We start from the raw sequence: 55,880 nt of genomic DNA, 5'->3' as shown, positions 1-55,880 counted from the left end.
GTCAGCGCATTGACGAGGCTCGACTTGCCGACATTCGAGCGCCCGGCGAAGGCGACCTCCGGCAGGTCGGCCTCGGGCAGCTGGTTCAGCGCGTTGGCGCCCCAGACGAAGTCGCACTCCTTGGCGAACAGCAGACGGCCGGCCTCCAGCGCGGCCTCGTCGAAGCCGGAAACGATGCTGGGGGTGTCGGGGGTCGGCGTGGCAGGGCTGGTCATGGCGGGCGCTCTCATTGGGATCGGCTAAAAAACATACCGCCGGCAGAGGCCCGTCAAGGGTCTTTGCCGGCGGCAGGTCTCAGACATTCGGCAGAGGCTGAGGGATCAGGCCTTCACGCCCATACGCTTCATGATGGTCCACTGCTGCAGGACCGACAGCGTGTTGTTCCAGGCCCAGTAGATCACCAGACCGGCCGGGAAGCCGGCGAGCATGAAGGTGAAGACGATGGGCAGGAACTGGAACACCTTCTGCTGGATCGGGTCCGGCGGGGCGGGGTTCATCTTCTGCTGGAACCACATCGTCACGCCCATGATCAGCGGCCACAGGCCGAGATGCAGCATGGCGGGCGGGTCCCAGGGGATCAGGCCGAACAGGTTGAAGATGGTCGTCGGATCGGGCGAGGACAGGTCGTGGATCCAACCGAAGAACGGCGCATGCCGCATTTCGATGGTCACGAACAGCACCTTGTAGAGCGAGAAGAACACCGGGATCTGGATCAGGATCGGCAAGCAGCCCGACACCGGGGAGACCTTCTCGCGCTTGTACAGCGCCATCAGCTCCTGGTTCATGCGCGCCTGATCGTCGCTGAACTTCTCGCGCAGCTCCTGCATCTTGGGCTGCAGGGCCTTCATCTTGCTCATCGCCTGATAGGACTTGTTGGCGAGGGGGAAGAAGACGGCCTTGACGCAGACGGTCAGCACCAGGATGGCGATACCGAAGTTGCCGATGATGCGGCCCAGGAAATCCAGCGCGTAGAAGAACGGCTTGGTCAGGAAATAGAACCAGCCGAAGTCGATCGCCAGATCGAAGTTCTTGATGTTCAGCTTCTCGGAATAGCTGTCGAGCAGCTTCACCTGCTTGGCACCGGCGAACAGGCGGCCGGTGTTCTCGGCCGAGGCGCCCGGCGCCACCGTGACCGGCGCACCCATGGTGTCGGTCTGGTAGCGGTCGGTGTTGGCGACCTGATTGTAGAGGAAGCGCGCCGTGACCTTCTCGTTCGGGTCGGGCACCAGCGACACCAGCCAGTACTTGTCGGTGATGCCGACCCAGCCGCCGGTGGTCTCCTTGGCGATCGAACCGGCCTTGCGGACGTCGTCGTACTTCTCTTCGGTCAGCGAGCCGTTGAAGACGCCGAGCGGGCCCTCATGCAGGATGTAGTAGCCGGACGTGTGCGGCGTGCCGCTGCGCGACACCAGGCTGTAGGGCAGCAGGGTGACCGGGGCGGCGCCGGTGTTGCGCACGGTCTGCGTCACCGTGAACATGAAGTCCGGGTCGACAGCGATCTTGCGCTCGAACACCAGCCCCTGGCCGTTGTCCCAGGTCAGGGTCAGCGGCTTGTCCGGGGTCAGCGCGGCGCCGTCGGCAGTCCAGCGGGTGGTCGCGGTCGGCGCGGCGATGCCGGCGCCCTGCGGCACCCAGCCGAACTCGGCATAATAGGCGGCGGGCGTGCCGGCCGGGGCCAGCAGCACGATCTCCGGGCTCTTCGGGTCCGGGGTCTCGTGGTACTGGGCCAGCGTCAAGTCGTCGATGCGGCCGCCGACGAGGTTGACGGAGCCGTGCAGGGCCGGCGTGTCGATCTTGACGCGGGTGCCGGCCGCCAGCTGCTCGGCGAGCAGGACGGGGCGCTCCTTCGCGACCTCAGCCGTGGCGGGAGGCTGCTGGGCGGGCACGCCGGGGGCCGGCACCGGCACCGACTGCTCCGTCTGGGCGGCCTGCTGGGCGGCGAGTTGCTTCTGCTGCTCCACCCGCGGCTTCTCGTAGAAAAACTGGAAGCCCAGAAGGATGGCGATCGACAGGGCAATCGCGATGATGAGGTTGCGTTGGTCGGTCATGGCGTCCCGGTTGCCGTGGGGCCTTTGGAAGAAGGGCGGCGTGTGCGCGGCCTTGTTACGGGTTTTCGCCGGGCTGGGCAACCGCCGCATGCCCCTTTTCCCGCAGTCCGCAGCGATGCGGCGCCATGGGCGCCGGCCGCGGGACGGGATCGGGCACAGGATCCCAGCCCGACCCGCCCCAGGGATGGCAACGCCCGAGCCGGCGCACAGTCAGCCATCCCCCCCGGATGGCCCCGTGCTTTTCCAGCGATTCGATGGCGTAGCAGGAGCAGGTCGGCTGGAAACGGCACTGCCAGCCCACGAAGGGCGACAAGGTCCAGCGATAGAGATAGACGAGCGCGCGGAGCAGATGCGCGAGCGGGCTGAGGCCGGCGATGCGAAACATAATGTCGCGAGCCTCCTACCCTTCCGCCTCGCGCCACAGGCCGAGGCGCTTCAGCCCGGCGGCAAGGTCGCCGAGCAGGTCGGTCCACGGCCGTTCGGCCGTGCCGCCGCGGGCGACCAGCACGAAGTCGTGGCCGGGCGCCGCATGAACGGTCAGAATCTGCCGCGCGGCCTCACGCAAACGGCGGCGGGCGCGATTGCGCACCACCGCGTTGCCGACCTTGCGGCTCGCCGTCAAACCGAGACGGATCGGCGGACCGCCTTCGGCGGGCCGCTGCTTGTCGTCGTGCCGGCGCACCTGGAGGATCAGGCCGGGAGCCACATGCTTTCGCCGTGTCCCGGCCACGGCCAGAAATTCCGGCCGCCGCATCAGGCGCCCGACCTCGTGGCCCGGCGCCGCCATAGCGGGGATCAGGCGCTCAGAACCTTGCGGCCGCGGGCGCGGCGACGGGCGATCACCTTGCGGCCGCCGACGGTGGCCATACGGGCGCGGAAGCCATGACGACGCTTACGCACGATTTTGGACGGCTGGAACGTGCGCTTCATGGCGCCTACTCCTTAAGCTTTGCTGATGATGACGGGAAGAAGACGCCCAGCCGAACGGCCGGGCGCCGAACCTATGAACCTGAACCGAACCGAAAGGCGCCTTACTCGGCAGCCCGGCGGCCGTTGATCATGCCGCGGCCGGTGGTGCGCTCGGCGATGCGGGCGGCCTTGCCGCGCAGATCGCGCAGATAGTACAGCTTGGCGCGACGGACGGCGCCCTTGCGGACCAGCTCGATCGAGTCGATGCGCGGGGAGTACAGCGGGAACACGCGCTCCACGCCCTCGCCGTAGCTGATCTTGCGAACGGTGAAGGAGCTGTTCACACCGGCGTTCTTGCGGGCGATCACGACGCCCTCATAGGCCTGGACGCGCTCGCGCGTGCCCTCGACGACCTTGACGTTCACGCGGACGGTATCGCCCGAGGAGAACTCCGGGATCGTCTTGCCACCGAGGGCCTTCTCGATCTGCTCCTGCTCGAGCTGCTGCAACAGGTTCATAGCACTACCCCTTTTCTATCGGTGCGCCTCGCGGCGGACCGTCACTCCGGTTTCGGGTCGCGCCGGCGAGCCTGCCGCCGACCCTTGTTCGTAACAGTTACTGCCGGACGGCCCGCCTGGTAGAGCGACCACAGGTCCGGCCGTCGGGCCTCCGTGATCTTCTCCGCCTCGGCCAGCCGCCAGGCCTTGACCTTCCCATGGTGACCGGACAGCAGAACCTCCGGCACCGCGCGCTCCACACCCTGCCCGTCGGTCCAGACCGCCGGCCGGGTGTAGTGGGGGTATTCGAGCAACCCCCGTTCGAAACTCTCTTCGCCCGCCGTCTCAACGTTGCCCATGACGCCGGGGAGCAAGCGCACCACGGCATCCATCAGGCTGAGCGCGGCGAGTTCCCCGCCGGACAGCACGAAATCCCCGAGGCTGACCTCTTCGAGGCCGTGCGCATCGAGGACCCGCTGGTCCACCCCTTCGTACCGGCCGCAGAGCAGCGTCACCACCGGAGTGGCGGCCAGCTCCTTGACCAGTTCCTGGTTCAGCACCCGTCCGCGAGGCGACAGATAGATCGCCCGGCCGCGTCCCGGTGCCCCCACAGGTCCCGCCGTCGCAGTCAAAGCTGCGTCCAGCACGTCGGGCCGCATGACCATGCCTGCCCCTCCGCCGAAGGGGGTCTCGTCGACGGAGCGGTGTTTATCGCGCGCGAACGAGCGAATGTCCACCGATTCCAGCGCCCAGACTCCATTTTCCAACGCCTTTCCGGCCAGCGAGTGGCCGAGCGGCCCCGGAAACATTTCCGGGAACAGCGTCAGAACCTTGGCCGTCCAGACCAGCGGACCGTCGGCGCCGTGATTCACGGCCCCTCCTCCCCGCTCCGGTCCCCGCCCTCTTCATCCCCGGCCTCCTCCCCCTCGTCACCGGAGCCCTCGCGGGCCTCGATCACGGCGGGAAGGTCGACGACGATACGGCCGCCCCGGACATCGACCACCGGCACACAGGCCTTGGAGAATGGAAGCATCTCCAGCGGTCCGCCTGCGGTCCTGATTTCCAGCACGTCACCGGCGCCGAAGTCATAGATCGCCTTCACCGTGCCATAGACGGTCCGGTCGGCGAGTTCCGCACGCAGACCGATCAGATCGGCATGGTAGAACTCGTCCTCGTCCTCCGTCGCCGGCAGGGCGCCGCGCTCCACATAGAGCCGCAAGCCTGCCAGGGCCTGCGCCTGTTCTCGGCTGGTCACCCCGTCGACCTTGGCCAGGAAGTTGTCCTTGACCATGCCCTGGAGCGTCACCGTGAACCGGCGGGTCCCCGTCTCGTCCGACAGCAGGCCGTAGGTCATGACGTCGGTGGGTTCGGCAGTGAAGCTGCGCAGCTTCACCAGCCCCCGCACGCCGTGCGATCCCGCGAACTGGCCGACACAGATTTTGGCGGTCATCGAAGGAGCACCCGGCACGTCGTCACAACCTCAACCCTGCGGGCCAAACGGCCCGACCTTACCTTTAGACCCAACCTCAGCCCTCGGCGGCAGCCGCGGCAGCGGCGGCCTCGGCCTTCAGACGCTCCTGCGCCTTCGCCTTCGGAGCCGACTTCTTCGGGGTCTCGCGGACGGCGGGCTTCTCGACCAGGCCGGCAGTGGCCAGGAAGTGAACGACGCGGTCCGTCGGCTGGGCGCCGACCGACAGCCAATGCTTGGCGCGCTCGGCGTTCAGGATGATGCGCTGCTCATGCTCGCGCGGCAGCATCGGGTTGTAGGTGCCGATCTTCTCGATGAAGCGGCCGTCACGCGGGCTGCGGGCGTCCGCGATGACGATCGAGTAGAACGGACGCTTCTTCGCACCACCGCGAGCCAGACGAATCTTCAGAGCCATTGGTCGAAACTTTCTCTTCTCAAGTCAAACAGGTATCAGGTGATTCCGAGAGGCGGTCAGGTCAGCCGAAAGGCCCCTTCCCGCCAAAGCCGCCGAGTCCCTTCGGCAGCAGATTTCCGAGGCCGCCGCGCAGCATCCCCTTCTTCCCAAGCTTCTGCACCTGCTTCATCATTCCGCGCATAGTCTCGAACTGCTTCAGCAGCTTGTTGACCTCCTGCACCGAGGTGCCGGAGCCGGCGGCGATGCGCTTGCGGCGCGAAGCCTTGATAAGGTCGGGGTTCTTACGCTCCGCCTTGGTCATCGAGGAGATGATCGCCTCCTGGCGTTTGATCATCCCGTCGTCGACGTTGGCGTCCTTCAGCTGGTCCTTGATCTTGCCGATGCCCGGCAGCATTCCCATCAGGCCGGACATGCCGCCCATCTTGCGGAGCTGCTTCAGCTGCATCGCCATGTCGTCGAGGTCGAAGCCCTGGCCCTTCTCCATCTTGCGGGCGAGCTTTTCGGCCTCGTCCTTGTCGATGGTCTCGACGGCCTTCTCCACCAGCGACACCACGTCGCCCATGCCGAGGATTCGGCCGGCGATGCGGTCGGGGTGGAAGGGCTCCAGCGCGTCGATCTTCTCGCCGACGCCCAGCAGCTTGATCGGCTTGCCGGTGATCTGGCGCATCGACAGGGCGGCACCGCCGCGCGCGTCGCCGTCGATGCGGGTCAGCACGATGCCGGTGATGCCGACCTTGTCGTTGAAATTGGTGGCGACGGTGACGGCGTCCTGGCCGGTCATCGCGTCGGCGACCAGCAGGGTTTCCACCGGCTTCGTCGCGTCTCGGACGGCCGCGACCTCCGCCATCAGCTCCTCGTCGATTGCGAGGCGGCCGGCGGTGTCGAGCATGACGACGTCGTAGCCTTCGAGACGGCCGGTCTCGATGGCGCGTTTCGCGATGGCGACCGGGTCCTGGCCCGGCACGATCGGCAGCGTGGCAACGCCGGTCTGCTCGCCGAGAACCTTCAGCTGCTCCTGGGCGGCCGGACGGCGGACGTCCAGCGAGGCCATCAGGACCTTCTTGCGGTCCTTCGTCTTCAGGCGCAGCGCGATCTTGGCGGTGCTGGTGGTCTTGCCCGAGCCCTGGAGACCGACCATCAGGATCGGCACCGGAGCGGCGGCGTTCAGGTTGATGTCAGCGCCTTCGCCCAGCATCTCCACGAGATTGTCGTGGACGATCTTGATGACCTGCTGGCCGGGGGTGACCGACTTCAGCACCTCCTGCCCGACGGCGCGTTCCTTCACCTGGGTGACGAACTGCTTGACGACGGGCAGGGCGACGTCAGCCTCCAGCAACGCCACGCGAACTTCGCGCAGTGCGGCGGAGACGTCCTCTTCGGTCAGCGCGCCACGGCGGCGCAGCTTGTCGAAGATGTCGCCCAGGCGTCCGGTCAGGCCTTCGAACATGCGTTACTCGTTCCCCAGTTCCAGGTCCAGCGTCAGGGCCGCCACCCGCACAAGCACGAAAGCGCCAGTGCGCGAATTTCGCGGACTGGCGGAGATACCCGGCGTGGGGCCGGGGTACCCGGTCTATCGGCTTTGCGGAAGACAGGTCGGCGGACCATAGAGAAGCCGGCTGGCCGAGTCAACTGCCGCAGTCGGTCTTTTGCAGTCGTCCTTACGTCTGCCTTGCCCGGCGGCGGTTATCGGTCCCAAGCTTGTCACAAGCCATCAACCCTTAACCAAATTTTGGCGACTCTTTCGGATTATGAGTCACCAAATAGAGAAGGTATGCCGGCGATGTCGTCCGCCCAGGGCTTTGGGTCCAACAGCCCGCGAACCAAGCTGACCCAGAGCCAGCTCAACGCGATCCTGTTGCGGCACCAGGCATTCCGCAAAAGCCAGCCCGGCGGCGTGCGCGCCAACCTGAAGATGCGCGACCTGTCGCATCTCGATCTCTCCGGCATCGACCTGTCGGACGCCGACCTGTCGGGGGCGAAGCTGTTCAGCGCCAGGCTGACCGGCGCTAACCTCGCCAACGCCAACCTCTATGCCGCCGACCTGCGGCTCGCCAACCTGGAAAAGGCCGATCTGCGCCGGGCCGACCTGCGCGGCGCCTGCCTGCGTGGTGCCGTGCTGAGCGAGGCGACGCTGGTGGAGGTCGACCTGCGCGACGGCACGCTGCTGCATTACGACTCCAGCGGCGAGATGTACGCCCACGAGTATGAGGATTCCGTCCTGACGTCGGAACTGACGGCGGCGACCATCCGCGGCGCCGACCTGTCGCGGGCCAAGATCGCCAACGCCTTCGTCATGCAGACCGACCTGACCGACGCCGTCCTGCGCGGCACCAAGTTCATGCGCGCCAACCTGACCGGCTCCAACCTGACCGGCTGCGACCTGACCGACGCCGACCTGACCGAGGCGAACCTGTCGGGCGCCCGTCTGTCCGGGGCGGTGATGACCGGCTGCGCTATCAACCGCACCAATTTCAGCGGCGCCACGCTGATCGGCGCCATCCTGGACGCAGCACAGATGCGCTCGCCCAACCTGCAGGCGGCGGTGCTGGCCAAGACGCTGGAGAACCCGGAAGACGACCTGCGCGAGATGCTGATGGAGCATCTGAGCTGGATCGACAGCGGCGGCAAGGCCGGCAAGCGCGCCGACCTGTCGGCGCTGGACCTGTCGGGGCGCAAGCTGGACGGCATCAACCTGTCGGCGGCGATCCTGCAATGCATCGCGCTGCGCGGCGCCAACCTGTCGGGTGCTGCGATGGCGATAGCCGACATGTCGCTGGCCGACCTGCGCAAGGCCGACCTGTCGAAGGCCGATCTGCGCGGGGTGAATTTCGAACGCGCGACCCTGACCGGCGCCAACCTGACCGGCGCCCAGCTCGGCCCCGTCCATATCCAGACGATGAGCGGCCATGTCTGGCGGGCCAACCTGCAACGCGCCCGGCTCGGCATGGCGCTGCTGTGCAAGGCCGACCTGCGCAAGGCCAACCTCTCCGGCGCCAATCTCGCCGGTGCCGACCTGACCGGCGCCAACCTCAGCGAGGCCGACCTGACCGGCGCCGACCTGACCGGTGCGGTGCTGGACGGCGCCACGATGGACCAGGCGATCGTCGAGGAGGCGATCGGGCTGGCCAGCTGAGAGATCAGCTCAGGGTTCCGGTTTCAGGCGGCCAAAGTTCTAAGCGGAAGGCCCACCCCGCCGGGTCATCCAGTCGCCGGAGCCGTAGACGCTGCGGACATGGTGGACCAGCAGGTTGCGGGCGTCGATCAGCTGGCCCATCCGCTCGCGGCAGGCGACGATGCCGGTGTCCGGGTGATAGACCGGCGCCAGTTCGCGGAAGCGCCGCCGCACCTGATCCTCGTCGAAGCACCATTCATTGACGAAGCCGAACAGCTGGGCGGCGTCGCGCACCTGCGTGATGCGGCCGTCGAGCGGCTGGAAGGACAGGCGTTGCAGCGCGTGGGCCAACGTCTTGTTGCGGTAGCCCAGCGTCTCCACCGCAGCTTCGAGCCGGCGGACATCCTCGCCCGGCAGGATGCGCGCGCCGGGATCGGCAAGCGCAAGAGCGGCGGCCAGCGCGATGCGGATCGCACCGTCGCTGGCGTCGGTCTCCCCGACCTCCAGCAGCGCCTCCCCGTCCGCATCGCGCAGGCCCGGATCGGCACCACCCGTCGGCACCAGCAGCAGGGCGGCGGCGACAAGCATCGGCACCGCTGCCCCGCGGGCGGCGGCCAGCTCCAGAACGGCGGTACGGAAACCGGCGCCGCAGGGCACGGCCCGGCCGGGGCTGGGTGAGGAAGCGGTCTCTTCCGGTGCGGTCATCGTCAGCGCCAACACTTGGTGGAAGCGGGGGCGAGTCTACGCAATCGCCGGAGTCGCCGCAATCGCACCGATGGACGCGGGCAGATGGATAAAAGTGGGTGGATGAAAGAGGCTGGATAACGGGGATGGAGGATCCGCTTCAGGATCACTGCGCCTTCATCACTCCCGGCTTGGCCGGCAACCGGTCGAGCAGTTCGCCGATGTAAGCGGTCTCGTCTTTGCCGGCCATGGCGGCGAAGCCCTTCAGCATCTGGCTGCCGAAGGTGAAGACGCTGGCGAGGTCGATGCGCCACGCCCCGCCCTCGCGGACGAAATCGGCAGGGACCAGCGCCGGCCGGTTGTCGACCATCAGCAGGCCCGACGCCCGGTCTCCCTTGACCCGCACCGGCCCCAGCGCGCTGCGGGAGATGACGTTGGGTCCGAGCCAGCCGGCTTTCAACGCATGGTTGGCGATGTCGCCGACCGACATGCGCCGCAGGTCCGCCGGGCCGAGATAGCGGCGCAGCCCCATGGCGGCGAAACGCTCCGCCGGCTCCAGCCGCTGCAAAGGCGCATCGCCGGGCTGGCGGGCGGCGTCACGCACCGACTCCAGCGCCTTGACCGAATTGCGGGTGAGCAGCGGGATCACCGCCGACCCGCGCTTCTCGGACAACGCCGTGCGGGCGGCGTCGAAGGTGGCGGCGACCTCGCGCTCCTCCGGCGTTTCGCGCGGCGGGGCGGCGAAGCTGGTGAATGCTGCGATCAGGACGACGAAGAAGGCGAGAAAGGCGACACGCATACCGGAGAAAACCCGAACAGGGAGGAAAACGTCACGCCTTCTCCTCGACACCGAAAAATTCGAGCTGCCAGCGCATCTCTTCATCGGTCATCGGATAGTGCGTGCCGTCCCGAGCATTAAGCGCTGTTTTTGGCGGAATCTGGGCGAGCCGCAACTGCACCTGCCGGGCGAAGCGCATGGTCAGCCCGGCGCGCCACACCAGCGCGGTGACGGCGCGCGGCGCATGGGTGGCGACGATGCGGTCCACCACCGGCAGCGGAATCTGCGAAAGCTCCGCCAGGGCGGCCATGACGAAGCCGCGGTCACCCTCCACCATCGAGCCCTCGATCAGCTTCTCGGTCAGCTTGCCTTCCTTGTTCAGGCGTGCCGCCTTGTCGGTGGGACGCTCGACCGGCTTCTCCGGTCCGGCGGCGCCGCCGACCGCCTCCTCGCCGAAATCGACAGGGCCGAGCGGCAGGCCGGGTGCCGCGCCGGCCGCCGCCTGTCCCACCCGCTGGCGCACCGCCTCCACCAGCCCGCGCGCGGCAGCCGGGTCGAGGTCGTCGCGGTCCTGCAAGACCTTCAGCAGATTGTCGGCGACGAAGCTGGCCAGCCGCGCCACCGCGCGGGCCGGCAGCCGCGGGCGGCGGACCAGCGGCGAATGCCAGGGCTCGTGCTGCGGCGCCTGATCGAGGATGCGGTCGAGCGTCTCTTCGCGGATCTGGGCCGACGGGTTGCCGAGCAGCGCCGTAACAGCCGCCTCGTCGTCCGAGCGCGCGATGGCGTCCGCGACGGAGGCGCTGACATTCTGCCGGCTGGCGATGGCGGTCATCGCGCCCCGCACCGGCCCCTTCATGATGATGTCGGTCAGATCCTCCTCGGTGAGGATCGGCGAATGCTGCAACACGGGCGCGCAGACCGACAGCTCGACGTCGCGGGCCAGCCGGTTGATCACGCCGTGCGGGGCGTTGGGCAAATCCTTCAGCGCTTCGGCCAGGATGCCGCGCACCTCCGTCGCCTGATCGCGGGCCAGCGTTTCCAGGCATTCCACCGTCAGCCGCTCGATCTGCATCGCCTGGTCGGCCGACAGCTCCGGCAGCAGGCGGGCGATCTTGCGCGCCACCGCCTGCCGCACCATGACCTCGCGGTCCTTGGCCAGCAGCAGGTCGGCCTGCCGCGGGGTGCCGGCATTGGTGGCGATGGCGCGCCGCACCTCGGCCGCGGCATCGGCGGCAAGGAAATACAGCAGCTCCGGCCGGGTCTTGGGATGTTCGGCGACCTTCCGGCGAACCGCCGGATCGTCGCTCTGCACCATCCGCTTGGCGGATTCGTAGTCGGCGGGGTCGAGGGCCTCGGGACGCGGATTGGCAGGCGGGGTCACGGGATAGGCTCCGCGGGGGAAACATCGGAGGAAGATGCCTGAGCGGCCGCCTGATAGGCGGGGGCCAGGGCGAAATGGCCCTTGCCGCTCTTCTTGGCGTCGTACATGGCGGCATCGGACCGGTCGGTCAACTCCCGCACCGATTCGCCGCGGCCAGGGGTGTGGACGGCAATGCCGATCGACAGGCCCAGCGGCTTTTCGGGACTGGCCGACAGGTGGGCCAGATCGCGCATGCCGTTCAGCAGCCGTTCGGCGACGATGCGGGCCTTCGCCTCGTCGGTGCGGCCCAGCCACAGCACGAACTCGTCACCGCCCAGCCGGCCCGGCAGGTCGCCCGGCCGCACCCCGGTGCTCAGCAGCGTGCCGATGGCCTTCAGCACGGCATCGCCCTGCTGGTGGCCGTGCAGGTCGTTGACCGCCTTGAAATTGTCGAGGTCGACATAGAGCAGGGCCGACGGTCCGCTGTCCGGCCGGGAGATCGACTCCTCCAGCCGTTCGAAGAAGGTGCGGCGGTTGAACAGCCCGGTCAGCCCGTCGCGCTCCGACAGGCGGCGCAGCCGCTCCTGGTAGGCGAGATGGGCGTGCGCGATGCCGATATGGTCGGCCACGCCCGACATCAGATGGCGGTCGTCTTCGTCCCACGGCTCCGAATCGCCGGTGCGCCAGACCAGCAGCGCGCCGTTCGCCGCCTGCCGGTACTCCGTCCGCTCGCCGATCAGCTGCACGTCGCCCAGCCGGTCGGTCACCAGCCCTTCGTTGTTGGCGATGCGGTCGAGCAGGGCGGTGCCGACCTCCGGCAGTTTCGCGCCGAACTCCGCCACCAGCGACAGGACGACACGGCCGCCCCCATTGCCGCCGGCGGCCCCCTCCTCCGCCCGATAGATGCGGCAGCCGTCGGCGCTGAGCGCCCGCGCCGTTTCGGTCGCGGCAACGGCCAGCGCTTCCGCGGCGTCGAGACGGTCGCGCAGGGTGTGAACGATGTGGCCCAGCAGCCGTTCACGGTTACGGATACGCGCCAGCTCGTTGGAGCGCAGCACCTGCTCGGTCACGTCGCGGCAGACGCCGCGGGCGCCGATCCAGTCGCCCTGCGTGCCGAACAACGGCAGGGCGGAGGCGACGACGCAGGCCGGCGTGCCGTCCGCGCTCTTCAGCCACAGCTCGGTCTGGTCGATCGCCCGACGGCAGTCGAACGGCATCGGCAGGTCTTCCGCCTCCTCCAGCGCCAGACTGCGCGGGTCGCGGCCGATCAGCGCATCGGCCGGATAGCCCAACGCGCCCTTGTGGCTGACGAAGACGAAGGTGCCGTCCGGCCCGGTCTCCCAGGCGAAGTCGGAGGAGACCTCCACCAGATCCTTGTAGCGCCGCCGCGATTCGGTCAGCGTGTGGCGCAGCTGGCGCTCCAGCGTGTCGTCGCGGCCCAGCAGCAGGAACCCGCCGTCGGGCAGCGGCACGCCGGCCCATTCGACGATCATGATCCCGCGCAGTGATTCCACCGGCACTGACCGCAGCCCCGGTGCCACGCTGGACGCCGACAGCCAGTTGCGCAGCTCCGGCAGCCAGCGCGGATCGCTGTCCATCATGTCTTCCGCCTCGGCATTCGATTCGGCGACGGCCAGCGCCGAATCCAGCCGCAGGGCCGGGCCGGGATACAGCGCGACCAGCGTCACGGGGCCGGTCTGGCCGCCGGTGGAGGCGGAAGCGGTGGCAGAGGTACCGGTGGTCAGAAGAAGGTCCACGGCAATCCCAGAGGGCAATCCACGAGGCTTGCGGGCCACGAGGCAGGCGGAGCGGAAACCTTTGGCTGTAAACCATTACAAGGTCTGGTCCATGCTACCTCTTTAGGGGTTAATCTTCAATCAACCAACGACGCGGGGGACTCCCCATAGCGGCGGCTTGGCCAAAGGGCGGCTGCGCGCCTGCGACCATGTGAAGCGCCTTGCGGCCGGCAGGCCCCGGCCCCATTCTTGGGGGATGACCGTCCCGACCTCCCCCGCCGCACCGGCGCCCGACTCCGCCGCCAATCCCCTCGCCGCCCTGCGCGACCGCGCCGTGTGGATCTTCGACCTCGACAACACGCTCTATCCGGCCTCCTGCAACCTGTTCGCCCAGGTCGACCGCCGGATCAATGAGTTCATCGCCGCCCATTTCAACATCGGGATGGACGAGGCGCGGGTGCGGCAGAAGCAGTTCTTCCGCGAATACGGCACCACGCTGCGCGGCCTGATGATGGAGCATGACGTCGATCCGGTCGCCTACATGGATTATGTCCACGACATCGACGTGACCGGAGTTCAGCCCTCCGCCCTGCTGGCCGACGCGCTGGCGCAGCTGCCCGGCCGCAAGATCATCTACACCAACGGCTCGGTCCGCCATGCCGAAAACGTCGCCGGCCGGCTCGGCATCCTCGACCGGTTCGACGCGGTGTTCGACATCGCCGCCGGCGGCTTCGTGCCGAAGCCCGATCCCCGCCCCTATGCCACGCTGGTGCAACGCTACGGCGTCGATCCGGCCGACGCCTGCATGGTGGAGGACATCGCCCGCAACCTCGCCCCCGCCCACGCGCTGGGCATGACCACCGTCTGGGTCCGCGGCGAGAAGGAGTATGAGAAGGCCGGCGTCGGCGCCGGGGTCCACATCGATCACACCGTCGACGACCTGCCCTCCTGGCTGGCGGCGGTCGCGGGAGTTTGAGTGGGGAGTTCGGGGGCTTTGTCGCAAACCGGCCGATGCCGGCCGCGGGTATGGTTGACAGGGGCCGCGATGCGGCTCCATGGTGCCGTCCCTTGGACAATCGACAGCAGAACGACCGCGCCATGAGCCACGCCAGCCTGCAAGCCACCATCGACGCCGCCTGGGAAAACCGCGCCGATCTCACCACCGCCACCACCGGTTCGGTCCGCGATGCCGTGAACGCGGCGCTCGACGCGCTGGACGCCGGCGACCTGCGCGTCGCGGAGAAGACCGCGGACGGCTGGAAGGTCAACCAGTGGCTGAAGAAGGCGGTGCTGCTGTCCTTCCGCCTGAACGCCAACGAGATGATCCCCGGCGGCCCCGGCGGCTCCTCCTGGTACGACAAGGTGCCGCCGAAGTTCGAGGGCTGGAGCGAAGGCCAGTTCCAGAACGCCGGCTTCCGCGCCCTGCCCGGCGCCATCGCCCGCAAGTCGTCCTATGTCGCCCCCGGCGTCATCCTGATGCCGAGCTTCGTCAATGTGGGCGCCTATGTTGACAGCGGCACCATGGTCGACACCTGGGTCACTGTCGGCTCCTGCGCCCAGATCGGCAAGAACGTCCACCTGTCGGGCGGCGTCGGCATCGGCGGCGTGCTGGAGCCGCTGCAGGCCGACCCGGTCATCATCGAGGACAACTGCTTCATCGGTGCCCGGTCCGAGATCGTCGAGGGCGTGATCGTCGAGGAAGGTGCCGTCATTTCGATGGGCTGCTACATCGGCGCCTCGACCAAGATCATCGACCGCCACACCGGCGAGGTCTTCATGGGCCGCGTCCCGGCCTATTCGGTCGTCGTCCCCGGCTCGCTGCCCGGCAAGCCGCTGCCCGACGGCACGCCGGGCCCGAGCCTGTACTGCTGCGTCATCATCAAGCGCGTCGACGAGAAGACCCGCTCCAAGACCGCGATCAACGACCTGCTGCGGGATTGATGCGCTTCTAAGCCCGCCCCGACCTTCCGCTCGAAACCGGTTCGAGCGGAAGGTCGGGGCGGGGCCATGACTTGCGAACCCGGACCCTCCCATGACCATCGACCCCGTCGCCCTCGCCCAGGATCTGATCCGCTGCCCCAGCGTCACGCCGCGCGACGACGGTGCGCTCGGCGTTCTGGAGGCCGCGCTGGCGTCGATGGGCTTCACCTGCCACCGCCTGCGTTTCCAGCAGGAGGGAACCGAGCCGGTGGAGAACCTTTATGCCCGGCTCGGCACCGAGGGTCCGAACTTCTGCTTCGCCGGCCACACCGACGTGGTGCCGCCGGGCGACCGGGGCTGGACGGTCGATCCCTTCGCCGGCGAAGTGATGGGCGGGCGCCTGTTCGGCCGCGGTGCGGTGGACATGAAGGGCGCCATCGCCGCCTTCGTCGCCGCGGTGTCGCGCCGGCTGGAGGACGGGCCGCCCGCCGGCTCGATCAGCCTGCTGATCACCGGCGACGAGGAAGGGGTTGCGATCAACGGCACCCGCAAGGTGCTGGACTGGCTGGCCGAGCGCGGCGAACGGATCGACGCCTGCGTGGTCGGCGAGCCGACCAACCCCAAGGCGCTGGGCGACATGATCAAGATCGGCCGGCGCGGCAGCCTGACCGGCTTTCTGACCGTGTTCGGCGCGCAGGGCCACGTCGCCTATCCGCATCTGGCCGACAACCCGCTGCCGCGGCTGGTCCGCATGCTGGCCGCCATCACCGAACAGCCAATGGACGAAGGCACGGCGCATTTCCAGCCCTCCACCCTGGCGCTGACCACCATCGATGTCGACAACACGGCGACCAACGTCATTCCGGCCCAGGGCAAGGCGACCTTCAACATCCGCTTCAACGACGCCCACACCCCGGCCAGCATCGAGGCGTGGCTGCGCCGCAGCTTCGATGCCGTCGGCGTCGGCGGCGCCTATGAGCTGGAGGTCTACTGCTCCGGCGACAGCTTCGTCACCCCGCCGGGTCCGCTGACCGAACTGGTGGCCGAGGCGGTGGAGGGGGTGACCGGGCGCCGTCCGGAATACTCGACCACCGGCGGCACGTCGGACGCGCGCTTCATCAAGAATGTCTGCCCGGTGGTGGAGTTCGGGCTGGTCGGCCAGACCATGCACAAGGTGGACGAATATTGTTCGGTGGAGGATCTGCGCCAGCTGACCGCCATCTACGAGTCGATCCTGAAGGGCGTGTTCACGCGCCTTGCCGGGTGAGAGGTCTGACCGGGATACCACGATGCCGCTGACCACGCCCGCCATCCTGTCCGCCCTGACCGGCGCATGGCGGCTGGCCCGCTTCGACCGGACGGGGATGGAATTCTTCGACCGCACGCCGGACGGCGCGCTGAACTCCTTCTATGCCGCCCTGGTGGTGTTGCCGGCCTATGCGCTGCTGCTGGCGATCCGCCTGTGGGACCAGCTGGACGGCACCCCGGTCCTGCAACTGGTGACGGTGGAGGGCATCGCCTACGTCGTCAGCTGGACCGCCTTCCCGCTCGCCCTGTTCCGCATCGCGGCGCTGCTGGGCAAGGAGCAGCTCTATCCCGGTGCCCTGACCGCCTACAACTGGTCGGCGGTGGTGCAGATGGGGATCTATCTGCCGGCCATCCTGCTGTCCGCCACCGGCCTGCTGCCGTCCGGCGTGTCCGAAGCGCTGGTCTTCGGCGTCATGATGGCGATGCTGACCTACCAGTGGTTCGTCCTGCGCACCGCCCTGTCGCTGTCGGGTCTCGCCGCCGCGGCCCTGGTGATGCTGGACCTGTTCCTGTCGGCGGCGATCAGCGATCTGGCGGACGGAATGCTGTGAACGGGATGCTGTGAGGGCCAAGGAAGCCCTCACAACACCCTGACCCATTACCCCTGCGTGCTGACGCCCGCGTCGGCGAAGGTCGCCATGCCGGCGTGGCAGGCGACGGCGGACTTGACGATGTTGATCGCCAGCGCCGCACCGGACCCCTCGCCCAGCCGCATGCCGAGATCGAGCAGCGGCTCCTTGCCGATCAGTTGCATCAGGCGGGTGTGCCCCGGCTCCACCGAGCGGTGAGCGACCATGCAATGGTCGAGCGCCCGGCGGTCGGCCTTGTAGAGCACCGCGGCGGCGGCGGTGCAGGCGAAGCCGTCGAGCAGCACCGGAACGCGGGCGACGCGGGCGGCCAAGATGGCGCCGGCGATGGCGGCGAATTCGTAGCCGCCGAGGCAGCGCAGCGCCTCGAACGGGTCGTCCTTGGCCTGCGGGTTGGCGGCGACGCCGGCCTCCACCGCGGCGATCTTGCGGGCGAGCCCCTCGTCGTCGATGCCGGTGCCGCGGCCGGTCCAGTCGGCCGCCTCGCCGCCGAACAGCGCGAGGCAGAGCGCCGCCGCCGAGGTCGAGTTGGCGATGCCCATCTCGCCCAGCGACAGCAGCTGGACACCCATCTCCACCGCCATCATGCCGTAGGCCATGGTGCGGCAGCATTCCTCCTCACCCATGGCCGGGCCCTGGGTGAAGTCGGCGGTCGGGTTTTCCAGATCCAGCTCATAGACACGCAGGTCGGCGTCGGCCACCTCGCAAAGCTGGTTGACCGCCGCCCCGCCGTTCTGGAAGTTGGCGACCATCTGCACCGTCACCTCGGCCGGATAGGCCGAGACGCCGCGGGCGGCGACGCCATGGTTGCCGGCAAAGACGGCGACGCGCGGACGGCGGGCTTCGGCCGGGTGCTGGCCCTGCCAGGTCGCCATCCACTGCGCGATTTCCTCCAGCCGGCCGAGCGAGCCCGCCGGCTTGGTCAGCTGCCGTTCGCGCTGGAGGGCCGCAGTGCCGGCCTCCAGGTCGGGGCCGGGCAGGTTGCGCACGAGCGCGCGGATTTCCTCGAAGGTGACGGCGGGCTGCTGGTTGCTCATGATCGGTCCTGAGGGGTGAGCGCCAAAAACGGCGCGACCTTGCACCCATCCGGCCATCAAGTCAAAGCGCCAGCGTAGGGCATTTTGCCCCCTCCCCGCTCCGCTTCCAGCGTCACGCCGCTTTGGAGACCGCGTCGGTTCCGGCAGCGCCCGCTGTGGCGGACGCCACCGGGGTCGCCGACTCAGAGCCGACGATCCGGCCCAGACCCAGGCCGAAGCCTACGGCGACGCCGGTGCCCGACGACTGGTCGGTCCGCACCGGCTCGTCGCGCATGCGGCGATGCTCCTTGTCGCGCAGGCGGGCCGGGCGGCCGCTGACGCTGTCGACCTCGTCGGGCGTCTCCAACGCGTTCAGCGCCAGCACCTGATAGATCGACAACGGCGTGCCGTTCAGCGCCTTGGCCGGGGCCGTCGGCACCTGGGTGGTAAAGCCGTCCGGCATGTCCTGCTTGCGCACCGCGTCGTTCGCCACCTGGGCCGGGGCGAAGTTGGCCATCGGGTTCTCGGAGAATTTCGAGGCGAAGCGGTCGTAGATCTCCTTCAGCGACTTCGCCTTGCCGGTGGCCTTGTCGTAGAAGACGTTCTTGTTGGCGGCGGCGGCGTCGGGGAAGACGTCGCGGGCGGTCCGGCCAGGGTTCTCCTGCATCGCGTTCAGGAACTTCGAGGCACCGCCGGCCCCCAGGAAATGCGCCATGTACAGCTCGGTCGAGCCGATCTTGCCGTCCACCGTCTCCTCCAGATACTCCTTGTTGTCGCGGGTGTACTCCGCGGCCATCAGGGCTGAGGCGGTCGGATCCTTGCGCAGATCCAGGATCTCCTTCTTCATCTCCGGGTCGGAGACATAGGGCCTGCCGTCGCCGCGGGTCTGGATGGCGTTGGCGTATTTGCCATAGCCATGGTCGGCGCCATGCTCCTTCATCGTCTGCAGCCAGGTGCTGTCGATGAACTGGTAGAGCCCCGTCGCCGAAGAGGAGGAGGACTTTACGTCCGTGCGGTAGCCGCTCTCCACGGCAGCTTTTTCCATGAGGTAGGAAAAATCGACCCCCGTCTTCGCGCTGGCATTGCGCACGGCAGCCTCCACAGTGGCCGGCCCGCGCGAGGCGCTTGCGGCCTGGGCGGCGGCGTTGCTGGGATTGCCGAGGGCAGAAGCGTAGGTCATGGGTCGATCCCCGTGTGAAGGCCCCGATGGGAGGCAGCCTCTTTTATGCAGACGCCGTGCCAGTCGGCTGGAGGGTTGATGCTGCCCCATGGCTGGCCTAGCCTTGATGATGCGGACGGACGCGGCATCCCGCCCTCTCGCCAAGCGCCATCCGATGCTGTATGTTAACCTATAGGTAAAGCAAACAATTCGCCCTGGGAGACTCGCCCCGCCATGACCTACACCGCTCCGGTCGACGATCTGCGCTTCGTCCTGAACGAGGTGGTCGGCCTCGACGCCATCGCCGCCCTGCCCCATTGCGACAGCGCCGCCCCCGATCTGGTCGACGCCATCCTGGAGGAGGCCGGCAAATTCGCCTCCGGCGTGCTCGCCCCGCTGAACCGGGTGGGCGACAAGGAAGGGGCCAAGCTGGAGAACGGCGTCGTCCGCACCGCCACCGGCTGGAAGGAGGCCTATGGCCAGTTCACCGAAGCCGGCTGGAACAGCCTGCCCTTCGAGCCGGAGTATGGCGGGCAGGGCCTGCCCTGGACGGTCGCCTTCGCGGTCAACGAGATGTGGCAGGCCGCCAACCTGTCCTTCGGCCTGTGCCCGCTGCTGACCCAGGGTGCCGTCGACCTGCTGACCGAGCATGCGAGCGCGGAGCAGAAGGCGGTCTATCTGTCGAAGATGATCTCCGGCGAATGGACCGGGACGATGAACCTGACCGAGCCGCAAGCGGGCAGCGACCTCGCCGCGGTGCGGACCAAGGCGGTGCGGGCCGGCGACGGCAGCTATCGCATCACCGGGCAGAAGATCTTCATCACCTATGGCGAGCATGACCTGACGGAGAACATCGTCCATCTGGTGCTGGCCCGCCTGCCCGACGCCCCGGCCGGCATCAAGGGCATCAGCCTGTTCATCGTGCCGAAGTTCCTGCCCAATGCCGACGGCACGCCGGGCCAGCGCAACGACCTGCGCTGCGCTAGCCTGGAGCACAAGCTGGGCATCATGGCCAGCCCGACCGCTGTCATGGCCTATGGCGACGACGAGGGTGCCATCGGTTACCTTGTCGGCGAGGAGAACCGCGGCATCGAATACATGTTCACGATGATGAACAACGCCCGGCTCGGCGTCGGCATCCAGGGCGTGGCGATTGCCGAGCGCGCCTACCAGCAGGCCCGCGACTATGCGAAGAGCCGCGTGCAGAGCAAGGATCTGGCCGATCCCAAGGGCTCCGGCGTCGCCATCATCAAGCATCCGGACGTACGCCGCATGCTGCTGGACATGCGCGCCAAGACCGAGGCAGCCCGTGCTCTGGCGCTCTATGCCGGCACGCAACTGGACATTTCCCGCCACCACGAGGATCCCGCGGTACGCGCCGCAGCATCGGCGCGGGTCGATGTGCTGACCCCCATCGTCAAGGCGTGGTCGACCGACATTGGCTGCGAGGTCGCCTCCACCGGCGTGCAGATCCATGGCGGCATGGGCTTCATCGAGGAGACCGGCGCCGCCCAGCATTACCGCGACGCCCGCATCACCCCGATCTATGAGGGCACCAACGGCATCCACGGCAACGACCTGACCTTCCGCAAGACCGGCCGCGACAAGGGGGCGGCGGCCCGTGCCTTCGTCGCCGACATGCGGGCGACGGTGGAGGAGTTGGGGGCCGCCCCCGGCGACGATCTCGCGGTGATCCGGACCGAGCTGTCGGCCGGGCTGGACGCGCTGGACAAGGCCATCGACTGGATGGTCGCGACGCAGGCGGAGGGCGACCTGCAGGGGGCGGCGGCCGGTGCGGTGGCCTACCTGAAGCTGTGGGGAACGGTCGCCGGCGGCTGGATGCTCGCCCGCTCGGCGATGAAGGCGATGGAGGGGATGCGTCAGCCCGGCGCCAACGCCTCCTTCCTGGAAACCAAGCTGATCGTCGCGCGCTTCTATGCCGAGCAGGTTCTGGCGACCGCCCCGGCCCTGCTACCGACCATCGCCAGCGCCCGCAACACGGTGATGGCGCTCAGCGAAGAACAGTTCTGACCGAAATGTCCGGCCCCTCTCTCCAAGTGGGAGAGGGGTTTTTCCTGGGTCACCCACCCCCTATCCCTCTGCCGGTTCCCAACTGCCCTGTTTTTTCGGGGAGCTTTGTTATCGCCTATCGAATGAGCATGGTCCCAATGGCCAACTGAACATCCTTGTTATCGGTGATAGCGTCTCATTGTTCGCATCACCAACAAAGATGAAGTCAAAAGCCATGACAAGCACGGAGACCGAGACACAGACTCATACGGGCAGTTGCTTCTGCGGTGCGGTGGAGGTGGAGGTCACCGGCGCGCCGGAAGCCATGGGCTATTGCCACTGCCGGTCCTGCCGCTCCTGGTCCGGCGGCCCGGTCAACGCCTTCACCCTGTGGAAGCCCGACGCGGTGCGCGTGACCGCGGGCGCCGAACATCTTGCGACCTTCCAGAAGACACCGGTCAGCCAGCGCCAATATTGCGCGAAGTGCGGCGGGCATCTGATGACCAATCACCCGCCGCTCGGCCTCGTGGACGTCTTCTCCGCGACCCTGCCGACCCTTCCCTTCGCCCCCGCCGTCCACGTCAACTATGCCGAGACCGTGCTGCCGATGCGGGATGGCCTGCCGAAGCTGAAGGACTTTCCGGCCGAGTTCGGCGGTTCCGGCGAAACGATGGCGGAGTAGCAGCTCCCCTCACCAGTAGCGCATCGCATCCGCGTACAGCCCGCGCAGGTCGTCCTCCGACACCGGGCGCGGGGCGATGGTCAGCAGGCGCTGCTGGGCGGCGGCGCCCCTGACCAGCCCCGGAATGTCGGCCTCGCCATAGCCGAGCGCCGACAGCCCGTTGGGCAGGCCGGTCGCCCGCATCATCGAGATCAGCCGGGTCGCCAGCAGTTCGCCGCCATCCTCCGGCGACGCGCCGCGCGTGTCGGCGCCCAGCGCCTCGGCGGCGCGCAGATGGGCCTCAGGCGCGGCCGGGCCGGTGAAGCGGAAGGCGGCGGGGGCGTTCAGCACCACCGAGATGCCGTGCGGCACCATCGGGTCGACCGTCTCGTAACCCGTCGCGGTGAAGCTGTGGTTCATCCCCGCCACCGAATAGGACATGGCGTGCGGGATGTGCACACCGGCATTGCCGAAGGCCAGACCGGCCAGCGTCGCCGCGAACATCAGCGCGTCGCGGGCCTCGGCGCAGTCGGGGTCGTTGACCGCCCGTTCCAGCCACTGCCCACCCAGCCGGATCGCCTGGAGGCTGCCGATGTCCGACCACGGGTTGGCGCCCTGGTAAGGCGGGCGGGCCGTCGGCGACTCAGGGCGCGGGCGGGAACGGAAGGGTCGCGCCGTGTGGCTCTCGATGGCGTGGGTCAGCACGTCGAAGCCGGTGGCGGCGATGGCGCCGGGTGGCAGGCTGTCGATGGTGCGCGGATCGACGACGGCGAGGCTCGGCCGCAGGTAGCGCGACGAGATTCCGGTCTTCACCTGCTTTTCCACATGGTCGAAGATGGCGACGCCGGTGGTCTCGCTGCCGGTGCCGCAGGTGGTCGGACAGGCGATGTGCGGCTTGACCGGGCCGGGCACCGGGATGCCCTCGCCCAGCGGCTTGTTGACGTAGGCGAGGAAATCGGCCGGGTGGGTGGCGTAGAGGTTCGCCGCCTTGGCGGTGTCGATCACCGACCCGCCGCCGATGGAGACATAGCCGTCGAAGCCGCCGTCCCGCGCGAAATCGGCGGCGTCGAGGAAGGAGGCGCTGGTCGGCTCCACCCGGCAGCGATCGAAGACCACCGGATCGACGCCGGCCCGCCTCAGCCCATCGAGCGCCATGGCGAAGGGAGCCGTCGCCGCCACCCGCGGGTCGGTGAACAGCGCCACCCGCGTCATGCCCAGCGACAGCGCGTCGCCGCCCAGTTCCGCCAGCATGCCGGGCCCGAACTTCATCCGCGCCGCCTCGACGGTGAAGCCCTCTTCGCCGTCGAGCAGGATGGGATAGGCGTTGCCGTGCGTGTCGCTTGCCATGAGCGCTGCTCCTCCGGTGGCGGGGGCCGGATTTCCGCTCCGGCCCATCCTTCACCGTATGGGAGCGTGCCCCGTCCGGCCTGTCAATGCGTCCGTTGGTCCAACAGATTGTCTGTGGGTGACAGTGGCGGTTCCATCGGCAACTCGGGCGGCGGCTCCGGCGGCGCGCCGGCCGCGGGCGGCCGCAGCAGCCGCTGATAGAGCCAGCCGGTGCCGACCAGACAGAGGCCGAGGCCGAGGAAGGAGGCGACACGGTACATCCCTTCCAGGTCCGACATGTCGCTGAGGAACACCTTGGCGACGACGGCCAGCACGAGAACAAGCCCGGCATGGCGCATCCAGCCCCAGCCGAAGCGGATGCCCACCACCAGCATCCCCACTGCGAACAGCAGGAAACCGGCCGAATAGCTGTACCATTCGGCATCCGACATCTCGTAGCCGGACAGGACCGGCCCCTGGAAGGCGCGGCGGATCTCCAACGCCAGGTTGGTGGCGATCAGCAGCAGCGGCAGCACCGGGGCCGCACTGCGCAAGGGCGCCGACGGCGGCGGGTCGTACCACAGATAGACCAACCCCAGTAGGGCCGGCGCGCCATAGGCCAGCAGCAGCCGGTTGACCACCGGCCAGTTCCCCACCCACTCGTCGTTCCACAGCGGGTTCAGCGCCACCAGATGCAGGAACAGGGCGGCTGTGGCGGCCATCAGCACCAGGAAACGCCGGCCCCACACCGCGACAGTCCGCGCGCTCCACCGCCGGTCGGCCGCCAGCAGCAGGGCAAGGCCGAGCCAGGACAGGGTGTGCAGCGCCACCTCCGCCAGACTGGACGGCACCTCCTGCAGGCTGCCGGCCATCCAGCGATGGATGCCCAGCGACAGCATCAGGGTGGTGAAGATCAGGGCGCCGGCCTCCAGCACCATCACAACCAGATCGTCGCCCTTCCCGCCGGGAGCGGTCCGCATCCAGCGCGCCGCCACGAGGAAGCCCAGCGCCGGCAGGCCATAGCCGTAGGCGATCCAGCCATAGCCCTCGTAATCCAGCACGGAGGGGTTGATCGCCAGCCGGACCAGCACGGCGACCGCCACCAGCAGGGTGACGCCGCGCAACTCGCGCAGGTTCAGCTGCCGCTCCAGCCACGCCAGCACCGGAACCTGCATCGCCAGCGCGACGGTCAGCCACGCTTCCTGAAGGACCATGGTGGCGCCGAGCGCAATGGCGCCGGTGGCGCCGGCGGCGAAGGCGGCCAGCCCCAGCGAGGCGCCCGGCCGGTGGCGGTGACGGCCCAGCGGCGTGGTGGCGCCGACCAGCAGCGCCGCCAGACCCAGCGCCGCCGCCGGCCAGCCGATGGCGGTCTCCGGCGGCTCCACCAGCGCATAGGCCAGCGTCAGCAGGGCGAGCGGCACCAGCGCCGAGATCGACGCCCACAGCGCCGCCCGCCGCGCGTCCCACAACGCAATGAAGCCGCCGATCCCGAACAGCGCGGCGAACCCGCCGGCAATCCACAGGAAATGCGCGACCGCCGCCGGATAGCCGGCCGGATCGACGACGATCAGCGGCTGGCCGTCCGCATTCAGCGGCGGCGGGCTGGCCGGCACATAGGGCAGGCTCCAGGGAGCCAGCGACAGCAGGACGGTCAATCCGGCGATCCAGGCGACGCCGGCGATCCGCTCCGTCCGCCGCCCGCCGACCATCGCCAGCAGGGCGAACAGCCCGAGGACGATCAGCGACACCGATCCATGGGAGCCGATCCAGGTGACGGTGGCGACCAGCACACCGAACACCGTCATCGCCGTCATCGCCAGCCGGTCGGCGGGGTGGCGCTGCTTGCGCCGGACCCAGTCGGGCAAAGCCGTGCGCCAGCCGGTGGCGGGGGCCGGCTCCGGCAGCGTCCGGTCCAGCACGCCGCGCACCGCCGGCACCAGGAACAGCGCCGAGGTCAGCAGCAGATAGAGGCCGGTCGGCAGCTCGTCGCCGCTGCGCCAGGGATCGATCATCCACAGGAGCGGCCACAGCGCGGCACCGGCCAGCGCGCCCCAGCCGAGCCAGCGCCAGCCGCGATACAGCACCACCCCCATCCCGGCACCGTTCAGCGCCAGCAGATAAGCGAACAGGCTCCAGGCGTCCGGATTGCCGGTGGACACCAGCAGGGGCGAGACATAGCCGGCCAGCAGCCCCAGCGCGGCAATGAGCGGCCCTTGCAGCAGCGACAGGCCGATTGCGGCCAGCGACAGGCCGGCCAGCAGCGCGAAGGCGACCAGCGGGGCAAACAGGCCGAACAGGGCGAAGCCGCCATAGACGCTGATGAAGGCGGTGAACAGGCCGGCGGCGGTCAGGGCCGGCGGCACGTAATCCGGCTGCAAGGCGGCGACGGCGCGCTGCATCGGGCGGCGGCGCAGCCATTCGCCCCCCACCATCAGCCCCAGACCGGCAAGCAGCCCCAGCGCGACGCGGACCGACGGCCCGAGCCAGCCGTGATCGACCGACAGCTTGATGAAGAAGGCGGCCGCCAGCGCCATGGTGCCGCCGCCGAGCCAGATCAGCCAGCGCGAGGCCAGCGATTCCTCCAGCTCGCGCCAACCCGTCCGCGCCGCCGCGGTCGCCGCCGGGACCACGGGTTGCGGAGCGGGCCTCGGGGCCGCCGCCGGCTCCTCCGCTTGCGATGCGAAGACCGGTTCTCCGATCTCTCTGGCTTCGGGAAGCGCTTCGACTTCCGGTTCCAGCGTTTCGGCAGAGGTCTCGGCAGATGGCTCGGCAGGTGCGGCTTCCGCTGCCGCTTGCGGTGACAGGGCGCCGGCCAGAGCTTTATCCAGCCTGCCACGCAGAAGGGCGATCTCCGCCGCCTGCACCTTCAGCCGCCGGTCGAGCCGGTGGGTGATGAAGCCGAAAATCAGCAGTAGGACGACAAACTCCATGACCGCACCGCCTGCACGCCGTTGCCCCGCCTTCGGGGACGTTTCGTGGCAGGATAGCTGTGCAACAATGCACTGTCTCGGTCGTGCTGGAGGCTCCCCGAATGGAGACTCCCGCCGATCATCGGCAGCCGTTTCAGGATTGGAGCGCTTGCAGCCGCGCCATCGTCGCCAGCGCGTCGTCGACGGCATGGAAGTCGGCGGTGTTGTCGAAGACGCACCAGACCGGCCGCAGTGCCGCCTCTTCCGCCAGCCTCCCGGCCAGCGCGTCCAGCACCGCCGGTTCGTAGGCCGAGCGGTACATCACCGGCGATCCGTGCAGCCGCCAGTAGCGCAGCCCATCCCAGCCGCCCGGCTCGCCCGCTCCCGCCACCGGGGCGGGGTCGGCGGCGACGCGGGCAACACGGTGGGCGACCAGCACTGCCTCGGCCGCGCCGGTGAACCAGCTGACGTGGCGCGGCTCGCACACCACGTCGCCATCGAATCGGGCGCGCAGCAACGTGAAGAAGTCCTCCGCCACCGCCCGGTCGAAACGCAGGCTGGGCGGCAGCTGCACCAGCAGCGGGCCGAAACGGTCGCCCAGCATTCCCGCCTCGGCCAGGAAGCGGTCGAGTGCCGCCTCCGAGCCGACCAGCCGGGCCTCGTGGCTGATCGCCTTGGGCAGCTTCACCGCGAAGCGGAACCCGAGCGGGGTCGAGGCCGCCCAGCGCGCCCAGGTTTCCGGCTTGTGCGGGCGGTAGAAGCTGCTGTTCACCTCGGTCATCGGCATGACGCGGGCGGTGCGCTCCAGGTGGGTGCCGTCAACGGGAAAGGCGGGGGCCGAGAGCTTGGGGATGCTCCAGCCCGCGGTGCCGATCCGGACCGGGTGCCCGTTGGGTTGCACCATCACTCGGCCGGGAGTCCCTGGGGCGGAAGTCCCTGAACCGGGGCGGTTCCGTCATTGTCACGGCCGCGGCGGGCACGCAGCGACTCGGCCTCCACGAAGATGCGACGGATGATTGGGTATTGGCTGCGGATGCGGCTTTCCAGCGAACAGACGGCGTCCTCCACCTCACGGGCGTTCAGGCTGTCCTGGAACTCGACCGACAGGTTCAGCAGCACGTCGTCCGGCCCCATATGCATGGTCAGCACGTCGAGCGGGCGCTTCACCCGCGCCTCCTCGCCGACGATGCGACGGATGCCCTCGACGACGCGGCGGTCGGCCGACTCGCCGATCAGCAGCCCCTTCGACTCGTAGGCCAGCAGCGCCGCGACGACCGCCAGCACCGCGCCGATGGCGATGGAGGCGTAGGCGTCGAAGATCGGGTTGCCGGTCACCTCGCCCAGCGTCAGGCCGATGCCGGCCAGCAGCAGGCCGATCAGCGCCGCGGTGTCCTCCAGCAGCACGACGAAGACCGACGGGTTCTTCGAGCGGTGGACGGCGGACAGGATGCCGACGCCGCTCTGGCCGCGGCGGAATTCGCGCAGCGCGACGATCCAGGAAAAGCCCTCGAACAGCACGGCGAAGCCCAGAACGGCAAAATTCACCCAGGGGCTTTCCACCGGCTCCGGATGGGACAGGGCGTGCCAGCCGTCATAGATGGACAGGCCGGCGCCGATGCCGAACAGCAGGACCGCGACAACGAAGGACCAGAAATAGACCTCGCGCCCATGGCCGAAGGGATGCTGGGGCGTCGGCGGGCGGCGGGCGCGGCGGATGCCGTAGAGCAGCAGAAGCTGGTTGCCGCTGTCGACGACGGAATGGATCGCCTCGCTGAACATGGCGGCGCTGCCGGTCATCGCTGCGGCGACGAACTTGGTCAGCGCGATCATCAGGTTGCCGCCGAGCGCTGCGAGCACGACCTTGGTGGAGCCTTCGGCCAAAACAGGACCCCTTCGCTGAAGCGGACGGACTTGCGCATGAGCAACGTCCATCCGCCGCAGCGGTTCCCTATGCCTTCCGCTCAACGATCAGGGGCCGCGTAGGGTCCGCCAGGCGCAGACCGCGGCGTAATAGACCGAGGTCGCCAGCCACAGGCCGAACAGCCAGCCGGGCCGCGCCGGTTCCAGCACCACCAGCGCGATGCAGCAGAGCAGCCAGACCGTGGTCACTGCGATGTTCAGCGCCATCAGCGCCTTGACGCGGAAGGGATGCAGGAACTTGACCGTGGTGAAGGTCAGCAGCCCCAGCGCCACCACCACAGCGGCGTTGAACCAGGGATTGAGGTCGAGCAGCCAGAGATAGAGGGCCACGACGTTCCAGATCGCCGGAAAACCGACGAAATAATTGTCGCCGCTCTTCATCCCGACATTGGCGAAGCAGTAGAGCGCCGTCAGCAGCACCCAGGCTGCCAGCGCGATGCTGACCAACCCCTCCGGCAGCAGGCCGAAGCGGTGCATGAACACCGCCGGCACCACGACATAGGTCAGGTAGTCGATCACCAGATCCAGCGCCGAGCCGTCGATGCCCGGCAGCACCTGCTTGACCGAGACGCGCCGGGCCAGCGTGCCGTCGACGCCGTCGACGACCAGGGCGATGCCCAGCCACATCAGGCACAGCTTCGCATCGCCCGCCGCCGCCGCGAGAAGGCCGAGCAGCCCCAGCACGGCGCCGCTGGCCGTGAAGATGTGAACGCCCCAGGCCGACAGGCGGTGGGTGATTCCGTAGGCGGCGCTCATGCCGATGTTTTCCGTGGGTGGCGAGGACAAGGCAATGACCTGAACGGGGCGGGGCTGGAACGATAGGCGGTGAGGCGGGCGGATTTTCTGACACAGATGGACGCAGATAAACACAGAATTGTGGGGGTACGAAACCCCCGGTTCCGCCCACGCTGACGTGCACGCCCTCTTCTCCCCGCCCCAATGGTCAGGCCGCTTGTACCCCGCCTTGCCGGAAGGCCGGGCGTCCGGCCAGCGCGTCCGGCATCGGGCCGCCGGTCGCCCAGTCCAGCAGTTCCACCGTATGGACCACCGGCAGCCCGGTGCCGCCGGCAATCTGGGTGATGCAGCCGAGATTGCCCGCCGCCACCGCCTGGGCCTGGGTACTCTCGATGGCCGCGACCTTGCGGGCCCGCAGCTCTCCCGCGAGTTCCGGCTGCAACATGTTGTAGGTGCCGGCCGATCCGCAGCAGAGATGCGCGTCCGGAATTTCCTTGATCAGGAAGCCGGCGGCGCGCAGCAGGACGCGCGGCGGCTCCTTGATGCGCTGGCCGTGCTGCATGGAGCAGGCGGAGTGGTAGGCGACCGCCTGCCCGGTCTCCACCACCGGCCGGGCCAGCCCGATCTCGTCCATCAGCTCGGTGACGTCCTTCGCGAGACCGGCCACCCGTGCCGCCTTGGCGGCGTAGGCGGGATCCTCGCGGAACATGTGGCCGTAATCCTTCACGCTGGTGCCGCAGCCCGACGCATTGATGACGATGGCGTCGAGTCCCCCGCCCTCGATCTCTTTCGTCCAGGCGTCGATGGTCTTCTTCGCGGCGGCGTGGGCGAGATCCTCCTTGCCCATATGGTGCGTCAAGGCGCCGCAGCAGTCGGCGCCCTTCGACACCACCACCTCGACCCCGTGCCGGGTCAGCAGGCGGATGGTGGCCTCGTTGATCTGCGGGGCCAGCACCTGCTGGGCGCAGCCGATCAGCAGGGCGACCCGCTTCTTCCGCGGCCCCTCCGCCGGATGCACGCCGGGCCGGTCGCTGTAGCTCGGCGCCGGGACACTGGACGGGGTGAGCGCCAGCATGGCGGACAGCCGCTTGGGCAGCATCGCGCGGAAAGGCCGGCCGATGGACGCCCCGAGCGAGGCGCCCAGCAGGGCCATGCGGAACAGCCGCGGGTTGGGCAGGACCCGCGCGATCAGGTCGCGCACCGCCCGGTCGGCCGGCGGACGGCTGTGCGTCGCCTCGATATGGGCGCGGGCGTGATCGACCAGATGCATGTAATGGACGCCCGACGGGCAGGTCGTCATGCAGGACAGGCAGGAGAGGCAGCGGTCGATGTGCTTGACCGTGCTGTCGGGCGGCGGCCCGCCCTTCTCCAGCATGTCCTTGATCTGGTAGATGCGGCCGCGCGGGCTGTCCAGCTCGTCACCCAGGATGGTATAAGTCGGGCAGGTCGCGGTGCAGAAGCCGCAATGCACGCATTTGCGCAGGATCTGCTCCGAGTCGCGGATCGCGGCGTCGGCCAGCTGGGCCAGCGAGAAGTTGGTTTGCATCGAGATCGGTCTTCCCGTTACAGCCCCGCATACATGCGGCCGGGGTTGAGGATGCCCTTGGGGTCGAAGCTTTCCTTGACCCGGCGGCTGAGCGCCATCAGCGCTTCGGGCAAGGGCTGGAACACATCCGTCGCCGCGCGCACCGGCTCGGGCGCCCGCACCAGCGTGGCATGGCCGCCGGCGGTGAGCGCGCCACGGATCGCCGCGCCTGAGTCGGGTGGTGCAGCCAGCCAGACCAGCCCGCCGCCCCAGTCGTAGAAGACCTCGACGTCAAGCGTCCGGCGGATGGCCTCGACGGTGGCGGGGCCGGCCGACGGCGGAACCGAGAGTTTCCAGAGATGGGCGTCGCTGCCCTCCCCCAGCCCTGCCCCGTCCCGCACCTCGCGCCAGACCGCCAGCGACTCGTCACGACCCAGCACGGCGTCGGCCCGCAGCTCCTCGCGCAGCATGGTGACGCGCGCGGCAACCGATGGGCCGAAACCCTCCAGCCGCACCAGCGTCACCGCCCCGCCCGCCCGCGATACCGCGGACACGCCCGACCGCGCGGCGATCCCCGCCGGCAGATGGGCGGCGCCCGACACCTCGTAGGGGCTGCGCAGCGCGCGGTCGAGCATCGCCACCGCCGCCGCATCGTCCAGCCCGGACAGCAGCAGCGTCGCGCTGTCCTCCGGCGCCGGCAGCACCTTCACCGTGATCTCGGTCAGCGCGGTCAGCGTGCCGAAGGACCCGGTCATCAGCTTGGGCACATCATAGCCGGTGACGTTCTTCACCACCTTGCCGCCGCCTTTGTAGGCTTCGGCCCGGCCGCTGACCCCGGCGATCCCCAGCGTATGGTCGCGGGCCGACCCCACCGAGATGCGGCGCGGCCCGGCCAGCCCGCTGGCGACCAGCCCGCCGAGCGTCCCTCCCTCGGGGGGCTCGAAGGCCAGATGCTGCCCGCGGTCCGCCAGCAGGACGCGGATCGTCGCCATGGGCGTGCCGGCCAGTGCGGTTAGCACCAGTTCTTCCGGCTCATAGGCGATGACGCCGGACAGGCCCGACAGGTCGAGCGCGTGGCCGGCCTGCACCGGGCGCCCCAGCCCGCGGCGGCTGCCACTGCCGAGAATCTCCAGCGGCTCACCGGCCGACAGCGCCCAGCGCACCGCGTCGGTCACCTGCGCGGCGGTTTCCGGCTTCAAGGTGGTGATGGTCATGGCGAGCGGCGGCCCCTCAGAAGCGCGGGATGTCGGGGAAGCGCAGTTCCCCCTGGTGGACATGCAGCCGGCCAAGCTCGGCGCAGCGGTGCAGCGTGGGAAAGACCTTGCCGGGGTTCAGCAGACCGTCGGGGTCGAAGGCGCATTTCAGCCGCTGCTGCTGCTGCAAATCGGCCTCGTCGAACTGGTCGGTCATCAGGTCGCGCTTTTCCACGCCGACGCCATGCTCGCCGGTCAGCACGCCGCCGACCTCGACGCACAGGCGCAGGATGTTGTTGCCGAACTCCTCCGCCGCCTCCAGCTCGCCCGGCTTGTTGGCATCGTAGAGGATCAGCGGGTGCAGGTTGCCGTCGCCGGCATGGAAGACGTTGGCGACACGCAGGCCGCAACGGTCCGACATCTCCTGCATCCGTTGCAGCACCAGCGGCAGCGCCTTGCGCGGAATGGTGCCGTCCATGCAGTAATAGTCGGGACTGATCCGCCCCACCGCCGGGAAGGCTGCCTTACGCCCGGCCCAGAAGGCCAGCCGCTCCTCCTCGCTCTTCGACACGCGGGCGTAACAGGCGCCCTTGTCCCGGGCGATGGCCTCCACCCGGTCGATCAGATGGTCGACCTCTGCCGCCGGGCCGTCCAGCTCGACGATCAGCAGCGCCTCGACATCCAGCGGATAGCCGGCATGGACAAAGGCTTCGGCCGCATGGATGGCCGGGCGGTCCATCATCTCCATGCCGCCGGGGATGATGCCGGCGGCGATGATCGCCGCCACGCAGTCGCCGCCCTGCTCGCTGGTCGGGAAGCCGAGCAGCACCGCGCGGGCGGTCGCCGGCTTCTTCAGGATACGCACGGTGACCTCGGTCACCACGCCGAGCAGCCCTTCCGACCCGGTGACGATGCCCATCAGGTCGTAGCCGCCGGCATCCAGATGCTTGCCGCCAAGCCGCAGGATGGTGCCGTCCATCAGCACCATCTCCAGCCCCAGCACATTGTTGGTGGTCAGTCCGTATTTCAGACAGTGCACGCCGCCGGAATTCTCGGCGATGTTGCCGCCGATGGTGCAGGCGATCTGGCTGGAAGGATCGGGGGCATAATAGAAGCCCTCATGCGCGACCGCGTTGGAGATGCCGAGGTTGGTCACCCCCGGCTGCACGGTGACACACCTATTCGCATAGTCGATGTCGAGGATGCGCTTGAACTTGCCCATGCCGAGCAGCACACCGTCCGCCAGCGGCAGGGCGCCGCCCGACAGCGAGGTGCCTGCCCCGCGCGGCACCACCTTCACCCCCATCGCCTTGCAGGTCTTGAGGACCTGCGACACCTGCTCCACCGTGCTGGGCAGCACGGCGACCATCGGCAGCTGGCGGTAGGCGGTCAGCCCGTCGCACTCGTAGGCGCGCAGTTCGTTCTCGTCGACGATCACGCCTTCGCCGGGAACGATGGCGCGCAACGCCTCCACGATCTCCCGGCGGCGGGCGATCACCCCGCTGTCCGGCACCGGCATCTTCATGGCGGGCGGTCCTTATCCCGTTGCGGCGAACTCGTCCGCCACACGTACCATCCGCCGCAACCTTAAGACAAGACGATGCGGCTCCCGACCCATCCGGCCGGAACCGCCACGCGGGAAGCGCAGGCCACAAAACGCAAGAGCCGCACCCGAAGGCGCGGCTCTTGCGTAAACACCCGATGACGGAGAGGCTGGGCGCGATGCCCGGCCTCGCAGTCGATCGACCCTTGCGGATCGATCAGCCCTGGCGGGCCTTGAAACGGGGGTTCTGCTTGTTGATGACGTAGACGCGGCCCTTGCGGCGGATCACGCGGCAGGCCTTATGGCGCGTCTTCATCGACTTCAGGGAGTTGACGATTTTCATGATGCTGTTCCTGAACGCTCGGCGGCTCGATTGAAGGCGCGCACCATAGTGCGGTGCCCACCAACTGTCAACGCTCGGGAACGCTCCGAAAAAGACCTCCCTGCCGCTCAGCATTTCCCACCCCATCCATCTCGCCGGAACGACAGATACGGGAGGGTGGATGGATAGATGATATTTCTAGGACACAATGCAGAGCCCATCTCTCCAATAAAGAGAAATCCGTGGGGCGGGCCGGTAAATTGTATGGAAGATATACAACTTCGCGTTAGCCGGTGCCGATGGGCGGCGGGCCGGAGATGACTGTCCGCCCACGATTCTCGACTTTGCTCTCGCCAAAAAATCCCAACAAAAACTGCCACGCAATCAAGCCGATACACAGTATTTACTTATGACACCCTGATAGCTTCATCAATTCTTCGCAATATTCTGCGGTGTATTGACGCGACGATCCGAAATCGTATGCTGCGGAGTTGAAGGCCTGTTCTTGCTGATGTAGGAACATCCTCAGATATTCAGCGGCATCCGGACCGCCATCGCGCATGATTACAGCCGATCCCGTCGGAAAGGTTGTCGATTCGTGCCGGATCGGCCCGGACTCCGTCCCGTTCCGCGCATGGCACGCCGCATGCGGCCGTCTGCGCAGCGCATCATCGATGGGGGGATCATGAAGTTCTGGAAAGCTCTCTCTCTGGCAGCCGCGGCCGGCGCGCTGTTCATGTCGGCCACGAACGCCGAGGCGGCCTATCCGGAGAAGCCGATCACGATGATCGTGGCCTTCGGCGCCGGCGGCGGTACCGATCTGCTGATTCGCGCCCTGGCACCCTTCCTGGAAAAGCAGCTGGGTGAGGGCAGCCGGGTCGAGGTGGTGAACAAGCCCGGCGCCGGCGGCGAGATCGGCTTTGCCGCCATCGCCGACGCCGCCCCCGACGGCTACACCATCGGCGCCATCAACTCGCCGAACGTCAACGCCATCCCGATCGAGCGCCAGGCCCGCTATTCGCTGGACCGGCTCGACCCGCTCTACAATCTGGTCGACGACCCGAGCTCCTTCGCGGTCAACAACGAAGGTCAGTTCCAGACGCTGACCGACGTCGTCACCTTCGCCAAGGCCAACCCGAACAGCGTGACGGTCGGCACCACCGGCATCGGCTCCGACGACCATCTGGCGATGCTGGTGTTCCAGCGCCAGGCCGGCGTGACGTTCACCCATGTGCCCTTCCAGGGCTCCGCCGCCAACGAGGCGGCGCTGGCCAACAAGAAGATCATGCTGAGCGCCGTGAACATCGGCGAGGCGATGCAGTACAAGCAGAAGGATCCGATCACCGTCCTGGGCGTGATGGCCGAGAAGAAGGTGGAGCAGGCTCCCGGCGTCGGCACCTTCAAGGAGCAGGGCTTCAACGCGCTGATGTCGTCGCTGCGCGGCATCGCGGCGCCGAAGGGGCTGCCGCCGGAGGTGCGGACCAAGCTGGTCGACGCGCTGGGCAAGGCCGCCAACGATCCGGGCTTCCAGGCCAAGGCGAAGGAGCTGTACCAGCCCATCCGCCTGCTGGCGCCGGACCAGTACGCCGCCGAACTGGCCGAGTCGACCAAGGAACTGCGCGAGTTGTGGGCCACCAATCCGTGGCTGAAGTAACACCCGCCGCAGGGATCGGACGATAAGGAAAGGGCGCCGGCTTGCACCGGCGCCCTTTTTCCGTCCAACGATCCCTGCGACAGCCCTCACTTCAGCCAGGGCGTCTCCTTCCAGATGGTGCGGAAGGTCGCCTCCTGGGTCTTCAGTTCCGCCGCATACTGGTCGGAGGGCAGCAGGCGCAGCGGCTGGTAGGCCTTGCGGGCGATGTCCTGGAACTCCGGATGCTGGACCGCCTTGGCGATGGCGTCGACCAGCTTGGTCCGCACCTCCGGCGGAAGGCCCATCGGGGCGGCGAGGCCGCGCAGCGACGACATCTTCACGTCGAAGCCAAGCTCCTTGAAGGTCGGCACGTCGGCGGCCTGCTCCGACCGCTTTTCCGTCATCACGCCCAGGATGCGGATCGGGTCGCCTTCACGGGCCCGCGCCGATTCGCCGATGTTCATCGAGGTGACCTGGATGTGCCGGCCCAGCAGGGCGCGGTGGGCGTCGGCGCTGCCCGGGAAGGGCACATGGGTCAGCTGGGTCTGGGTCAGGCGCTGGAACATCAGCATCGCCAGATGGTCGTCGGAGCCGATGCCGGTGGTGCCGACCGTCACATTGTTGGGGTTGGCCTTGGCGAAGGCGGCGACGTCGGCCAGCGTCTGGAACGGGCTTTCCTTGTGGACGACGAAGGAGCCGGGATCGTCGACCAGATTGTAGAGCGGGTCGAGCCGGTCCAGCGAGAAGCGCGCATGCCGCTCGATGGGGATCGTCACGACGTTGGGCGAGTTGATTAGGCCGATGGTGTAGCCGTCGGGGGTGGCGTCGGCGATGGCGGCAAAGCCGATCTCGCCGCCCGCACCCGGACGGTTCATCACGATCACCCGGGCGCTGCCGCCCAGTTCCTTCTCGATGAAGGGGGCGAGCGACCGGACGATGAAATCGGACCCGCCGCCGGCGGCATAGCCGACGATCAGGCTGATCGGCTTCTCCGGATAGGCGGCCAAGGCCGCGCCCGGCGCCGCCAGCGCGATGGCCGCCGCCAGCCCGGCGGCAACTCCGACAGCGGCCCCAGTGGCAACAGTCCCGATGGCCGCCGACAGCCGCACCAACCCTCCCGACAGGATCCTTTGCGACAAGGCGCCGAACCGGCCGATTCCGGCCGCGGAGGCGGCGGGGCCTGCCGATCCATCCTGAACGGCGGAATGCGCCTTCATATCCATACATCGCCTCCTTCGGTTCGCATCCGCACCACGGCCGGGACCACGATCCAACGTTGTGCCCGGCACCGCCCCAGGAACTGCCCCAGAAACCGCCGCGCCTGCGGATGCGGCATCTTTCAATTGCTTTTTATCGGTCATCAGACGCCGTTCCGGCGCCTTCTTGCGGCAATCCCCATCGTAAAGGCGATTTTCCAGCAATCAACCTCCGTTTCGATGTTTTCAGTTACAGCAAAATATTCTAATACTTGTTTATCTGTCCTGGTTCACCCGTCATAAGGGTCATCCGGAGCACGCCGCACCGGATACCGTTCATTCGCGAAAGGCTGCTCCCGGCATGACCGTTCACAAGGATTTCGCCCGCCCCGACGCCGCCACGCTGGAGGCGCTGCGTGCCCAGTCTCCCGCCACCCTGCACGAGGCGATGGGCAAGAAGGGCGCCATGGGCTACCCGATCAAGCCGCTGTTCCCCGGCATGCGGCTGTGCGGTCCGGCGCTGACCGTGTCCTGCGGGCCGACCGACAACCTGATGATCCACATCGCGGTGGCGCTGGCCAAGCCGGGTGACGTGCTGGTGGTGGACTTCAAGGGCATGACCGATGCCGGCCCCTGGGGCGACATTCTGACCGCGTCGGCCATCGCCCGCGGGCTGGGCGGGCTGGTGATCGACGGCTGCGTGCGCGACGCCGCCGCCATCCGCGACATGGGCTTCCCGGTCTTCTGCCGCGGCACCAACATGAAGGGCACCAACAAGACCGACGCCAAGGGCGACGTCAACACGACGGTCGTGGTCGGCGGCGTGATGGTCTCGCCGGGCGACATCGTGGTCGCCGACGACGACGGCGTGGTGGTGGTGCCGCAGGATCTGGCTGCCGACACGCTTGCGAAGGCCGCCGCCCGCGAGGCCGCGGAAGAGGCCTACCGTCATAAGCTGGAAGCCGGCGAGACGACCATCGAGCTTCTGAACCTGAAGCCCTATCTCGACGCCGCCAACATCGCGCTCTGATCCGCTCTCCGACGGAAGCCTCCCGCCATGCCCGACATCATCATTTCCGAATTCATGCAGCCCAGCGCCGTCGACGAGCTGCGCCGCGACTTCGACGTCCATTACGACGAAACCCTCTACAAACGCCTGGACGAGCTGTATGCGATGGGCCGCGACGCCCGCGCCATCTGCATCCGCAACGAGACGGAGATCCGCGGCGCCTTCTTCGACGCCTTCCCCAAGCTGAAGGCGGTGGGCCGGCTGGGCGTCGGGCTGGACAACATCGACGTGCCGGCCTGCCGGGAGCGCGGCATCGCCGTCCTGCCGGCCACCGGCGCCAACGAGGTGTCGGTCGCGGAGCTGGCGATTGCCGGCCTGATGATGCTGGTGCGCGGCACCACCTATTTCGCGACGCCGGACGTGGCCGCCGGCAAATGGCCGCGCGGCCGGTTGATCGGGCGCGAGGTGTCGGGCAAGACACTCGGCATCGTCGGTTTCGGCCGCATCGGCCGCCATGTCGCCCGCCGCGCCCAGGGTCTGGACATGACGGTGATCGCCGCCGACCCGCATGTGCCGGCAGACGATCCGGTCTGGGCCCGCATGGGCGTGGAGAAGGTGTCGTTCGACCGCATCTGGGACACGGCCGACGCGCTGTCGCTCCACCTGCCCTACACGCCGGACACCCACAATCTGGTCAGCGCCGAGGTGATCGCCCGGCTGAAGCCCGGCACCATCCTGGTCAACGTCGCCCGCGGCGGCATCGTCGACGAGGCGGCGCTGGCGGCGGCGCTGACGAGCGGCCATCTCGGCGGCGCCCTGCTGGACGTCTATGCGACGGAGCCGCTGCCGGCCGACAACCCGTTCCAGGGCGTGCCGAACCTGATCCTGACCCCGCACATCGGCGCCACCACCGACGAGGCGCGCATCCGCACCGGCCACATGATCGCCGACAACGTCCGCGCCGTGCTGACCGGCACCATCCCGGACACCGCCATCGTGTGAAGAGAGCCCTGTCCCGAGGCGGGAGAGGGAAGAAAGACCGACATCCGTGCCCGGCTTGCAGTCGTGCGGCAAAAGGCGGAGAGTCGCGGCAATCCCATCCCGCCCACCGGTTCCGGAAACTCCCGCTTTGCGGCTGCTGCTGATCGAAGACAACCGCCGGCTGGCCGCCCTGACCGCCGAAGGGCTGGGCAAGGCCGGCTTCGCCGTCGACCTCGTCCACAGCGCGGAGGATGCGTCGGCCGCCCTGGCCGTCGCCGGCTTCGATGCCGTGCTGCTCGACCTCGGACTGCCGGATGCCGACGGGCTGACGCTGCTGTCGGCCCTGCGCGCCCGCACCGACGCCACCCCGGTGCTGATCCTGACCGCCCGCGACGGGGTCGATGACCGGGTCAAAGGGCTGAACCTGGGGGCCGACGACTATCTGGTGAAGCCCTTCGCGCTGGAGGAGCTGGTCGCCCGCATCCGCGCCCTGCTGCGCCGGCCGGGGGCTGCGCTGGGCATGGTGCTGCAACAGGGGAACCTCGCCTTCGATTCGGCGGCCCGGCTGGCCAGCGTCGCCGGCAAGCCGCTGGATCTCAGCCGGCGCGAGCTGGACGCGCTGGAGTTGCTGCTGCGCCGCGCCGGCCGGGTGGTGTCGAAGGCGGCGCTGGAGAACGGCCTCTACGGCTTCGGCGAAGAGGTCGGGTCGAACGCGGTCGAGGTGCTGATCCACCGGCTGCGCAAGCGGCTGCTTGCCGCGGGCGCCACCGCCGGCGTCCAGACCCTGCGCGGCATCGGCTATATCCTGACTGAAGTGCCTGCGGAGAAGGGGGCGGAGGCCGGCGCGGAGATCGGGCAATGAGCGGCGGCGCGGACAAAGGGCGCCCGCCGTCGCTGCTGGCGTCCATCGCGCGCTGGCTGGTGCTGGTCACGCTGCTCGCGGTCGCAACCACGGCGCTGCTGCTCTATGTCGAGTTCAAGGGCACCCACGACCGGATGCGCCAGCGCACCCTGTCCGGCGTCGTCCGCGTGATCGAGAAGGCGGTGCGCGGCCCCAACGGCACGCTGAACATCGCCCTGTCCGAGCCGGTCCAGGCGATGCTGCGGGTGAATGCCGCCTCCTTCGCCCTGGTCGATGGCGAGGGCCGGCTGCTGCTCGGCTCCAGCGGCGTCGACGGTCCGCTCGACCCTACGGCGACCGAACGGCCGCGCAGCGTCTTCCGCGTGCCGGCGCAGAACGGCGAGCCGCCGCTCTACGGCCTCAGCCACCGCATCGAGGTTGGCAGCCGGCCCTATTGGATCCAGGTGGCCTCCGGCGAGGAGGAGCTGCATATCGAATGGCTGCTGGAAGAGTTCGTCGAGCATTTCGGCTGGATCTGGCTGCCCTTCGCCCTGGTGCTGATCCTGGTCAATCTGGTCATCATCCACCGCGGCCTGCGGCCGCTGCGCCGCGCCTCGGCCCGTGCCGCGGCGATCGGACCCGACAGCGTGTCGGAACGGCTGCCGGAACAGGGCATGCCGCGCGAGGTGCTGCCGCTGGTCCGCGCCGTCAACCAGGCGCTCGACCGGCTTGAAGCCGGTTACGAGGCGCAGCGCGGCTTCATCGCTGACGCCGCGCACGAGCTGCGCACGCCGCTGGCGGTGCTGGACGCCCATCTGGCGCTGATCGGCGCCGCGGGCGCCCCGATTCGCGAGGATGTCGCCGGCATGGCGCGGCTGGTCGACCAGCTGCTCGATCTGGCGCGGCTGGACGCTCTGCGCATTGCCCCCGACGAATCGGTCGACCTGTCCCGGCTTGCGGTGGAGACCGCCGCCCATCTCGCCCCGCTGGCGCTCGGCAAGGGCCGCCTGATCGAGGTGATCGGCGACGACCGGCCGCTGCCGGTGCGCGGCGCCCATGACCCGCTGTTCCGCGCCCTGCGCAATCTGGTGGAGAACGCCGTCTGCCATGCCCCGGCCGGCAGCACGGTCAGCCTGGAGCTGGCGCAGTCCGCCGACGGCGGGCCGCTGCTGCGGGTGATCGACCGCGGCCCCGGCATCCCGCCGGACCAGCGCGCCCGCGTGTTCGAGCGCTTCTGGCAGGGCGGGCGCGACAGCCGCCATGGCACCGGAACGGATGGGAACGGAACCGGCGGGGCCGGGCTGGGCCTGTCCATCGTCGCCCGCACCATGAAGGCGCATGGCGGCAGCATCGCGGTCGAGGACACCGCCGGCGGCGGCGCCACCTTCACCCTGCGCTTCCCGCCCATGCCGCGGCGAAGCGACGCAGCGCGGCCGCTTCCGGCTGCCACCGGCGTTCTGTAAGCCCCTCTGTAAGCCTCATGTAAGCTGGGCAGGCTAGACCGGTGGGAACTCTTCGCCCCTGCCAGGATGACCGCCGATGCTGTCCGCCACCTCCCCGACCGCCCTGCCGACGATGCCGTCGCCGCTCCAGAGCCGCCCGTCCACAACGGCGACGGCCGGGATCGACAGCGACGGCGACCGCGACAACGACACCCGCGAGAGCGCCGCCGCCCAGGCCGCCGAGCAGCGCAGCGCCACCCCCAGCCTGCCGGCGGACCCCAACCGCGGCCGCACGCTCAACATCACCGCCTGAACGGAGGCGCGTTTCAGATGCCCACCACCTACAGCACCACCCAGAAAACCTTGCACTGGCTGATCGCCCTGCTGATCGTCGGCCTCTATCTGCTGACCTTCGGCGAGGATTTCTACGAGCGCGGGCACCCGATGCGGGCGACGATCTGGTGGCTGCACATCTCCTTCGGCCTGGGCCTGCTCGGACTGGTGCTGGCGCGGATCGTGCTTCGCCTGACCCGCGGCACCCCCGGCCTGCCGCCGGAAATGACGCCGGCCGAACGCGGCGCCTCGCACCTCGTCCATTTCGGCCTCTACGCCCTGATGCTGGCAATCCCGCTGGTGGGTGTGGTGCTGACCTGGCTGCGCGGCGACACGCTGACCTTCTTCGGCCTGTTCACCATCCCCTCCCCCTTCGAGGCCGACCGCACGCTTGGCCGCTCGGTGAAGGAGATCCACGAGCTTGGCGCCAACCTGATCCTCGCCCTTGCCGCCCTGCATGCGGCGGCGGCGCTGTGGCACCATTTCGTCCGCCGCGACGGCGTGCTGGCCCGCATGCTGCCGGGGCGCCATGGACGCAGCCAGCCCGGCCTCGCCGACTGATCCCGCAAACCTCTTTCTCCACCCATGCGAGCGCCGCCCCTGTGCGCTCGCGCATACAGACGCTATAGTCGTTGCCATACATATGCATGGCGATGGGCGATGACAGAGCGCAAGACGACAGGACGCAGCCGGAAGACCGGACGTGCGGCGGGGGGAGCGGAAATGGACGATGCCGGCCAAGGCGCCGGCCTCCTGCCCTTCCCCGACCTGCTGGCCTCTAGCGCCGGTCCCGGCGTGACCATGGCGGCACCGGCCGGCGACACCGCCGCCCCCGACGAGGCCGACGATGGGGCGAGCGATGGGGACGCTGCCGAGGATCCCCATTATATCGACCACCGCGAACGGCTGCGCCGCCGCTTCCTCGACCGCGGTCCGGATGCGCTGGAGGATTACGAGCTGCTGGAGATGGTGCTGTTCGCCGTCAGCCTGCGGCGCAATGTGAGACCGCTGGCCAAGCTGCTGATCCGCACCTTCGGCGACCTGTGGGGGGTGGTCAACGCCCCGCCCGAACGGCTGCGCGGCCTGAAGGCGGACGGCGTGTCGCTCGGCACCGACAATGCCATTGCCATTGTCCGCATCGTCGGAGCGGCGGCACTGCGCGCCTTGCAGCAGCGGGTGATCGACCAGCCGGTGCTGGCCTCCTGGCAGGCGCTGATCGACTATTGCGCCGCCGCCATGGCGCATGAGCCGACCGAGCAGTTCCGCCTGCTGTTCCTCGACCGCAAGAACAAGCTGATCGCTGACGAGGTGCAGCAGCGCGGCACCATCGACCACACTCCGGTCTACCCGCGCGAGGTGGTGAAGCGCGCGCTGGAGCTGTCGGCCGCCGCCGTGATCCTGGTCCACAACCACCCCTCCGGCGATCCCACCCCCAGCCGCGCCGACATCGAGATGACCAAGGAGATCGTCCGCGCCGCCAACGCCGTGGGGCTTGTCGTGCACGACCATCTGGTGATCGGCAAGGGCGGCCGGCACACCAGCTTCAAGGCGCAGCGCCTGCTGTAGCCCGCTCCTCATCCCCTGCTTGCCGTGCAGCCGCGCCATGCGCCGCCACTTTGCATTTGCGAATCGGTCGCCATTTTGTTGACCTGACGATGCCCCGCCGAAAGATCGACCGACCGCATGTCCTCCTCGCCCCTCTCCCTGAAGCGCCGCAGCCTGCTGATCGGGTGTGGAGCCCTGGTGCTGATGTCCGACCGCGCGATGGCCGCCCCGGCCGCCCCGCGCCGCCTCACCCTGACGAACCAGCACACCGGAGAGACCTTCGACGGCCCCTACCGCGACGCCGACGGCCCGCTGCCCGACGCGATGGCCGACCTCGCCAAGTTCCTGCGCGACCACCGTGCCAACAAGGAGGGGCCGGTCGACGTCGGCACGCTCGACTTCCTGGCCGATATCCTGGAGGCGGTCGGCCAGTCCAAGGCGACCATCCTGTCGGCCTTCCGCACGCCGGAAACCAACGCCATGCTCGCCGCCCGCAGCCTGGGCGTGGCGGAGCACAGCCAGCATCTGCTGGGCCGCGCGCTGGACGTCACCCTGCCGTCGCGCCTGCCCGATGCGCACCGCAGCGCGCTCGACCTGAAGCGCGGCGGGGTGGGCTGGTATCCGCGCTCCCACTTCCTGCACATCGACACCGGCCCGTTGCGCAGCTGGGAGATGTTCGGCCAGAACCTGGACGGTCTGTTCGCCCCCGGCGCCCGCAGCACCCGCCTGCGCACGGTGTCGCAGCGCATGCAGCTGCACCGGGCAATCGCCCGCCGCCAGATGCTGGGGCGGAAGTGAGCGTCCGGGACTGGATCTTTCCCACATACCGGTGTAGGGATTGCGCCATGACCGACCGCATCGCCCTCACCGCCTCGATGTATTATCCGCCGCTTACATAGCGCGGCGTCGATCGGTCATACCCGAAACCATGCCGTCGCAAGTCCGGCGGCCATGGTTCTCTCACCCATACAGAGACAGTCTCCGGACGGCCCGGCCAGCCGTAGAGACGTCTTCCATGCCGACCCGAGCCAACTCCGCCCAATCACCCGCAGCAGACTTCCTGCATATCCTGCGCGAGCGCGGCTTCCTCCATCAATGCAGCGATCCGGCCGCCGACCTGTCGGGCCTCGCCACCGCGGCACCGGGCGGGGTGCTGACCGCCTATGTCGGCTACGACGCCACGGCGGCCAGCCTGCATGTCGGGCATCTGCTGTCGATCATGGCGCTGCGCTGGCTTCAGCGCACCGGCAACCGCCCCATCGTGCTGATCGGCGGCGGCACCACCCGGATCGGCGATCCCAGCTTCCGCGACACCAGCCGGCCGATGCTGGACGAGGCGCAGATCGCCGCGAACGCCGCCGGCCTGCGCAGCGTCTTCGGCCAATACCTCACCTTCGGGGACGGCCCGGCCGACGCCGTCATGGTGGACAATGCCGACTGGCTGGACGGGCTGGATTACGTGCCCTTCCTGCGCGACGTCGGCCGCCATTTCACCATCAACCGCATGCTGAGCTTCGAGTCGGTGCGCCAGCGGATGGAGCGCGAGCAGCCGCTGACCTTCCTGGAATTCAACTACATGATCCTCCAGGCCTATGATTTCCTGGAGCTGTCGCGCCGCCACGGCTGCCTGTTGCAGATGGGCGGGTCGGACCAGTGGGGCAACATCGTCAACGGCATCGAGCTGGCCCGGCGGGTCGAGCGGCGCGAGTTGTTCGGCCTGACCACGCCGCTGCTGACCACCGCGTCGGGCACCAAGATGGGCAAGACCGCCGGCGGTGCGGTGTGGCTGAATGCCGACGCGCGCAGCCCCTTCGACTTCTGGCAGTTCTGGCGCAACACCGAGGACGCCGATGTCGGCCGCTTCCTGCGCCTGTTCACCGAACTGCCGCTCGACGAGATCGCCCGGCTGGAGCGGCTGGGGGGCGCCGAGATCAACGAGGCGAAGATCGTCCTGGCGACCGAGGCGACCCGCCTGTGCCATGGCGCTGCGGAGGCCGAACGGGCGGCGTCGGCCGCCGGCAGCCCCTTTGCCCCCGGCGGCGACGGACTGCCGGAGATCGCCCTGCGGCTTGCGGAGGGGAGCGGCGGCGTGCCGCTGGTCGATGCGCTGGTGGCGGCCGGCCTGTCGGCCTCAAAGGGGGCGGCGCGCCGCCTGATCCGCGAGGGCGGCGCCCGGCTGGACGGCCAGCCGGTGACCGACGAGGCCGCGACGCTCACCGCACCGGCCGTGCTGTCGGCCGGCCGCAAGCGTCATGTCCGCCTGATCATCACCGCGTGAGGATGGGGAACGGTGGCGTCAGCCTTCCAGCTGGCGCCACATCTCCATGTCGCGCTCGGCGGTCCAGATGCGCGGATCGACGTGGCCGGTCGCCTCGTCATAGGCACGGGTGACGTTGAACGGCATGCAGTGGTCGAAGATCACCCAGTGGCTGAACTTCGGCTTCAGCGCGGCATAGGTGTCCTTGTAGATGGCCCGCAGATCCTTCCCTGCCGCGACCCCCTGCTTGACCAGTTCGAACAGTTCGCTGGTGAAGGCGCGGGTGCCGCGCAGCCCCTCCTGCACCTGTTCCGCCGTGGTCAGGGCGGCACCGCGGCCGGGCACCAGCTTCTCCGGCTTCAGCGCGGCGAGGGCATCGAGCGTCGCCGGCCAGTCGGTGAAATAGGCGTCGCCGCAATAGGGGGTGGCGCCATATTCGACGAGGTCGCCGGAGAACAGGATCTTCTGCTGCGGCAGCCAAACCACCGTGTCGCCCTTGCTGTGGCCACGGCCGAGTTGCAGCAACTGCACCTCCAGCGAACCCAGCCACAACGTCATGTGGCCGCGGAAGGTGATGGTCGGCCAGGTCAGGCCGGGGACGGATTCGACGGCGCGGAACAGGCGCGGGAAGCGGCCGATCTCGCTCGCCATGTCGGCCTCGCCGCGCTCGACGATCAGGTCGCGGGTGTCCTCGCTGGCGATGATCTGTTCCGGCGCATAGCCCGAGGCGCCCAGCACGCGCACCGCATGGTAATGCGACAGCACCACGTGGCGAATCGGCTTGTCGGTGACCTCGCGGATGCGGCGGATGACGTCCTGCGCCATCACCGGCGTCGCCTGGGTGTCGATCACCATCACCGCATCGTCGCCGATGACGACGCCGGTGTTGGGATCGCCCTCCGCCGTGTAGGCATAGGCGTTGTCCGACAGCTTGTCGAAACTGACGGTCTTCTCGTCCAGGTCGGCGTGCGAAGCGAAGTTCTTGGACATCCGTTTTCTCCACAGGCGCGGCCGATACCCCTAACCCTCAAGGTGCACGGCCGTCATTGATCGGTTGGGCAAACCATATCGTTTCACTTGAAACCATGCAACGCGTTTGAATTAACCGGTTGTTAGCGGGCAGCGCCGCTTCCTCATGCCTGCGTCGAGTCGCCGGGGGAGGCATCGGGTGAAGCGGTGGGTGCGTTTCGATTTTGCCGGACTGCCGGCCGGACTGCTGGCATCCGCACTGCTGGTTGCCGCAACCCCGGCCCTGGCAGACCGCGCGCCGAAGGGCATCGCCGCCGTCCCACCGCAATGCCTGGACATGGCGGCGGTCGAATGGCAGGTGCCGGCCGACGCGCTGCGGCTGATCCTGGCGGTGGAACAGGGGACGCCCGGCGCCTGTTCCGCCAACAGCAACGGCACCAAGGATTGCGGGCCGGGACAGATCAACAGCATCTGGTTCCCGGTGATCGCCGCCGGCCGCGTCCCGCCGGAGGTGGTGCAGCAGGCGCTGACCTTCGACCCCTGCTACAACATCCGGGTCACCGCCTGGATCCTGCGGCGGGAGATCGACGCCGTCGGCTGGGAGAATTTCTGGACCGCCGTCGGCAACTATCACAGCCGCACGCCGGAGTTCCATGCCCGCTACCTGCGGCGCGTCATCGAAGCCGCCAAGTCGCTGTCCAGCCAGCCCAAATAAGCCCAGACCAAGTAAACCCAGCTAAAGCGATTTCCGCGTCAGTTCCACCTGCATGCTGACCTTGCCGCCGGGGCTTCCGGGGCCGCAGGACAGGCCCATGCAGAAATAGGACAGCGTCATGTCCGGGCAGAAGGCCAGCAGGCCCGACGCATCGGTCAGCGAGGTCCGCTGGTCGACCGCGTCCGGCAGCACGACGCGCAATCCCTCCGGCGTCACCGTCAGTTCCCCGCCCATCCGGCGGGCGGCCCCCAGGCAGATGCCGTCCGACCGGCTGCCGCCCTCGGCCACCGCCTCGCCCAGCAGATAGCTGCGGATATGCAAAGCCGCCCCGATCCCGGCGAACAGGACGCCGCAGACCGACAGGGCGATGCAGGCGGTTCGGGCCGATCCGGGGGCGAAGAGGGGGCCGGGCATGGCGGTGGAGTTTCCTCGGCTTAAAGGGGTTGCCGCGCGATGTGCTCGGCAAGCTGCAAAATCGGCACGATGGTCAGCCCGAACATGACGATGCCGGCCACCCCGACCACCACGACGGACAGGCCGCGCAGCACCGGTTCCGCCACCGCCACGGCGTGCAGGTAGAGGTCGCGGTATTGCTCGGCCAGCGCCGACAGACTCTGCGCCAGCTCCACCCGGTTCTCCGCCGCGGCGATGGAGGCGCGGTCGGTGCCGGGCAGCGCCCGCATGGCGTCGGTCCAGGGCAGCCCGGCGGCGACCGCCCGCGTCGCCTCGTCGAGGTCGGCGGCCAGCGCACCGGCGGGGGCGCCGTCAGCGGTCAGCCGCAGCGCCCGGTCGATCGGCACGCCGCCGGCCACCAGCAGCGACAGCTCGCGGAAGATCACATGGTGCTGGATGCCGAGCGCGATGTCGCGGTAGAGCGGGATCCCCATCACCAGCCGGTCGACCCGCTCGGGCGCCGCCCGCCGGCCGGCCGTCGCCAGCCCGCCCAGCACGGCGAGCGCGGCCAGCACAATCGCGACCAGCCCGGTGGTCAGGTTCGACAGCAGATAGACCCAGTCGACATTCACCTCCTCGCCCGCCCGCCGGAACACCTCGGTCTCGAGCAGAAGCGGCGTCAGGACGAAGGAGGTGCCGACCATCACCACGCCCGACGTGACGACATAGAGCACCGCCAGCGCCAGTCCAGAGCGGAAGCCCTGGCGCGCCCCGGCAAGCTGCCGCTCGAACTCGGCGGCGGTGCGGAGTGCCGCCGGCGTGCCCTCGCCGAAGCCGCCGGCCCGCACCAGCGCCACCAGCACCGGCGGGAAGCTGCGCGGCTGGCGCAGCATGGCGTCGGCAAGGTCGTCGCCCAGTTCCACCGCGTCGGCCATGCGTTCGGCCGTGCGGCGGATGCGCCCGCGGAAAGCGGCGGCGATGCGGCGCAGCGCCTCGGCCAGCCCGACGCGCGAGTCGAGCATCGCCGCCAGCCGGATGAACAGGATGTGCCGTTCGTTGCGGTCGAGCGGCCGGCCCCAGCCGCCGACCTTGAGCCGTCGCCGCACCGACAGCACGCGGCCCCGGCCGCTGATGGCGTCGCGGGCGCGGCGTTCGTCGGCAGCCTCGACCTCGATGGAGCGGGCACGGCCGCCGGCGAGCAGCCTGACCTCGAACCACGCCATCGCCGCCGTCCCGTCAGCGCGCCGCCGGACGGAAGACCGTCACGGTCGGCCGCAGGATCAGGAAAAGCGCGTCCTTGCTGATGTCCTGCGCCTGCTTGCCGATCACCCCCTTGTCGATCGCCCCGCGGGTCACCGTCGGCTGGTTGCCGCTGAAGCCGCGGCTGTCGGTCTGCAGGCCGCCCAGCACCACCGTGTTGCCGGCCACCACCCGGACGATGTCGTTCAGCGCCTGCTCCTGCGTTACCGGCTGAGTCAGGATGCCCACCTGATTGCCGGCATTCAGATCGCGGAACTCGATCAAATTGTTCAGCAGCAGGTTCAGGTCGATGGTGACGATCTGGTTGTCGGCGTCGAAATGCGGCGTCAGCTTGATGGTCAGCCCGGTCTGGACCGTGCCGGTCTGCGCCGACCCCACCACCCCCGGTGAGTTCAGCGCGGCATTGCCGGTCGCGGCGGTCGTGGTGCCGAGCCCGCCGACGGCGGTGACGCCGACTCCGGTGACATAGGGGATGGTCTGGCCGCTGCGCAGCGTCACCTCCGCCCCCGACAGGGTGTGCACCTCGACATTCTGGCGGGTGTCGGTGTTGCCGAACTTCGACAGGAAGGAGATGGCGCCGGCGACATTGAACACGCCGCTGACACCCAGCAGCGTGCCGGGGTTGGAGATGTTGACGGAAATCGGCGCCTGGCCCGCCGAGACCGTGCCGCCGAGCCCGCCATTGACCGTCGTCGTCCCGTTGGTGGTCGTCGTGGTGGCACCCGATTGCAGGCGGTTGAACTGCAAGGCCAGCGCGTTCCAGTCGAAGCCGCTGGCCGACTGGTCGGTCAGCCCCAGGCTGACCACCGCCAGCTGGATGCGCACCATCGCCATGTTGCGGTGCAGCCGGTCGATGTAGGGCTGGATCACCTCGCTGTAGACGGTGGGCGATGCGGAGAAGACCACCTGTCCGCCGCGCAGCGACTGGGTGATGTCGGTGGCGCCCAGCGTCTTCAGATCGGTCATCACCGAATCGATGACCGCCTGGTTCTGCGGCACGGTGAAGGCGAAGCGGTCGCGGTTGCTGAGGAACAGCGTGCCGTTCTGCCACCACGCCACCACGCCCATGCCGGTCTCCAGCACGCCTGCCAGATCGGTGAAGCTGCCGGTGAAGGCGCGGATCGGCAGGGTCTGGCGCAGCATCGCCGCCCCATCGGTGCCCTCGAAGCGGGTGGCGACCGGCACGCCGGAATAGGTCATCATGCTGGTCAGCCGGTCCAGCGTGTTCTCGCCCGACGGGAAGCTGACCGAGATCTGGCGCGCCGCAAGGCTGGCCGGCAGCGGCTGGCGCAGGGATTGGGCGACCAGCATGCCGCGGCCCACCGGCACCTCGGTCACCGCCGGGGAATTGTCCTCGGTCAGGCGCTGCTCGGCGGCGGCGACCACTGTCTCGCGCTTCGGCAGTTCGGCCACCTCCGGCAGGGAGCAGGAGGCCAGCAGCCCCAACATGGCGGGCATAAGGACGCCAGTCTTGATAAAGCCGCTCTTGCGGACAACGGTCATCTTGCGCATGTGGCGGGTCCCCCGCCCGTCGCCGGGAAGGCGCGCGGGTCGATCAGGAACGGCGTGCCGGCACGGTCCTGGAAAAAGGCGCGGCCGTCGAGACAGCCGACGAAGGTGGCGCCCGACGGCACCAGATCGGCCGCCGATATGGCGGACCCCGGCATGTTGGGCAGCGGCGGCAGCGGCGGCGCCCCTGGCGGGCTTCCGGCCAGAGCCGTCCCCTGGCGGCGTCCGCCCGGCGCCATCGCTCCGGCGGAGGCACCACCGGGCAAGGCCCCGCCCGGCGCCGCCATCCGGCGGGCCAGCGCATCTTCGACCGCCCGCGGCAGGGCGCCGTCGCGCGTCCGTCCGTCGAGCGCATCGATCATCGCCCTGGCGACCCGCTCCTCCAGCCCGGACACCGCGGTGTCGATGCGCTGTTGCAGGCGCCGCTCCAGATTGTCCTGGCGCGCCGATGGCGGCAGGAACGGGCTCTCCTCCGCCAGCGCGGCAGCGGGGAGCAGCGGGCCAGCCGCCAGCGACGCGGCCAGCAAGGCCGCTCCCGCCATTCGCCCGATCATTCCGGAAACCCGGTCCACCATCATTCCCGCCCGCCGGTTGCGACCCTCCGCTCCGGCGGCAATACTCCCAGCGCTATGCTTGAGAATGAGTAAATCGGCGACCGTCAGCGGCATCAACGGGCACCCGCAGTCTGGCCCGCAATCTCAATGGTCCACTTGCCGTCACGGTATTCCAGCTTGCTGACATAATTGTCCGGACCGATGGCGGCCAACGCCGCCTCCCACTGCCGGTGGGGCATCTGCTCCAGCGTCAGGGCCTGCGGCTGCGGCACACGGTGCGGCGACCAGTAATACAGCCCGCCGCCGCTGGTCAGCAGCCCCAGCCCGGCGGCGAAACCGACCGACGACAGCGCCAGCGGCACCGAGACCGGCGCCGACACCCGCCGCATCCGGCGCGTCGCCCGGATGGTGCGCAGCCTGACCTGATCGGCGGTCACCCAGGGCGGGATCACCACGCCATAAGCCTTGCCGTCGACCGGCACCGTCGGCCGGATCGCCGCCATCTGAAGTTGGACCTGTCGGCTCTTGGCCTCGGGCAGCAGCCCGCCGACCGGACGACCGTTGCGCACCGTCAGTTCGAACACCCGGCGCCCCGACGGCACCAGCGCGATGCCGCCGGGATTGGCGTCAAGCTCCGTCACCAGATCGGGCAGGAAGGACCGGCCGGGGCCGCCCTCGTGGATTTCATAGAGGAAGCCGGTCCACAGCGGCTCGACCGCGTACCAGCAGCGTTCGGAGCTTCCCACCGTGCGCCGGGCGAACGAGCGCGCATAGGCAAGGGCGTCGCGGCGCTCCACGCCTTCCAGGAAGCCGTACATGACATTGGTCGCGAGACCGCCGCTGCCCAAGAACGCCCCTGCCTTCCCGACTCGACCGAAAGAGGTGGCGACACCCCGTCCAAGCTACCACGTACGGACAGGACGCCGCAGCATCTCTATGCCCGCCGATGCCCTGCGGTCAATGGCCGGGGCTGAAACAACGTGAGGACCGGAGCCAGTCCCCTATCGCGCCGTCCGCTGCATCCACAGGGTGGCGGCCACGGTTCCCGCCGGCTCTCCCCCTGCCCCGCCGCAGGTGCGCGTCACCTCGTACAGCCCCTCCGGCCGCCGGGTGGCGAGGGAGGTCAGTGCCCCAGTCACCGGATCGCCACCAACTCCACCGGCCGCCCCGCCGGACAGCGGTCCGGACAGGCAGAACCAAGTCCCCTCCGCCTGCACGCCGTAGGACCAGGACAGCCCCGACACCGCCGGCGGCATCGTGCCGAAGGCGGGGAACAGAGCCGCCTGCCACCCGTCGGCGGCCGGCACCGCTGCACCGCTGGCCTGCCGGCTGCGATAGGCACCCTCCAGCACGGAAAAGCCGGAATCCGCCTGCGAGGCGACACGGCTTTTCGCCATGGCCGACGGGTTGACATACTGGATGCCGCCCGCCACCACCATGCCCATCAGGGCAAGGGCGAAGATCGCCTGGATGATGTTCATCGCTGCCGACGTTTCATGTCTTCGGCCTCACGTCTTCGGCCGCGGCGCCGGCATGCGCTGCTCCACACCCTTGGCCTCGCTGCCGAAGACGCGGCGCAGTTCGGCCGCGGTGGTGACGCCGGCGTGAAATTTGGCGACCGCATCCTCATACAGCGACCGCCAGTTCCGCGCGCCCTTCGCCGCGGCGACCACGGCGGCGGGCTCGTCGAACACCGCGCATTCGCTGACCGCAGTCCGCCCGGCATAGCCGGCATTGCCGCAAGCCGCGCAACCGGCACCATGGCAGGCCCGGCAGATGGTGCGGACCAGCGACTGCACCAGAACGCCGCGCAACAGCGACTTGATGTCATGGGCCGGAACGCCGAGATGGCGCAGCCGGTCGATCGCTCCGTTCACCGATCCCGTGTGCAGGGTGGTCAGCACCATATGGCCGGTGTCGGCGGCGCGCACCGCGATCTGCGCCGTCTCCTCGTCGCGCACCTCGCCCAGCACGATCACGTCGGGGTCGGCGCGCATGAAGGTGCGGACGACCCGCGCGAAGTCCAGCTTCACCGCCGGGTTGACGTTGACCTGCCCCGTATAGGCCATGCGGTATTCCACCGGATCCTCGATGCTGTAGATGGCGCGGCCCAGCCGGTCCATCTCGCGCACGGTCGCGGTCAGGGTGGTCGATTTGCCGGACCCGGTCGGCCCGCAGACCAGGCACAGCCCATGGCGCCGGTCCACCGCGCGGCGCCAGTCACCGACCTGGCTGATGCCCAGCCTGTCCAGGTTCGGCTGCACCCGCTCCACATCCAGGATGCGCATGACGATGATCTCGCCATCCACCGACGGCACGGTGGTCACGCGCAGGTCGACCGGCCGCCCGCGATGCTCGACCTCGAACCGCCCTTCCTGCGGCAGCCGCCGCTCCGCCAGATCCATGCCGGAGCGGTCCTTGATCCGGGCGACGATGGTGGCGGCGGTAGCCGCCGCCGTCTCGTCCATCAGGCGGCGAATGCCGTCCACCCGCAGGAAGATGCTGCAGGTCTTGCGGCGCGGCAGGATATGGATGTCCGACGCCCCGGCCTCAACCGCGCGCGACACCAGCTGCTCCACGGGATCGCTGTCCTCCAGCCCGGACTGGGCGCGGCGGACGCGGTCGAGAAACTCGTCGAACTGGTCGGGGACGAAGCTACTGAAGCGCACCGTCCGCCCAGGGTAGTAACGGGCGGCCACCCGGCCGGCCACCGTTTCGTCGTGCAGCGTCGCCACATGCACCGCGTCGTCGCTGAGCCCGGTGACGATGATCGCGTGCCGCTCCAGCAGCGGCAGCGGGATCGGCGTGCCGCCCATCGCCTCCGGCGTTTCCAGGGCGGTCTCATGGCTGATATTCGCCTCGTCCAGATCGGCGCGGGCAAGGAAGCCGTTGCGCACCAGGATGGCGCCCAGCGACTCGCCGGTCACCCGCTGCTCCGCCATCGCGGCGTCGAGGATACCGCGCGTCACCAGCCCCTTGCGCAGCAGGTAGCCGGCAAGTTCCTCGCGGAAGGCGGCGGACGGCTTCAGGACCGGCATGTCCAGCTCGCCCGATTGGCGACCGACGGCAGAACCGCGCCCGATGCGGCGGCCCCGGAAACGGCGCGCGCCCCCTCCCCCGCGACAGCCTGCTGGGAAAACAGCGCCCCCTGGGCGCACCGGCCGCCGGGCGCCGACCAGATGTGGCTGTTGGGATCCGCCACCGCGTGCGACCCGCCAAGGTCGAGGACACCGGCACTGCCCGGCCGCGCCGTCGGCCCGCCGATGACGGAGGATTTCATCTCCAACTGCCCGTTCTCGATGACGATGCCGAAGGGCGTGCCGTTGTCGACGGCGACGTCGGTCCGGTCGAGGATGGCTTGGCCGCCGCCGCTGCGCAGCGCCGCCATCGGCAGGCCCCTGCCATGGACCTGCAGCGTCGGGCGCCGCGATTCGGCTGTGAAGGTGACGCCGGCCCCCAGCGAGGACACCAGCGCACTGCGTCCGGCCCCCACCGTGACCTCGACCGCGGCGTCGCGGAACAGGGCGGTGCCGCCGTCGACCAGCACCCCGTCGCCTCCAGGCGCCGTCACCGTCAGTTTCCCGCCCGCGACGTCGAGCCGCGCATGCGCCACCCGCAGCCCGGCGGCCCGGTTGGTGGAGATGGCGTTGTTGCCGGCGAAGGTCAGCCGGGTGCCGGGAAGCGCCTCAACCGGCATCTCGAAGCCGATATTCTCGATCCGGGTATCGGTCGGCAGCCGCAGCGCCACGTCCGGCGGGTTGGTCGATACCACGACTCCGGGTGCCTCCGCCTTCAGCACCAGCCGCACCGCCCGGCCACCGTCCTGATCGGTGGCCAATGCCTGCACCTGCGCCGCCGGAAGCTCGTGCCGGCCGGGGGCGAGACGCAGGACCATGGTCGAGGGCCGGGTCGCCTGCCAATGGCCGAGAGCGGCCGACAGGGTCATCGCGTCGGCCGGGCTGGTTCCGGTGGCATCGCCCTGCGCGGTCGGTGCCACATGGCGCGTGACGGTCGCCGAGGCGGCCAGAGCTGCGAGATCGGCCGAGGCCCCGCGGGTGACGGCGACGGCGCTGCCCTCGGCAACCTCGATTCGGCCGTCGCGGAAGGTCAGGGCTGTGCAGTCCGGCAGAGCGGTCGAACCGATGGGCGGCGCCACGATTGCGGCGATTACTCCGGCACGGGCCAGTTCAGTTGGAGCCGCGGGTGCGGCCGCCACGTAGCTGCGCCCACCGCTGGCTGCCCCCGCCGGCCAAGACGCCGTGCGGAGCTGAGCCGCCGCCCGGTCCGATGCCGGAGCGAACACGCAATAGCCGTAGACCGCTCCCCAGGGTGTCCGTGTGCCCGGCATCAGCCAGCGCGGCAGGGTCCCGGCCGGTTGCACCGGCTCCTTGGCTGCGGCCTTGCCGGTCGATGTCTGCGCCTTTGTGGACACGGTACCTACCGCGCGGGGCGGCGGATCCTCGGGCGCCGGCGGGCTGGCGACTCCGTCATTGTCGAGAACGCGCAGGTTCGCCTCGACCAATGCCGCCAGCCGGTGCATATCGGCGGCACTTCGCTGCGCCTGGCTGATCCGGTTCGAGGCGTCGACCATGGTGTAGGCGGTGTAGCCGGTCGTCGCCACCAGCGAGATGGCCATGATCGTCATCAGGATCAGCGATGTCATGGCATGGCCTCCAAATCGGGCCCACTCTATCTTGCGGCCGGGTCGCGAACCAATCCCGTTGCCGCGCTTTCCGGAAAAAGACCCGGAAAATCACAAGAAAACGCCCCGGCCGCAGGGGTCGGGGCGTTTCGGTCAGCAACAGGGCGTTTCGGACAACGCTTAGAACTTGTAGTAGGCGACGTACTTGTTGTTGTCACCGGCGATGCCGGTCACGTTGTTGAAGCTCAGCGCCGTCGCCGTGGTGACCTGGACGCAGCCGAACTTGTAGCCGGTGAAGGCGGTGTTGAAGGCGGCCGGGGTGGCGACGGTCAGCGTCAGGCCGGTGCCGGGAACGGCCAGCGTGCCGGTGGCGGAGATCTGGCCACCGGCACGGGCGATTTCCGTGCACTGCGACAGGGCCGTGGTGCCCAGCACCAGGAAGATGCCGCCGTTGGCAAAGCTGCTGAACTGGGTGACGCCGGTGGCCGTCGCGGTGTTGGTCAGGTCGAGCGTGTAGGCACCGGCGACGCCGTTCCAGGTGGCGGAAATCGTCGGAGCGGTCGGCACGGCGGCGAGATAGCCGGTGTTGATCAAGTCGGTCTGCGTCGCCGCACCGGACATGGTCGGGAACGTCGAACCTGCGGCACCCAGGGTCGTGGTGTTGCCGTTGCTGCCATACAGCGTCCAGGCCGCATCGACCTGCGACAGCGCCTGGATGATGCCGACGGCGGCGGCCTTGGGACCGGCGGTGGTGAAGGCGCTACCCACGTAGAACACGCCGGCGGCTCCCATCACCGCCGTGAGGGCGACCGAAATAATGACGGTCAAAATATTGAACATTTATGTCTCCTGGGGAGGCCGGCACACGGCTGGTGGTCGGGCGACAGGAGATCGGCCCACCAGCCCCTTCCTGGCCCGGCGACCTTCCCTCTGCCCTGCTTTTGTCTAAAATAGGTTCGTCGTGAAGGCGTTTATGAGAGGTTAATTTCGCGCAGGCGTTGATTTGCACGCTGACCGTAGAGCCTCAGCTTTGCCGTGCTGCACAGCCGTTTTGAAGAGCGCGGGGGCCACACAGCGCGACAACCCACCGCACACTCTTGTCAAAGCCATCCATTCTGCGGATGAAGGGTCGCGAACGGCAAAGAACTGGAAACAGCAAGAAGCCCGCGGTGCGTTAGCACGGCGGGCTTCTTGTTGATTTGGTTGCGGGGGCAGGATTTGAACCTGCGGCCTTCAGGTTATGAGCCTGACGAGCTACCGGGCTGCTCCACCCCGCGGATGTATCAGTGTGGGGTGACGGACGGTGAAGATGCAAGCATTTGCGCTTTGGCTTTGAGCGTCTCTTGTGCCTGAGCGACCTGGCGGCGACCTACTCTCCCACGTCTTAAGACGCAGTACCATTGGCGCGGAGGCTTTTCACGGCCGAGTTCGGGATGGGATCGGGTGTTTGACACCTCGCC

General features: G+C 68.8%; 54 protein-coding genes, 1 tRNA gene and 1 rRNA gene (1 of these 56 running past the window's edge). 18 read left to right on the top strand and 38 right to left on the bottom strand.

Translation table 11 applies throughout. The features are described 5' to 3' along the window. From yihA to ffh, 10 genes are all read right to left on the bottom strand, one after another. Positions 1–215: the start of a ribosome biogenesis GTP-binding protein YihA/YsxC gene (yihA, locus tag GBZ48_RS20400; protein ID WP_174472680.1), read on the bottom strand. It extends 469 nt beyond the left edge of the window; 215 of the gene's 684 nt are visible here — the first part of the coding sequence; it begins with the start codon at positions 213–215; its stop codon lies off the left edge, out of view. A 105-nt stretch (positions 216–320) separates the two neighbouring features. Next, positions 321–2,048, bottom strand: a complete 1,728-nt coding sequence (gene yidC / locus GBZ48_RS20395; RefSeq protein ID WP_174472679.1) for a membrane protein insertase YidC — start codon at positions 2,046–2,048, stop codon at positions 321–323. A gap of 55 nt (positions 2,049–2,103) precedes the next feature. Beyond that, positions 2,104–2,433, bottom strand: coding sequence for a membrane protein insertion efficiency factor YidD (gene yidD / locus GBZ48_RS20390; RefSeq protein WP_174472678.1), 330 nt, complete (start codon positions 2,431–2,433; stop codon positions 2,104–2,106). A 15-nt stretch (positions 2,434–2,448) separates the two neighbouring features. After that, complete coding sequence (gene rnpA, locus GBZ48_RS20385; protein WP_098740537.1) at positions 2,449–2,835, bottom strand: ribonuclease P protein component; 387 nt, start codon at positions 2,833–2,835, stop codon at positions 2,449–2,451. Between the two features lie 8 nt (positions 2,836–2,843). Beyond that, entirely contained in the window at positions 2,844–2,978 is a 135-nt protein-coding gene (gene rpmH / locus GBZ48_RS20380) for a 50S ribosomal protein L34 (RefSeq protein ID WP_012973146.1), read from the bottom strand. A 101-nt stretch (positions 2,979–3,079) separates the two neighbouring features. After that, positions 3,080–3,475 (bottom strand): 50S ribosomal protein L19, encoded by a 396-nt coding sequence (gene rplS / locus GBZ48_RS20375; RefSeq protein WP_174472677.1) that lies wholly within the window; start codon positions 3,473–3,475, stop codon positions 3,080–3,082. A gap of 41 nt (positions 3,476–3,516) precedes the next feature. Continuing rightward, entirely contained in the window at positions 3,517–4,263 is a 747-nt protein-coding gene (gene trmD, locus GBZ48_RS20370) for a tRNA (guanosine(37)-N1)-methyltransferase TrmD (protein WP_246307344.1), read from the bottom strand. A gap of 59 nt (positions 4,264–4,322) precedes the next feature. Beyond that, entirely contained in the window at positions 4,323–4,904 is a 582-nt protein-coding gene (gene rimM, locus GBZ48_RS20365; RefSeq protein ID WP_174472675.1) for a ribosome maturation factor RimM, read from the bottom strand. Positions 4,905–4,980: 76 nt separating this feature from the next. Next, a complete protein-coding gene (gene rpsP, locus GBZ48_RS20360) occupies positions 4,981–5,337 on the bottom strand; it encodes a 30S ribosomal protein S16 (protein ID WP_042704821.1) in 357 nt (118 codons plus the stop codon). Between the two features lie 61 nt (positions 5,338–5,398). Next, complete coding sequence (gene ffh / locus GBZ48_RS20355) at positions 5,399–6,784, bottom strand: signal recognition particle protein (RefSeq protein WP_174472674.1); 1,386 nt, start codon at positions 6,782–6,784, stop codon at positions 5,399–5,401. Positions 6,785–7,117: 333 nt separating this feature from the next. Between ffh and GBZ48_RS20350 the strand changes: the two genes are divergently transcribed. Then, positions 7,118–8,470 (top strand): pentapeptide repeat-containing protein, encoded by a 1,353-nt coding sequence (locus tag GBZ48_RS20350; protein WP_174472673.1) that lies wholly within the window; start codon positions 7,118–7,120, stop codon positions 8,468–8,470. 39 nt (positions 8,471–8,509) lie between these two features. Here the strand turns inward: GBZ48_RS20350 and GBZ48_RS20345 are convergent, their stop codons facing one another. The 4 genes from GBZ48_RS20345 to GBZ48_RS20330 form a co-directional block, all read right to left on the bottom strand. Continuing rightward, the gene (locus tag GBZ48_RS20345) at positions 8,510–9,154 is read right to left on the bottom strand and encodes a hypothetical protein (RefSeq protein WP_174472672.1); all 645 of its coding nucleotides are present in this window, start codon (positions 9,152–9,154) and stop codon (positions 8,510–8,512) included. Between the two features lie 145 nt (positions 9,155–9,299). Beyond that, entirely contained in the window at positions 9,300–9,932 is a 633-nt protein-coding gene (locus GBZ48_RS20340; protein ID WP_174472671.1) for a hypothetical protein, read from the bottom strand. A gap of 31 nt (positions 9,933–9,963) precedes the next feature. Further along, the gene (locus GBZ48_RS20335) at positions 9,964–11,292 is read right to left on the bottom strand and encodes a DUF2336 domain-containing protein (RefSeq protein ID WP_174472670.1); all 1,329 of its coding nucleotides are present in this window, start codon (positions 11,290–11,292) and stop codon (positions 9,964–9,966) included. After that, on the bottom strand, positions 11,289–13,028 hold the full coding sequence (locus GBZ48_RS20330; RefSeq protein ID WP_174472669.1) for a diguanylate cyclase domain-containing protein: 1,740 nt from the start codon (positions 13,026–13,028) through the stop codon (positions 11,289–11,291). The genes GBZ48_RS20335 and GBZ48_RS20330 overlap by 4 nt, the downstream gene beginning before the upstream one ends. 235 nt (positions 13,029–13,263) lie before the next feature. Between GBZ48_RS20330 and GBZ48_RS20325 the strand changes: the two genes are divergently transcribed. The 4 genes from GBZ48_RS20325 to GBZ48_RS20310 all read left to right on the top strand — a co-directional run bounded on the left by GBZ48_RS20325 (position 13,264) and on the right by GBZ48_RS20310 (position 16,786). Further along, positions 13,264–13,983, top strand: a complete 720-nt coding sequence (locus GBZ48_RS20325; RefSeq protein ID WP_174472668.1) for a pyrimidine 5'-nucleotidase — start codon at positions 13,264–13,266, stop codon at positions 13,981–13,983. A gap of 122 nt (positions 13,984–14,105) precedes the next feature. Beyond that, the gene (gene dapD / locus GBZ48_RS20320; RefSeq protein WP_174472667.1) at positions 14,106–14,948 is read left to right on the top strand and encodes a 2,3,4,5-tetrahydropyridine-2,6-dicarboxylate N-succinyltransferase; all 843 of its coding nucleotides are present in this window, start codon (positions 14,106–14,108) and stop codon (positions 14,946–14,948) included. Positions 14,949–15,039: 91 nt separating this feature from the next. Beyond that, a complete protein-coding gene (gene dapE, locus GBZ48_RS20315; protein WP_174472666.1) occupies positions 15,040–16,194 on the top strand; it encodes a succinyl-diaminopimelate desuccinylase in 1,155 nt (384 codons plus the stop codon). A 22-nt stretch (positions 16,195–16,216) separates the two neighbouring features. Next, a complete protein-coding gene (locus GBZ48_RS20310; protein ID WP_174472665.1) occupies positions 16,217–16,786 on the top strand; it encodes a hypothetical protein in 570 nt (189 codons plus the stop codon). Positions 16,787–16,833: 47 nt separating this feature from the next. Here GBZ48_RS20310 and cobT read toward each other — a convergent pair whose 3' ends face one another. Further along, positions 16,834–17,859 (bottom strand): nicotinate-nucleotide--dimethylbenzimidazole phosphoribosyltransferase, encoded by a 1,026-nt coding sequence (cobT, locus tag GBZ48_RS20305; RefSeq protein WP_174472664.1) that lies wholly within the window; start codon positions 17,857–17,859, stop codon positions 16,834–16,836. A 112-nt stretch (positions 17,860–17,971) separates the two neighbouring features. Beyond that, positions 17,972–19,018 (bottom strand): transglycosylase SLT domain-containing protein, encoded by a 1,047-nt coding sequence (locus GBZ48_RS20300; RefSeq protein ID WP_174472663.1) that lies wholly within the window; start codon positions 19,016–19,018, stop codon positions 17,972–17,974. A 213-nt stretch (positions 19,019–19,231) separates the two neighbouring features. Here GBZ48_RS20300 and GBZ48_RS20295 point away from each other — a divergent pair, with 213 nt between their 5' ends. Further along, complete coding sequence (locus GBZ48_RS20295; RefSeq protein ID WP_174472662.1) at positions 19,232–21,028, top strand: acyl-CoA dehydrogenase; 1,797 nt, start codon at positions 19,232–19,234, stop codon at positions 21,026–21,028. 214 nt (positions 21,029–21,242) lie between these two features. Next, on the top strand, positions 21,243–21,689 hold the full coding sequence (locus GBZ48_RS20290) for a GFA family protein (RefSeq protein WP_174472661.1): 447 nt from the start codon (positions 21,243–21,245) through the stop codon (positions 21,687–21,689). Between the two features lie 9 nt (positions 21,690–21,698). Here GBZ48_RS20290 and GBZ48_RS20285 read toward each other — a convergent pair whose 3' ends face one another. The 9 genes from GBZ48_RS20285 to ykgO all read right to left on the bottom strand — a co-directional run bounded on the left by GBZ48_RS20285 (position 21,699) and on the right by ykgO (position 33,162). Further along, positions 21,699–23,015 carry a hydroxyacid-oxoacid transhydrogenase gene (locus tag GBZ48_RS20285; RefSeq protein WP_174472660.1) on the bottom strand — a complete coding sequence of 439 codons (1,317 nt, stop codon included), beginning with the start codon at positions 23,013–23,015 and terminating at the stop codon, positions 21,699–21,701. An 83-nt stretch (positions 23,016–23,098) separates the two neighbouring features. Continuing rightward, positions 23,099–25,924: a DUF2339 domain-containing protein gene (locus tag GBZ48_RS20280; RefSeq protein ID WP_174472659.1), complete on the bottom strand. Its 2,826-nt coding sequence runs from the start codon at positions 25,922–25,924 to the stop codon at positions 23,099–23,101. Positions 25,925–26,057: 133 nt separating this feature from the next. After that, the gene (locus GBZ48_RS20275; RefSeq protein ID WP_174472708.1) at positions 26,058–26,807 is read right to left on the bottom strand and encodes a DUF72 domain-containing protein; all 750 of its coding nucleotides are present in this window, start codon (positions 26,805–26,807) and stop codon (positions 26,058–26,060) included. Then, complete coding sequence (locus GBZ48_RS20270) at positions 26,807–27,784, bottom strand: cation diffusion facilitator family transporter (RefSeq protein ID WP_174472658.1); 978 nt, start codon at positions 27,782–27,784, stop codon at positions 26,807–26,809. Before GBZ48_RS20270 ends, GBZ48_RS20275 begins: the two co-directional genes overlap by 1 nt. Before the next feature lie 87 nt (positions 27,785–27,871). Beyond that, the gene (gene pcsA, locus GBZ48_RS20265) at positions 27,872–28,579 is read right to left on the bottom strand and encodes a phosphatidylcholine synthase (protein ID WP_098740557.1); all 708 of its coding nucleotides are present in this window, start codon (positions 28,577–28,579) and stop codon (positions 27,872–27,874) included. A 187-nt stretch (positions 28,580–28,766) separates the two neighbouring features. After that, positions 28,767–30,104: a glycolate oxidase subunit GlcF gene (gene glcF, locus GBZ48_RS20260; protein WP_174472657.1), complete on the bottom strand. Its 1,338-nt coding sequence runs from the start codon at positions 30,102–30,104 to the stop codon at positions 28,767–28,769. A 17-nt stretch (positions 30,105–30,121) separates the two neighbouring features. Continuing rightward, on the bottom strand, positions 30,122–31,297 hold the full coding sequence (gene glcE / locus GBZ48_RS20255; RefSeq protein ID WP_174472656.1) for a glycolate oxidase subunit GlcE: 1,176 nt from the start codon (positions 31,295–31,297) through the stop codon (positions 30,122–30,124). Positions 31,298–31,313: 16 nt separating this feature from the next. Beyond that, on the bottom strand, positions 31,314–32,801 hold the full coding sequence (locus GBZ48_RS20250) for an FAD-linked oxidase C-terminal domain-containing protein (protein ID WP_174472655.1): 1,488 nt from the start codon (positions 32,799–32,801) through the stop codon (positions 31,314–31,316). Positions 32,802–33,036: 235 nt separating this feature from the next. Beyond that, entirely contained in the window at positions 33,037–33,162 is a 126-nt protein-coding gene (gene ykgO, locus GBZ48_RS20245; RefSeq protein ID WP_012973122.1) for a type B 50S ribosomal protein L36, read from the bottom strand. 664 nt (positions 33,163–33,826) lie between these two features. On the opposite strand from ykgO, the gene GBZ48_RS20240 reads away from it, so the two are divergent. Further along, positions 33,827–34,795: a tripartite tricarboxylate transporter substrate binding protein gene (locus GBZ48_RS20240; RefSeq protein WP_174472654.1), complete on the top strand. Its 969-nt coding sequence runs from the start codon at positions 33,827–33,829 to the stop codon at positions 34,793–34,795. A gap of 86 nt (positions 34,796–34,881) precedes the next feature. Here GBZ48_RS20240 and GBZ48_RS20235 read toward each other — a convergent pair whose 3' ends face one another. Then, positions 34,882–35,997 carry a tripartite tricarboxylate transporter substrate binding protein gene (locus GBZ48_RS20235; protein ID WP_174472653.1) on the bottom strand — a complete coding sequence of 372 codons (1,116 nt, stop codon included), beginning with the start codon at positions 35,995–35,997 and terminating at the stop codon, positions 34,882–34,884. A 334-nt stretch (positions 35,998–36,331) separates the two neighbouring features. On the opposite strand from GBZ48_RS20235, the gene GBZ48_RS20230 reads away from it, so the two are divergent. The 9 genes from GBZ48_RS20230 to tyrS all read left to right on the top strand — a co-directional run bounded on the left by GBZ48_RS20230 (position 36,332) and on the right by tyrS (position 44,399). After that, entirely contained in the window at positions 36,332–37,000 is a 669-nt protein-coding gene (locus GBZ48_RS20230) for a 4-carboxy-4-hydroxy-2-oxoadipate aldolase/oxaloacetate decarboxylase (RefSeq protein WP_174472652.1), read from the top strand. A gap of 27 nt (positions 37,001–37,027) precedes the next feature. After that, the gene (locus tag GBZ48_RS20225; RefSeq protein WP_174472651.1) at positions 37,028–37,981 is read left to right on the top strand and encodes a hydroxyacid dehydrogenase; all 954 of its coding nucleotides are present in this window, start codon (positions 37,028–37,030) and stop codon (positions 37,979–37,981) included. A 127-nt stretch (positions 37,982–38,108) separates the two neighbouring features. Continuing rightward, positions 38,109–38,822, top strand: coding sequence for a response regulator transcription factor (locus GBZ48_RS20220; RefSeq protein ID WP_174472650.1), 714 nt, complete (start codon positions 38,109–38,111; stop codon positions 38,820–38,822). Continuing rightward, positions 38,819–40,264 carry a sensor histidine kinase gene (locus tag GBZ48_RS20215; protein WP_174472649.1) on the top strand — a complete coding sequence of 482 codons (1,446 nt, stop codon included), beginning with the start codon at positions 38,819–38,821 and terminating at the stop codon, positions 40,262–40,264. Before GBZ48_RS20220 ends, GBZ48_RS20215 begins: the two co-directional genes overlap by 4 nt. A 76-nt stretch (positions 40,265–40,340) precedes the next feature. Then, positions 40,341–40,556, top strand: a complete 216-nt coding sequence (locus tag GBZ48_RS20210; protein ID WP_174472648.1) for a hypothetical protein — start codon at positions 40,341–40,343, stop codon at positions 40,554–40,556. A gap of 17 nt (positions 40,557–40,573) precedes the next feature. Further along, entirely contained in the window at positions 40,574–41,137 is a 564-nt protein-coding gene (locus GBZ48_RS20205) for a cytochrome b (RefSeq protein ID WP_174472647.1), read from the top strand. Positions 41,138–41,377: 240 nt separating this feature from the next. Beyond that, positions 41,378–42,142, top strand: coding sequence for a RadC family protein (gene radC, locus GBZ48_RS20200; protein WP_425486007.1), 765 nt, complete (start codon positions 41,378–41,380; stop codon positions 42,140–42,142). Between the two features lie 117 nt (positions 42,143–42,259). Next, entirely contained in the window at positions 42,260–42,919 is a 660-nt protein-coding gene (locus GBZ48_RS20195) for a YcbK family protein (RefSeq protein WP_174472645.1), read from the top strand. 217 nt (positions 42,920–43,136) lie between these two features. After that, on the top strand, positions 43,137–44,399 hold the full coding sequence (gene tyrS / locus GBZ48_RS20190; RefSeq protein WP_174472644.1) for a tyrosine--tRNA ligase: 1,263 nt from the start codon (positions 43,137–43,139) through the stop codon (positions 44,397–44,399). 18 nt (positions 44,400–44,417) lie between these two features. On the opposite strand, the gene GBZ48_RS20185 is transcribed toward tyrS, so the two are convergent. Next, positions 44,418–45,368 carry an MBL fold metallo-hydrolase gene (locus GBZ48_RS20185; RefSeq protein ID WP_174472643.1) on the bottom strand — a complete coding sequence of 317 codons (951 nt, stop codon included), beginning with the start codon at positions 45,366–45,368 and terminating at the stop codon, positions 44,418–44,420. 178 nt (positions 45,369–45,546) lie between these two features. On the opposite strand from GBZ48_RS20185, the gene GBZ48_RS20180 reads away from it, so the two are divergent. Beyond that, on the top strand, positions 45,547–46,062 hold the full coding sequence (locus GBZ48_RS20180; RefSeq protein ID WP_174472642.1) for a lysozyme family protein: 516 nt from the start codon (positions 45,547–45,549) through the stop codon (positions 46,060–46,062). A 21-nt stretch (positions 46,063–46,083) separates the two neighbouring features. On the opposite strand, the gene GBZ48_RS20175 is transcribed toward GBZ48_RS20180, so the two are convergent. From GBZ48_RS20175 to rrf, 11 genes are all read right to left on the bottom strand, one after another. After that, positions 46,084–46,476, bottom strand: a complete 393-nt coding sequence (locus GBZ48_RS20175; protein WP_174472641.1) for a hypothetical protein — start codon at positions 46,474–46,476, stop codon at positions 46,084–46,086. A gap of 20 nt (positions 46,477–46,496) precedes the next feature. After that, a complete protein-coding gene (locus GBZ48_RS20170; protein ID WP_174472640.1) occupies positions 46,497–47,678 on the bottom strand; it encodes a type II secretion system F family protein in 1,182 nt (393 codons plus the stop codon). A gap of 13 nt (positions 47,679–47,691) precedes the next feature. Beyond that, entirely contained in the window at positions 47,692–49,227 is a 1,536-nt protein-coding gene (locus GBZ48_RS20165; RefSeq protein ID WP_174472639.1) for a type II secretion system protein GspD, read from the bottom strand. Further along, complete coding sequence (locus tag GBZ48_RS20160; RefSeq protein WP_246307338.1) at positions 49,215–49,766, bottom strand: hypothetical protein; 552 nt, start codon at positions 49,764–49,766, stop codon at positions 49,215–49,217. The genes GBZ48_RS20165 and GBZ48_RS20160 overlap by 13 nt, the downstream gene beginning before the upstream one ends. A 125-nt stretch (positions 49,767–49,891) precedes the next feature. Continuing rightward, entirely contained in the window at positions 49,892–50,596 is a 705-nt protein-coding gene (locus tag GBZ48_RS20155) for a hypothetical protein (RefSeq protein WP_174472637.1), read from the bottom strand. A gap of 183 nt (positions 50,597–50,779) precedes the next feature. Further along, complete coding sequence (locus GBZ48_RS20150; RefSeq protein ID WP_174472636.1) at positions 50,780–51,259, bottom strand: hypothetical protein; 480 nt, start codon at positions 51,257–51,259, stop codon at positions 50,780–50,782. A 27-nt stretch (positions 51,260–51,286) separates the two neighbouring features. Next, positions 51,287–52,816: a GspE/PulE family protein gene (locus GBZ48_RS20145; RefSeq protein ID WP_174472635.1), complete on the bottom strand. Its 1,530-nt coding sequence runs from the start codon at positions 52,814–52,816 to the stop codon at positions 51,287–51,289. After that, the gene (locus GBZ48_RS20140; RefSeq protein ID WP_174472634.1) at positions 52,804–54,441 is read right to left on the bottom strand and encodes a hypothetical protein; all 1,638 of its coding nucleotides are present in this window, start codon (positions 54,439–54,441) and stop codon (positions 52,804–52,806) included. The genes GBZ48_RS20145 and GBZ48_RS20140 overlap by 13 nt, the downstream gene beginning before the upstream one ends. Before the next feature lie 159 nt (positions 54,442–54,600). Continuing rightward, entirely contained in the window at positions 54,601–55,260 is a 660-nt protein-coding gene (locus tag GBZ48_RS20135) for a hypothetical protein (RefSeq protein WP_174472633.1), read from the bottom strand. Positions 55,261–55,620: 360 nt separating this feature from the next. Then, a tRNA-Met gene (locus tag GBZ48_RS20130) sits at positions 55,621–55,697 on the bottom strand. Positions 55,698–55,776: 79 nt separating this feature from the next. Further along, a 5S ribosomal RNA gene (gene rrf, locus GBZ48_RS20125) occupies positions 55,777–55,880 on the bottom strand; the annotation flags it as partial.

The sequence above is a fragment of the Azospirillum melinis genome (genome assembly GCF_013340935.1).
Classification (GTDB): Bacteria; Pseudomonadota; Alphaproteobacteria; order Azospirillales; family Azospirillaceae; genus Azospirillum; species Azospirillum melinis.
The sequence above is the reverse complement of the archived record's forward strand: the minus strand, read 5'-3'. Positions and strand labels throughout refer to the sequence as shown.

Bases quoted from the DNA above. Each gene is read 5' to 3' on its own strand.
- yidC (WP_174472679.1), bottom strand. From the start codon at position 2,048: ATGACCGACCAACGCAACCTCATCATCGCGATTGCCCTGTCGATCGCC.
- yidD (WP_174472678.1), bottom strand. From the start codon at position 2,433: ATGTTTCGCATCGCCGGCCTCAGCCCGCTCGCGCATCTGCTCCGCGCG.
- rnpA (WP_098740537.1), bottom strand. From the start codon at position 2,835: ATGGCGGCGCCGGGCCACGAGGTCGGGCGCCTGATGCGGCGGCCGGAA.
- rpmH (WP_012973146.1), bottom strand. From the start codon at position 2,978: ATGAAGCGCACGTTCCAGCCGTCCAAAATCGTGCGTAAGCGTCGTCAT.
- rplS (WP_174472677.1), bottom strand. From the start codon at position 3,475: ATGAACCTGTTGCAGCAGCTCGAGCAGGAGCAGATCGAGAAGGCCCTC.
- trmD (WP_246307344.1), bottom strand. From the start codon at position 4,263: ATGTTTCCGGGGCCGCTCGGCCACTCGCTGGCCGGAAAGGCGTTGGAA.
- rimM (WP_174472675.1), bottom strand. From the start codon at position 4,904: ATGACCGCCAAAATCTGTGTCGGCCAGTTCGCGGGATCGCACGGCGTG.
- rpsP (WP_042704821.1), bottom strand. From the start codon at position 5,337: ATGGCTCTGAAGATTCGTCTGGCTCGCGGTGGTGCGAAGAAGCGTCCG.
- ffh (WP_174472674.1), bottom strand. From the start codon at position 6,784: ATGTTCGAAGGCCTGACCGGACGCCTGGGCGACATCTTCGACAAGCTG.
- GBZ48_RS20350 (WP_174472673.1), top strand. From the start codon at position 7,118: ATGTCGTCCGCCCAGGGCTTTGGGTCCAACAGCCCGCGAACCAAGCTG.
- GBZ48_RS20345 (WP_174472672.1), bottom strand. From the start codon at position 9,154: ATGACCGCACCGGAAGAGACCGCTTCCTCACCCAGCCCCGGCCGGGCC.
- GBZ48_RS20340 (WP_174472671.1), bottom strand. From the start codon at position 9,932: ATGCGTGTCGCCTTTCTCGCCTTCTTCGTCGTCCTGATCGCAGCATTC.
- GBZ48_RS20325 (WP_174472668.1), top strand. From the start codon at position 13,264: ATGACCGTCCCGACCTCCCCCGCCGCACCGGCGCCCGACTCCGCCGCC.
- dapD (WP_174472667.1), top strand. From the start codon at position 14,106: ATGAGCCACGCCAGCCTGCAAGCCACCATCGACGCCGCCTGGGAAAAC.
- dapE (WP_174472666.1), top strand. From the start codon at position 15,040: ATGACCATCGACCCCGTCGCCCTCGCCCAGGATCTGATCCGCTGCCCC.
- GBZ48_RS20310 (WP_174472665.1), top strand. From the start codon at position 16,217: ATGCCGCTGACCACGCCCGCCATCCTGTCCGCCCTGACCGGCGCATGG.
- cobT (WP_174472664.1), bottom strand. From the start codon at position 17,859: ATGAGCAACCAGCAGCCCGCCGTCACCTTCGAGGAAATCCGCGCGCTC.
- GBZ48_RS20300 (WP_174472663.1), bottom strand. From the start codon at position 19,018: ATGACCTACGCTTCTGCCCTCGGCAATCCCAGCAACGCCGCCGCCCAG.
- GBZ48_RS20295 (WP_174472662.1), top strand. From the start codon at position 19,232: ATGACCTACACCGCTCCGGTCGACGATCTGCGCTTCGTCCTGAACGAG.
- GBZ48_RS20290 (WP_174472661.1), top strand. From the start codon at position 21,243: ATGACAAGCACGGAGACCGAGACACAGACTCATACGGGCAGTTGCTTC.
- GBZ48_RS20285 (WP_174472660.1), bottom strand. From the start codon at position 23,015: ATGGCAAGCGACACGCACGGCAACGCCTATCCCATCCTGCTCGACGGC.
- GBZ48_RS20280 (WP_174472659.1), bottom strand. From the start codon at position 25,924: ATGGAGTTTGTCGTCCTACTGCTGATTTTCGGCTTCATCACCCACCGG.
- GBZ48_RS20275 (WP_174472708.1), bottom strand. From the start codon at position 26,807: ATGGTGCAACCCAACGGGCACCCGGTCCGGATCGGCACCGCGGGCTGG.
- pcsA (WP_098740557.1), bottom strand. From the start codon at position 28,579: ATGAGCGCCGCCTACGGAATCACCCACCGCCTGTCGGCCTGGGGCGTT.
- glcF (WP_174472657.1), bottom strand. From the start codon at position 30,104: ATGCAAACCAACTTCTCGCTGGCCCAGCTGGCCGACGCCGCGATCCGC.
- glcE (WP_174472656.1), bottom strand. From the start codon at position 31,297: ATGACCATCACCACCTTGAAGCCGGAAACCGCCGCGCAGGTGACCGAC.
- GBZ48_RS20250 (WP_174472655.1), bottom strand. From the start codon at position 32,801: ATGAAGATGCCGGTGCCGGACAGCGGGGTGATCGCCCGCCGCCGGGAG.
- ykgO (WP_012973122.1), bottom strand. From the start codon at position 33,162: ATGAAAATCGTCAACTCCCTGAAGTCGATGAAGACGCGCCATAAGGCC.
- GBZ48_RS20240 (WP_174472654.1), top strand. From the start codon at position 33,827: ATGAAGTTCTGGAAAGCTCTCTCTCTGGCAGCCGCGGCCGGCGCGCTG.
- GBZ48_RS20235 (WP_174472653.1), bottom strand. From the start codon at position 35,997: ATGGATATGAAGGCGCATTCCGCCGTTCAGGATGGATCGGCAGGCCCC.
- GBZ48_RS20230 (WP_174472652.1), top strand. From the start codon at position 36,332: ATGACCGTTCACAAGGATTTCGCCCGCCCCGACGCCGCCACGCTGGAG.
- GBZ48_RS20225 (WP_174472651.1), top strand. From the start codon at position 37,028: ATGCCCGACATCATCATTTCCGAATTCATGCAGCCCAGCGCCGTCGAC.
- GBZ48_RS20215 (WP_174472649.1), top strand. From the start codon at position 38,819: ATGAGCGGCGGCGCGGACAAAGGGCGCCCGCCGTCGCTGCTGGCGTCC.
- GBZ48_RS20210 (WP_174472648.1), top strand. From the start codon at position 40,341: ATGCTGTCCGCCACCTCCCCGACCGCCCTGCCGACGATGCCGTCGCCG.
- GBZ48_RS20205 (WP_174472647.1), top strand. From the start codon at position 40,574: ATGCCCACCACCTACAGCACCACCCAGAAAACCTTGCACTGGCTGATC.
- radC (WP_425486007.1), top strand. From the start codon at position 41,378: ATGGCGGCACCGGCCGGCGACACCGCCGCCCCCGACGAGGCCGACGAT.
- GBZ48_RS20195 (WP_174472645.1), top strand. From the start codon at position 42,260: ATGTCCTCCTCGCCCCTCTCCCTGAAGCGCCGCAGCCTGCTGATCGGG.
- tyrS (WP_174472644.1), top strand. From the start codon at position 43,137: ATGCCGACCCGAGCCAACTCCGCCCAATCACCCGCAGCAGACTTCCTG.
- GBZ48_RS20185 (WP_174472643.1), bottom strand. From the start codon at position 45,368: ATGTCCAAGAACTTCGCTTCGCACGCCGACCTGGACGAGAAGACCGTC.
- GBZ48_RS20175 (WP_174472641.1), bottom strand. From the start codon at position 46,476: ATGCCCGGCCCCCTCTTCGCCCCCGGATCGGCCCGAACCGCCTGCATC.
- GBZ48_RS20170 (WP_174472640.1), bottom strand. From the start codon at position 47,678: ATGGCGTGGTTCGAGGTCAGGCTGCTCGCCGGCGGCCGTGCCCGCTCC.
- GBZ48_RS20165 (WP_174472639.1), bottom strand. From the start codon at position 49,227: ATGCGCAAGATGACCGTTGTCCGCAAGAGCGGCTTTATCAAGACTGGC.
- GBZ48_RS20160 (WP_246307338.1), bottom strand. From the start codon at position 49,766: ATGGCGGGAGCGGCCTTGCTGGCCGCGTCGCTGGCGGCTGGCCCGCTG.
- GBZ48_RS20155 (WP_174472637.1), bottom strand. From the start codon at position 50,596: ATGTACGGCTTCCTGGAAGGCGTGGAGCGCCGCGACGCCCTTGCCTAT.
- GBZ48_RS20150 (WP_174472636.1), bottom strand. From the start codon at position 51,259: ATGAACATCATCCAGGCGATCTTCGCCCTTGCCCTGATGGGCATGGTG.
- GBZ48_RS20145 (WP_174472635.1), bottom strand. From the start codon at position 52,816: ATGCCGGTCCTGAAGCCGTCCGCCGCCTTCCGCGAGGAACTTGCCGGC.
- GBZ48_RS20140 (WP_174472634.1), bottom strand. From the start codon at position 54,441: ATGACATCGCTGATCCTGATGACGATCATGGCCATCTCGCTGGTGGCG.
- GBZ48_RS20135 (WP_174472633.1), bottom strand. From the start codon at position 55,260: ATGTTCAATATTTTGACCGTCATTATTTCGGTCGCCCTCACGGCGGTG.